Origin of the sequence: Sivoneniella epilithica UHCC 1019 (assembly GCF_040830845.1) — a bacterium.
Classification (GTDB): Bacteria; Cyanobacteriota; Cyanobacteriia; order Leptolyngbyales; family Leptolyngbyaceae; genus ULC077BIN1.
Genome location: NZ_JBFPDP010000002.1, coordinates 129,084 through 186,754 on the forward strand (window position 1 = coordinate 129,084; position 57,671 = coordinate 186,754).

General features: G+C 46.9%; 53 protein-coding genes and 1 pseudogene (2 of these 54 cut by a window edge). 22 read left to right on the plus strand and 32 right to left on the minus strand.

The features are described from left to right. On the plus strand, positions 1-462 hold the final stretch of the coding sequence (locus tag AB3R30_RS02150; protein WP_458647493.1) for an aspartate aminotransferase. Its footprint begins 762 nt before the window's first position; only the last 462 of its 1,224 coding nucleotides appear in the window; its start codon lies off the left edge, out of view; its stop codon occupies positions 460-462. 62 nt (positions 463-524) lie between these two features. On the opposite strand, the gene AB3R30_RS02155 is transcribed toward AB3R30_RS02150, so the two are convergent. Then, on the minus strand, positions 525-1,106 hold the full coding sequence (locus tag AB3R30_RS02155) for a rhomboid family intramembrane serine protease (RefSeq protein WP_458647494.1): 582 nt from the start codon (positions 1,104-1,106) through the stop codon (positions 525-527). Between the two features lie 404 nt (positions 1,107-1,510). Here AB3R30_RS02155 and AB3R30_RS02160 point away from each other — a divergent pair, with 404 nt between their 5' ends. The 7 genes from AB3R30_RS02160 to AB3R30_RS02190 all read left to right on the plus strand — a co-directional run bounded on the left by AB3R30_RS02160 (position 1,511) and on the right by AB3R30_RS02190 (position 7,318). Further along, on the plus strand, positions 1,511-2,989 hold the full coding sequence (locus AB3R30_RS02160; RefSeq protein ID WP_458647495.1) for a nicotinate phosphoribosyltransferase: 1,479 nt from the start codon (positions 1,511-1,513) through the stop codon (positions 2,987-2,989). Positions 2,990-3,068: 79 nt separating this feature from the next. Next, entirely contained in the window at positions 3,069-3,683 is a 615-nt protein-coding gene (locus AB3R30_RS02165; protein WP_458647496.1) for a nicotinate-nucleotide adenylyltransferase, read from the plus strand. Beyond that, positions 3,629-4,375 (plus strand): NUDIX hydrolase, encoded by a 747-nt coding sequence (locus AB3R30_RS02170; RefSeq protein ID WP_458647497.1) that lies wholly within the window; start codon positions 3,629-3,631, stop codon positions 4,373-4,375. The genes AB3R30_RS02165 and AB3R30_RS02170 overlap by 55 nt, the downstream gene beginning before the upstream one ends. 17 nt (positions 4,376-4,392) lie before the next feature. Further along, positions 4,393-4,722 carry a nucleotidyltransferase family protein gene (locus tag AB3R30_RS02175; RefSeq protein ID WP_458647498.1) on the plus strand — a complete coding sequence of 110 codons (330 nt, stop codon included), beginning with the start codon at positions 4,393-4,395 and terminating at the stop codon, positions 4,720-4,722. A gap of 8 nt (positions 4,723-4,730) precedes the next feature. Further along, positions 4,731-5,042 carry a HepT-like ribonuclease domain-containing protein gene (locus tag AB3R30_RS02180; protein WP_458647499.1) on the plus strand — a complete coding sequence of 104 codons (312 nt, stop codon included), beginning with the start codon at positions 4,731-4,733 and terminating at the stop codon, positions 5,040-5,042. 180 nt (positions 5,043-5,222) lie between these two features. Next, the gene (locus AB3R30_RS02185; protein ID WP_458647500.1) at positions 5,223-5,366 is read left to right on the plus strand and encodes an OST-HTH/LOTUS domain-containing protein; all 144 of its coding nucleotides are present in this window, start codon (positions 5,223-5,225) and stop codon (positions 5,364-5,366) included. A 2-nt stretch (positions 5,367-5,368) separates the two neighbouring features. Next, entirely contained in the window at positions 5,369-7,318 is a 1,950-nt protein-coding gene (locus AB3R30_RS02190) for an NAD+ synthase (protein ID WP_458647501.1), read from the plus strand. A gap of 10 nt (positions 7,319-7,328) precedes the next feature. On the opposite strand, the gene AB3R30_RS02195 is transcribed toward AB3R30_RS02190, so the two are convergent. The 8 genes from AB3R30_RS02195 to AB3R30_RS02230 all read right to left on the minus strand — a co-directional run bounded on the left by AB3R30_RS02195 (position 7,329) and on the right by AB3R30_RS02230 (position 15,275). Further along, complete coding sequence (locus AB3R30_RS02195; RefSeq protein WP_458647502.1) at positions 7,329-8,192, minus strand: class I SAM-dependent methyltransferase; 864 nt, start codon at positions 8,190-8,192, stop codon at positions 7,329-7,331. 62 nt (positions 8,193-8,254) lie between these two features. Beyond that, a complete protein-coding gene (locus AB3R30_RS02200) occupies positions 8,255-10,018 on the minus strand; it encodes a glycosyltransferase family 39 protein (protein ID WP_458647503.1) in 1,764 nt (587 codons plus the stop codon). A gap of 108 nt (positions 10,019-10,126) precedes the next feature. Continuing rightward, positions 10,127-11,866 carry a glycosyltransferase family 39 protein gene (locus tag AB3R30_RS02205; protein ID WP_458647504.1) on the minus strand — a complete coding sequence of 580 codons (1,740 nt, stop codon included), beginning with the start codon at positions 11,864-11,866 and terminating at the stop codon, positions 10,127-10,129. Positions 11,867-11,990: 124 nt separating this feature from the next. Further along, positions 11,991-12,635, minus strand: coding sequence for a class I SAM-dependent methyltransferase (locus tag AB3R30_RS02210; RefSeq protein WP_458647505.1), 645 nt, complete (start codon positions 12,633-12,635; stop codon positions 11,991-11,993). 9 nt (positions 12,636-12,644) lie between these two features. Continuing rightward, positions 12,645-13,514 carry a class I SAM-dependent methyltransferase gene (locus tag AB3R30_RS02215; protein WP_458647597.1) on the minus strand — a complete coding sequence of 290 codons (870 nt, stop codon included), beginning with the start codon at positions 13,512-13,514 and terminating at the stop codon, positions 12,645-12,647. Positions 13,515-13,629: 115 nt separating this feature from the next. Beyond that, positions 13,630-13,890 (minus strand): GNAT family N-acetyltransferase, encoded by a 261-nt coding sequence (locus AB3R30_RS02220; RefSeq protein ID WP_458647506.1) that lies wholly within the window; start codon positions 13,888-13,890, stop codon positions 13,630-13,632. 13 nt (positions 13,891-13,903) lie between these two features. Next, a complete protein-coding gene (locus AB3R30_RS02225) occupies positions 13,904-14,338 on the minus strand; it encodes a hypothetical protein (protein ID WP_458647507.1) in 435 nt (144 codons plus the stop codon). Continuing rightward, on the minus strand, positions 14,301-15,275 hold the full coding sequence (locus AB3R30_RS02230; RefSeq protein ID WP_458647508.1) for a glycosyltransferase family 2 protein: 975 nt from the start codon (positions 15,273-15,275) through the stop codon (positions 14,301-14,303). The genes AB3R30_RS02225 and AB3R30_RS02230 overlap by 38 nt, the downstream gene beginning before the upstream one ends. A 713-nt stretch (positions 15,276-15,988) precedes the next feature. Between AB3R30_RS02230 and AB3R30_RS02235 the strand changes: the two genes are divergently transcribed. Continuing rightward, a complete protein-coding gene (locus tag AB3R30_RS02235; protein ID WP_458647509.1) occupies positions 15,989-16,852 on the plus strand; it encodes a methionyl-tRNA formyltransferase in 864 nt (287 codons plus the stop codon). A 157-nt stretch (positions 16,853-17,009) separates the two neighbouring features. On the opposite strand, the gene AB3R30_RS02240 is transcribed toward AB3R30_RS02235, so the two are convergent. Next, positions 17,010-18,290, minus strand: a complete 1,281-nt coding sequence (locus tag AB3R30_RS02240) for a hypothetical protein (protein ID WP_458647510.1) — start codon at positions 18,288-18,290, stop codon at positions 17,010-17,012. Positions 18,291-18,585: 295 nt separating this feature from the next. Between AB3R30_RS02240 and AB3R30_RS02245 the strand changes: the two genes are divergently transcribed. Next, a complete protein-coding gene (locus AB3R30_RS02245; RefSeq protein WP_458647511.1) occupies positions 18,586-19,422 on the plus strand; it encodes an abortive infection family protein in 837 nt (278 codons plus the stop codon). Positions 19,423-19,461: 39 nt separating this feature from the next. On the opposite strand, the gene AB3R30_RS02250 is transcribed toward AB3R30_RS02245, so the two are convergent. Continuing rightward, complete coding sequence (locus AB3R30_RS02250) at positions 19,462-20,952, minus strand: DUF1565 domain-containing protein (protein WP_458647512.1); 1,491 nt, start codon at positions 20,950-20,952, stop codon at positions 19,462-19,464. Positions 20,953-21,180: 228 nt separating this feature from the next. On the opposite strand from AB3R30_RS02250, the gene sodB reads away from it, so the two are divergent. The 5 genes from sodB to AB3R30_RS02275 all read left to right on the plus strand — a co-directional run bounded on the left by sodB (position 21,181) and on the right by AB3R30_RS02275 (position 25,151). Beyond that, positions 21,181-21,780 (plus strand): superoxide dismutase [Fe], encoded by a 600-nt coding sequence (gene sodB, locus AB3R30_RS02255; RefSeq protein ID WP_458647513.1) that lies wholly within the window; start codon positions 21,181-21,183, stop codon positions 21,778-21,780. Between the two features lie 64 nt (positions 21,781-21,844). Beyond that, the gene (locus tag AB3R30_RS02260; RefSeq protein ID WP_458647514.1) at positions 21,845-22,639 is read left to right on the plus strand and encodes a cobalamin biosynthesis protein; all 795 of its coding nucleotides are present in this window, start codon (positions 21,845-21,847) and stop codon (positions 22,637-22,639) included. A gap of 26 nt (positions 22,640-22,665) precedes the next feature. Continuing rightward, positions 22,666-23,256, plus strand: a complete 591-nt coding sequence (locus AB3R30_RS02265; RefSeq protein WP_458647515.1) for a pentapeptide repeat-containing protein — start codon at positions 22,666-22,668, stop codon at positions 23,254-23,256. Between the two features lie 167 nt (positions 23,257-23,423). Further along, on the plus strand, positions 23,424-24,623 hold the full coding sequence (locus AB3R30_RS02270; RefSeq protein ID WP_458647516.1) for a 5-(carboxyamino)imidazole ribonucleotide synthase: 1,200 nt from the start codon (positions 23,424-23,426) through the stop codon (positions 24,621-24,623). Positions 24,624-24,914: 291 nt separating this feature from the next. Next, positions 24,915-25,151 (plus strand): DUF4327 family protein, encoded by a 237-nt coding sequence (locus tag AB3R30_RS02275; protein WP_458647517.1) that lies wholly within the window; start codon positions 24,915-24,917, stop codon positions 25,149-25,151. Positions 25,152-25,170: 19 nt separating this feature from the next. Here AB3R30_RS02275 and AB3R30_RS02280 read toward each other — a convergent pair whose 3' ends face one another. From AB3R30_RS02280 to ndhL, 15 genes and pseudogenes are all read right to left on the minus strand, one after another. Then, positions 25,171-26,511 carry a protein kinase domain-containing protein gene (locus AB3R30_RS02280; protein ID WP_458647518.1) on the minus strand — a complete coding sequence of 447 codons (1,341 nt, stop codon included), beginning with the start codon at positions 26,509-26,511 and terminating at the stop codon, positions 25,171-25,173. 38 nt (positions 26,512-26,549) lie between these two features. After that, the gene (locus tag AB3R30_RS02285) at positions 26,550-28,610 is read right to left on the minus strand and encodes a serine/threonine phosphatase (protein WP_458647519.1); all 2,061 of its coding nucleotides are present in this window, start codon (positions 28,608-28,610) and stop codon (positions 26,550-26,552) included. Positions 28,611-29,011: 401 nt separating this feature from the next. After that, a complete protein-coding gene (locus AB3R30_RS02290; protein WP_458647520.1) occupies positions 29,012-29,653 on the minus strand; it encodes a pseudouridine synthase in 642 nt (213 codons plus the stop codon). A 24-nt stretch (positions 29,654-29,677) separates the two neighbouring features. Then, positions 29,678-31,486: a hypothetical protein gene (locus tag AB3R30_RS02295; protein ID WP_458647521.1), complete on the minus strand. Its 1,809-nt coding sequence runs from the start codon at positions 31,484-31,486 to the stop codon at positions 29,678-29,680. A gap of 271 nt (positions 31,487-31,757) precedes the next feature. Beyond that, the gene (locus AB3R30_RS02300) at positions 31,758-32,183 is read right to left on the minus strand and encodes a hypothetical protein (protein ID WP_458647522.1); all 426 of its coding nucleotides are present in this window, start codon (positions 32,181-32,183) and stop codon (positions 31,758-31,760) included. Positions 32,184-32,215: 32 nt separating this feature from the next. After that, positions 32,216-32,935: pseudogene (locus tag AB3R30_RS02305) on the minus strand (IS982 family transposase); the annotation flags it as partial. Positions 32,936-33,014: 79 nt separating this feature from the next. Further along, entirely contained in the window at positions 33,015-33,209 is a 195-nt protein-coding gene (locus tag AB3R30_RS02310; protein ID WP_458647523.1) for a hypothetical protein, read from the minus strand. Between the two features lie 26 nt (positions 33,210-33,235). Further along, positions 33,236-33,472, minus strand: a complete 237-nt coding sequence (locus AB3R30_RS02315; protein ID WP_458647524.1) for a hypothetical protein — start codon at positions 33,470-33,472, stop codon at positions 33,236-33,238. A 2-nt stretch (positions 33,473-33,474) separates the two neighbouring features. Further along, complete coding sequence (locus AB3R30_RS02320) at positions 33,475-33,618, minus strand: hypothetical protein (RefSeq protein WP_458647525.1); 144 nt, start codon at positions 33,616-33,618, stop codon at positions 33,475-33,477. Between the two features lie 84 nt (positions 33,619-33,702). Then, complete coding sequence (locus AB3R30_RS02325; protein WP_458647526.1) at positions 33,703-35,910, minus strand: OmpA family protein; 2,208 nt, start codon at positions 35,908-35,910, stop codon at positions 33,703-33,705. Beyond that, positions 35,907-39,755, minus strand: coding sequence for a hypothetical protein (locus tag AB3R30_RS02330; RefSeq protein ID WP_458647527.1), 3,849 nt, complete (start codon positions 39,753-39,755; stop codon positions 35,907-35,909). The genes AB3R30_RS02325 and AB3R30_RS02330 overlap by 4 nt, the downstream gene beginning before the upstream one ends. Continuing rightward, positions 39,755-40,723, minus strand: coding sequence for an NEW3 domain-containing protein (locus AB3R30_RS02335; protein ID WP_458647528.1), 969 nt, complete (start codon positions 40,721-40,723; stop codon positions 39,755-39,757). Before AB3R30_RS02335 ends, AB3R30_RS02330 begins: the two co-directional genes overlap by 1 nt. Before the next feature lie 334 nt (positions 40,724-41,057). Beyond that, positions 41,058-41,858, minus strand: coding sequence for a tryptophan synthase subunit alpha (gene trpA / locus AB3R30_RS02340; RefSeq protein ID WP_458647529.1), 801 nt, complete (start codon positions 41,856-41,858; stop codon positions 41,058-41,060). Between the two features lie 47 nt (positions 41,859-41,905). After that, positions 41,906-42,229: a DUF3007 family protein gene (locus AB3R30_RS02345; RefSeq protein WP_458647530.1), complete on the minus strand. Its 324-nt coding sequence runs from the start codon at positions 42,227-42,229 to the stop codon at positions 41,906-41,908. Continuing rightward, the gene (gene ndhL, locus AB3R30_RS02350; protein WP_458647531.1) at positions 42,230-42,442 is read right to left on the minus strand and encodes an NAD(P)H-quinone oxidoreductase subunit L; all 213 of its coding nucleotides are present in this window, start codon (positions 42,440-42,442) and stop codon (positions 42,230-42,232) included. 1,485 nt (positions 42,443-43,927) lie between these two features. On the opposite strand from ndhL, the gene AB3R30_RS02355 reads away from it, so the two are divergent. Continuing rightward, positions 43,928-45,313, plus strand: coding sequence for a hypothetical protein (locus tag AB3R30_RS02355; RefSeq protein ID WP_458647532.1), 1,386 nt, complete (start codon positions 43,928-43,930; stop codon positions 45,311-45,313). 7 nt (positions 45,314-45,320) lie between these two features. Here AB3R30_RS02355 and AB3R30_RS02360 read toward each other — a convergent pair whose 3' ends face one another. Together AB3R30_RS02360 and petL are read right to left on the minus strand one after the other, a co-directional pair. Continuing rightward, the gene (locus tag AB3R30_RS02360) at positions 45,321-46,256 is read right to left on the minus strand and encodes a UPF0104 family protein (RefSeq protein ID WP_458647533.1); all 936 of its coding nucleotides are present in this window, start codon (positions 46,254-46,256) and stop codon (positions 45,321-45,323) included. Between the two features lie 100 nt (positions 46,257-46,356). Continuing rightward, positions 46,357-46,452 carry a cytochrome b6-f complex subunit PetL gene (gene petL / locus AB3R30_RS02365; RefSeq protein WP_458647534.1) on the minus strand — a complete coding sequence of 32 codons (96 nt, stop codon included), beginning with the start codon at positions 46,450-46,452 and terminating at the stop codon, positions 46,357-46,359. 120 nt (positions 46,453-46,572) lie between these two features. Here petL and aroB point away from each other — a divergent pair, with 120 nt between their 5' ends. Then, the gene (gene aroB / locus AB3R30_RS02370) at positions 46,573-47,682 is read left to right on the plus strand and encodes a 3-dehydroquinate synthase (RefSeq protein ID WP_458647535.1); all 1,110 of its coding nucleotides are present in this window, start codon (positions 46,573-46,575) and stop codon (positions 47,680-47,682) included. A 60-nt stretch (positions 47,683-47,742) separates the two neighbouring features. Here the strand turns inward: aroB and era are convergent, their stop codons facing one another. After that, positions 47,743-48,720, minus strand: a complete 978-nt coding sequence (gene era / locus AB3R30_RS02375; RefSeq protein WP_458647536.1) for a GTPase Era — start codon at positions 48,718-48,720, stop codon at positions 47,743-47,745. On the opposite strand from era, the gene surE reads away from it, so the two are divergent. Together surE and AB3R30_RS02385 are read left to right on the plus strand one after the other, a co-directional pair. Beyond that, complete coding sequence (surE, locus tag AB3R30_RS02380) at positions 48,719-49,405, plus strand: 5'/3'-nucleotidase SurE (protein WP_458647537.1); 687 nt, start codon at positions 48,719-48,721, stop codon at positions 49,403-49,405. The two genes, era and surE, sit on opposite strands and share 2 nt — an antisense overlap. A gap of 345 nt (positions 49,406-49,750) precedes the next feature. Then, positions 49,751-49,966, plus strand: coding sequence for a hypothetical protein (locus tag AB3R30_RS02385; RefSeq protein ID WP_458647538.1), 216 nt, complete (start codon positions 49,751-49,753; stop codon positions 49,964-49,966). A 98-nt stretch (positions 49,967-50,064) separates the two neighbouring features. Here the strand turns inward: AB3R30_RS02385 and AB3R30_RS02390 are convergent, their stop codons facing one another. From AB3R30_RS02390 to AB3R30_RS02400, 3 genes are all read right to left on the minus strand, one after another. Next, complete coding sequence (locus AB3R30_RS02390) at positions 50,065-51,837, minus strand: ribonuclease J (RefSeq protein ID WP_458647539.1); 1,773 nt, start codon at positions 51,835-51,837, stop codon at positions 50,065-50,067. Between the two features lie 231 nt (positions 51,838-52,068). Then, positions 52,069-52,950, minus strand: a complete 882-nt coding sequence (dapA, locus tag AB3R30_RS02395; protein ID WP_458647540.1) for a 4-hydroxy-tetrahydrodipicolinate synthase — start codon at positions 52,948-52,950, stop codon at positions 52,069-52,071. An 86-nt stretch (positions 52,951-53,036) separates the two neighbouring features. Next, on the minus strand, positions 53,037-54,074 hold the full coding sequence (locus AB3R30_RS02400) for an aspartate-semialdehyde dehydrogenase (RefSeq protein ID WP_458647541.1): 1,038 nt from the start codon (positions 54,072-54,074) through the stop codon (positions 53,037-53,039). Between the two features lie 642 nt (positions 54,075-54,716). Between AB3R30_RS02400 and tig the strand changes: the two genes are divergently transcribed. The 3 genes from tig to clpX all read left to right on the plus strand — a co-directional run. Beyond that, complete coding sequence (gene tig / locus AB3R30_RS02405; RefSeq protein WP_458647542.1) at positions 54,717-56,309, plus strand: trigger factor; 1,593 nt, start codon at positions 54,717-54,719, stop codon at positions 56,307-56,309. Between the two features lie 120 nt (positions 56,310-56,429). Next, on the plus strand, positions 56,430-57,119 hold the full coding sequence (gene clpP, locus AB3R30_RS02410; protein ID WP_458647543.1) for an ATP-dependent Clp endopeptidase proteolytic subunit ClpP: 690 nt from the start codon (positions 56,430-56,432) through the stop codon (positions 57,117-57,119). A gap of 14 nt (positions 57,120-57,133) precedes the next feature. Beyond that, positions 57,134-57,671, plus strand: the beginning of a protein-coding gene (gene clpX / locus AB3R30_RS02415; RefSeq protein ID WP_458647544.1) for an ATP-dependent protease ATP-binding subunit ClpX. 806 nt of this gene lie beyond the right edge of the window; only the first 538 of its 1,344 coding nucleotides appear in the window; its start codon is at positions 57,134-57,136; its stop codon lies beyond the right edge, outside the window.

Here is a 57,671-nt window from a genome sequence, read left to right on the forward strand (position 1 = left end):
GTGGTGGGCAATCGCCATGTGGTGCAAGGGTTACGGACGCTAAAAACCAACCTTGATTATGGTATTTTTCGGGTACTGCAAACGGCGGCAGAAACCGCGCTGCAACTGCCGGATGTCTATTTGCATGAGGTGCAAGCCCGCTACCGGACTCGCCGCGATTTCTTAATTGCAGGTTTAGGAGAACTGGGCTGGACAGTGCCCAAACCGAAAGCCACGATGTATCTATGGGTGTCTTGTCCGCCTGGGATTGGGTCTACGGATTTTGCCTTCTCGCTCTTGGAGCAAACGGGCGTAGTAGTCACACCGGGAAATGCGTTTGGTAGTGGCGGCGAAGGCTATGTGCGAATTAGTTTGATTGCGGATTGCGATCGCCTAGGGGAAGCCTTGCGTCGGTTTAAGCAGGCAGGCATCACCTATCAGGCGGGGGAGGCGTTGGTGTCGGGGTTAAGGAGTCGGGGGTAAAGAGAAAAGGGTTATATTTTTTGTTGCGGGTAAGAATAAGCAACTAGAACTTATCAAGACTTTTACCAGAATTGGCTAAGGGGAAAGAAGGGGGCGATCGCATCCAGTCCCCATGCCATCAGCGCCCCTCCCAAAAAGCTGAGCAGATGCCCTTTCCATCCGGGGGAATTTGCCACAGGCACCATGCCCCAAAGCATTTTGCTGCATACAAAGCCCACTAAAATAGTGATCAAAATGGCAATGATGCCCCCTTCAAAATAGCCCCGCAGCAGCAGAAATCCTAAATAGCTGAATAAGATACTATTGGCACCCAAATATTTAGCGCTTTTTGGGAAGAATAATCCGTTGAAACAATCGATTAGCAGAGCGCCCAAGGTGACGATGACCCAATCGCGAGTGCCCCGCAGCAGCAATAAGCCACCTAAAAAGAGAAAGGATTCAGCATTTTGGGTGAGATAGCGGTAGGGCTGGCGGGTAAATTCGCCCATAGGTGGACTCCATAATCCCGGCAAGGTTGGCAAATTGAAGCCCCATTGGTGAATTTTTTTGCCCAACAGAAAGGCGATCGCGATCGCCCCTAGCCAAACATAGACCACCATGTCTGCCACACTTTTGATTTGTGCAACCCCGTCATTCAGGGTCATTTGCACCGAACCCTACTAAGGTGCCAATAAAACAATATGTGCCAATAAAACAATGCCGCCATGATGCCTGAAAAGCTCCCAATGTCGTTTTTCTACAGATTCTAATCTTTCCCTCGGTATCCGGCGACAAACAACCTAAAGTGAGATGTTTCTCAATCTTAAGATCTTGTCAAGATAAGCAATATTGACAGGAAAAATTGACAGGAAAAACTCTTATTTTAATAGAATTTACTATAATCTGCAAAACTCAAATTCTCTAAATTCCCTATACTTTCCTGCCTGAAACTGATTTCATCAGATAAAGTAAAACTAAAAATAGGTTTTTTGGCTAATCTGACTCCTAAGTTATGGTTTTTATTACTATAATTAAAAAGCACGATTTCAGGTAGAGCATGAATAGGTCTATGTCTCTTAATCCACAGGCTGAGATAGGGGCGGCGTTGAATGAGCAAGAGAATGATCAAGAACTGGCGATCGCTCCCGAAGATTACAGCCTGCTCACCGATCTGTATCAACTCACCATGACTGCTTGCTACGTCGGTGAAGGGTTGGAACAGAAACACGCTAGCTTTGAACTATTTACCCGTCGTTTACCTCAAAACTTTGGGTATCTGATTGCCATGGGTTTAGCGCAAGCATTGGATTATTTGGAAAAACTACGCTTCAGTCCGACTCAAATTTCAGCCCTGCAAGCCACAGGCATCTTTGACCACGCGCCTGATGCATTTTGGACTTTGCTGTCAACCGCAAAATTTACGGGGGATGTCTGGGCAGTGCCAGAAGGAACGGCAGTCTTTGCCAACGAGCCACTATTGCGGATAGAAGCGCCCCTTTGGCAAGCGCAACTGGTGGAAACTTACCTATTGAACACGCTGAATTATCAAACACTAATTGCCACTCGTGCCGCTCGACTGCGAGATGTGGCAGGGACAGAAGCAACCCTATTGGAGTTTGGCACCCGTCGTGCTTTTAGCCCCCAAGCTTCCATTTGGGCAGCACGGGCAGCCCTGGCAGGTGGGTTAGATGCCACTTCCAATGTGCTGGCGGCACTCAAGCTAGGACTCAAACCCGCTGGCACGATGGCGCATTCTCTGGTCATGGCATTGGCGGCAACGCAAGGCACCGAAGCACAAGCTTTCACCGCCTTTCACCGCTACTTTCCGGGTGCGCCGCTGTTGATTGATACCTATGATGCGATCGCCGCTGCTCACCATCTCGCCACTCAACTTCAGTTAGGCGCAACTCAGTTAGCCGGAATCCGGCTTGATTCTGGAGATTTGGTTTCCCTATCTCAACAGATTCGCCAGCTTTTGCCCAACGTGCCCATTTTTGCCAGCGGCGATCTAGATGAATTCAAAATTGCCGAACTGATCGCCGCCGGAGCCTGCATCAATGGCTACGGACTGGGCACCCAACTCGTGACAGGATCACCCGTCAACGGTGTTTACAAACTGGTCGAAATTGACAGCATTCCCGTGATGAAAGAATCTACAGGCAAAATCACCTATCCCGGTCGCAAGCAAATTTTTCGACAGTACAAAGATGGGCTTGTAGTGGGCGATCGCCTAGGGTTGATGACAGAAGATAGGGAACAGGGAATAGGGAATGGAAAGCAGAACATAACTCAAAACTCAAAACCCAAAACTCAAAACTCCTCCCCCCCTCCCCCCCTCCCCCCCTCTGCCCCTCTCCTCCAACTAGTAATGCAAAATGGCAAACTAACCCAGTCGCCCGACTCTCTAGAGGCGATCGCCCAGCGCACCGCCCAATCCGTCGCAAGTCTTCCCTCCGCTATCCGCGACATTCACAGCCTATCTGCTTTTCCAGTTGATCCTTCTCCCGCCCTCCTTGACCTCATTACTCACACTCAACGAACCCACTGATCTTGGGTTATGGTGCTACGAGATCGCTAGTTTTGATTTATCTCTTGCCACTCGTCATTCGTCATTCATAATTTCCCTTATGCAAACGATCGCTCTTTTTGGAACCAGTGCTGATCCGCCAACGATTGGACATCAAGCGATTTTGGCGTGGTTGTCCTACCGTTTTGATGGGGTAGCGGTGTGGGCATCGGATAATCCTTTTAAGGCGCATCAAACTGCGTTGGTGCATCGATTGGCAATGCTAAAGCTGCTGATTGATGACCTCCAGCGATCGCGCCCCACTGTGCAGTTTTGCCCTGATTTAAGCCAGCCGCGCACCCTGCATACTTTGGAGATTGCTAAACACCGCTGGAATGGTGCTGATTTTACGTTTGTGGTAGGGTCTGATTTGGTGCCCCAATTGCCAACGTGGTATCAGGTTGAGGATTTGTTACAAAAAGTGAATCTGCTGATTGTGCCAAGACCGGGCTATCCTTTGAGTGAGGCAGCGTTGCAGGGGGTGAAAGCGCGAGGAGCTAGGATGGCGATCGCAGACCTGATGGGTGTTGATACCTCTTCTACTGCCTACCGAAAACATAAAGATACCGACGGACTCACTGCTGCGATCGAAGACTACATTCACCGGGAGCATCTATACGAATGCGAGGACGCATCCCTAAAAAAGCAACTCCAGTGGCAGACAGCCCCAAGCTAGCTGACTTCAAAGTCGGGGTCGATAATGTGATCTTTTCTGTGGACACTGAGCAAAATCGTTTGCTAGTGCTGCTCGTCATGCGCGATGAACCCCCTTTTCTAGGGCAGTGGAGTTTGCCAGGAACGCTGGTGCAGCAAGGCGAATCTTTGGAAGATGCTGCCTACCGGATTTTGGCAGAAAAAATTCGCGCGAAAAATCTGTATCTAGAACAGCTTTATACGTTTGGAGGTCCGCAACGTGATCCGCGTGAATCTGCCGACAGCTATGGCATTCGCTACCTTGCAGTCAGCTACTTCGCCCTAGTGCGCTTTGCCGAAGCGGAGCTAATCGCCGATGGCGTGAGCGGCATTGCCTGGTATCCCCTCAGCCAAGTTCCAGCGCTGGCGTTTGACCATAACCAGGTGTTGGAATACGGTCATCGGCGGTTACGAAATAAGCTGGAATATAGCCCCGTTGCCTTTGAAGTGCTACCAGAACTGTTCACCCTCAGCGATTTGTATCAGCTTTACACGACTGTTTTAGGCGATAACTTTTCAGATTATTCAAACTTTCGATCGCGTCTGCTCAAACTCGGTTTTTTAGCCGATACAGGGGTGAAAGTCTCCCGTGGAGCCGGACGACCTGCCAGCCTCTACCGCTTTGATGCCGAAGCATTTGCACCCTATAAAGATAAACCGATGGTATTTATTTAAAGGCAGGAGGCTAAGGGATGAAGCAGGAAAAAGGCTTGGAAATTGCAGAGGTGTTGGGCAAGAAGCGAGAAGAGATTTTAGCGATCGCGGCTCATCATGGCGCATCGAATGTTCGCATTTTTGGCTCGGTAGCGCGAGGAGAAGCTCGCCCCGATAGTGATGTGGATTTTTTAGTAAACCTAGAAAAAGGACGAAACTTGCTCGATCGAATTAGCTTAATTCAGGATCTTGAAGATTTGCTGAATCGTAAGGTTGATGTTGCCGAACCAGAAAATTTACATCGCTACATTCGAGACAAGGTTCTAAGAGAGGCGATCGTCTCTCATAGAGTGATCGCGTGTACTTAGATGACATCATGCAGTGCATCTCTCGGATTGAAACCTACACAATCGGCGGACGTGAGCCGTTTCTCAATAGTTCAATGATTCAAGACGCTATGGTTCGCAACTTTGAAATCATTGGAGAAGCAACTAAGCGATTGTCACAATCCCTTAGAAATTTGTATTCAGAAGTGCAATGGAGAAAAATCGCAGGCTTTCGGGATGTGTTGATCCATGATTATGTGCTGGTAGACCTGGAAGAAGTTTGGGGAATTATTGAAGATTACTTGCCCAGTTTCAAAGAGCAAATCGAAACCATTCTGGCTCAGTTAGGAGAAGGCTTGTAATGGCTGAACTACAATCTGGGATGGTAAGGCTAGCGGTAATCGATAAAAATTTCCCCATCTTTCGACTCTCGAAATTAGGTGTTGCTGAATCGAGATATGAAATTCGTAGGGGCAATCCCTTGTGGTTGCCCTTCATCTCCGTCAGGGTAGGCACAAGACCTACCCCTACAGTCAAAAATCATGCTTCTATTCAGCAACGCCCGAAATTATGGTTACAAAAAGCTCAGCGATTTAGTTCGAGCAACTGATATGTTTGAGGTTCGAGAAACACCCCATAGCAAAAGCGCGGCTGTAAAAGACTTCCATATTCGACTCAAATCCTAACTATGAACATTGCCTTAACGAAGATTGCTATTGCGATCGCCCAACTTAACCCCACCATCGGAGACATTGCTGGTAACGCTCAGCAGATTTTAGCGGCGGCAAATCAGGCAGCCCAGCAAGGCGCACAGTTGCTTCTGACTCCAGAGCTCTCTCTTTGCGGCTATCCGCCCCGCGACCTGTTGATGCATCCCGATTTTATCGAGTCGATGGCGATCGCCCTCAATCAGCTAGCCATAGATTTGCCACCTCAAGTGACTGTGTTGATCGGCATTGTTGCAGAAAATCCCCAAGCTAGACAGGCAGGCGGTAAGCCATTATTTAACAGCATGGCGTTGGTGGCAAATGGACAGATTCAGCAAGTATTTCACAAGCGCCTACTGCCGACCTACGACGTGTTCGACGAAGATCGCTACTTTGAATCAGGGCAGGAAGCCAACCATTTCTACCTCACCCCGCACCCTTCGCCCCTCGCCCCTTGCCCCCCTATCCACATCGGGGTCACCATTTGTGAGGATCTCTGGAACGACGAAGAATTTTGGGGCAAGCGCAACTATCAGATCAACCCGATCGCCGACTTAGCAAGCCTAGGAGTTGATTTAATCATTAATCTGTCGGCATCGCCCTTTACCGCAGGCAAACAGCAGTTGCGGGAGGCAATGTTGAAGCACGCCGCCATCCGATTTAATCAGCCCCTCGTCTATGTGAATCAGGTCGGTGGCAATGATGATCTGATTTTTGATGGCAACAGTGTGGCATTTAATCGGCAAGGAGAATTGATCGGTCGCGCCTATGCCTATGCAACCGATTTGATGATTGTGGAGTATGACCTGGAAGCCAAAGATTTAGTCACCCTGCCAGAGGAGATTGCCCTGCCGCCCGAAAACGAAGATGCCGAAATCTGGGGAGCGTTGGTACTCGGTGTGCGTGATTATGCCCGCAAGTGTGGTTTCACTAGGGCAGTAATCGGGTTGAGCGGTGGGATCGATTCGGCGTTGGTTGCTGCGATCGCCACTGAAGCCTTGGGTGGCGAGAATGTGTTGGGGGTGTTAATGCCGTCGCCCTACAGTTCCGACCATTCCATTGACGATGCGCTGAAGCTGGCAGAAAATTTGGGCATTCACACCCAAACCTTGGCGATTGGTGAACTGATGACGGGCTACGATCACACCTTAGATGCGATGTTCGCTGGAACTGAGTTTGGCATCGCGGAAGAAAACATTCAATCCCGGATTCGCGGCAACTTGCTGATGGCGATCGCCAACAAATTTGGGCATTTGCTCCTGTCTACCGGCAACAAATCCGAAATGGCAGTTGGCTACTGCACCCTCTACGGCGACATGAATGGCGGTCTGGCAGTCATCGCCGATGTCCCCAAAACCCGCGTTTATTCCATCTGCGAATGGCTGAACACAAGGGCGAATGACGAAGTGCGAAGTGCGAAATCCGAGGTCCGAACTCCAAACTCCGTTCGCGTAGCATCTCCGAAGGAGTTACTCAAAACTCCGAACTCCGAACTCAAAATATTTCCTACAGAAACGCTACGCGAACAAAACTCAAAACTCAAAACTCAAAATTCAAAACTTGAAATCATCCCCCCCAACATTCTGACCAAACCCCCCAGCGCCGAACTCAAACCGGGGCAAGTCGATCAAGACTCTTTGCCTGCTTACGAAATTTTGGATGATATTCTGGCGCGACTGATCCAAAATCAGCAAACACCCGACCAAATTGTGGCAGCCGGACATGACCCGGCGATCGTCAACAAAATTACTCGCCTCGTCTCCCGTGCCGAATTTAAGCGGCGGCAGGCTCCCCCCGTCCTCAAAATCACCGATCGCGCTTTTGGGGTGGGCTGGCGAATGCCGATCGCCAATCGCTGGTTATCTCAGACAACCGAGGTAAAATCTGCGATCGCCCTTATGCCCTTGGAGTCAAGCCAACCTAAACACTAATCCAATGGTTTTAACTTTCAAGATCTGATGTTTCGCTAGGCACTTGGGCAGTAATGCACAGATGCCAGCCAAAGGTTTGTTCTAACCAACGAAACAAAAACTGGGGCATCCAGCGGAAGTACCAAACTTTCGTATATTTGTATTCCTTATAGTCGGGAATGGAATAGGGAAAAATGTGGTCTACTTCCATGTGAAGGATTTCAAATCCGCTCAGCAGATCTTTGGCTTCCTGCTTCGAGTAAACATAGGTGATTGGACAACCCGCCTGCGCTTCGGAGTAGGTCGCCACCAACTCATTCATCCGCCAAAACTGCCCTTTGCCGTAAGTTAGCAAAATCCACAGCACCTTCCAGGAATAGCGGTAATACACCATAATCTTGAGCGTGCTGCCCGGTTTGACGTAGCTTCGGATTTGCTCAATGACGCGCTCAGGATGGGGCGTGTGGTGAATTACCCCAAACGAATAAACCAGGTCATAGGTTTCGGGTGGGAGCCATTGACCTAACTCTTCCGCATTGCCGTGATAGAAGGAAATGCGATCGCCCAAGTCATACACCTCTGCCCGTTGTTTTGCCAGCTTGAGCGACTCATCGGATAAATCAACCGCAGTCACCTCTGCCCCCGATCGCGCAAAATTTACCATGGCAGTGCCAATCCCGCAGCCAATCTCCAGCACCTTCTTACCATTCCACCGCTCAAACTCGGCAAAGGTGGGAATGTGCGGCTCAACAAAGTGTTTCCGGGCTTCCACCTCATCAAAGTATTCGCGCGTGCCCACTGGTTTAGTGGAATGGCGAATATTGCAAGGACGACTGTTCCAGTAATCTTTGACTTGCTGAACTGGTGTTTCCTGAAAAAATTGATTGATACCCATGGTCAGAGTTATTTCCTATTGGCGATCGGCTGCTCGTTGAATAATAGCAATATGGATGACAGTTATAGAGCGCCTTTTAATTTTGAGACTTCAATAATCGTAATAGTGAACGCGATCGTATCCTGCTTGATGGGATAAGTCGCGATAGATTTAGCCGTGAAACCTACTGTCTTCAACGAATTAATCGCCTGTTGCAACGCATCTTCCTGCTGAGAGAAAATCGCAATCTTTGGCGACGCTGTAAACTGAGTCTTCAACCCGCTTAGCCGCTCAGGAGAAAGAGGTTCGCTAGCAGACACTCCATAAGGTTGCAAACTAGGAAAGTCTTCGTTAATAAAACGATATCCCCACAAAGTTGCTGAGGAAATAGACCGATAAACTTCTAACTCTTTGAGCGAGTACCAAAAGAACACACTAACGGTTGGATCAATTTCTCTAAATAGCTTTTGCACCGTACTAACGGTCAGGTGGCTATCGATTGCCGCCTTTGAGGACACCGCATTTGCTTGAAGTTGCTTTACACTTTGATTGATAGTCCACCCTTGGGCAAAGGAAAAACTTGCACTTATGGTCAGCAGCGCAATTGCCAAAATGCTACCGACTTTCTTTTGATTAAAATCACTAGCAACTGAGAATAAAAGGGCTGCCAAAAACAGTAAACTTAGAGCGATCGGCTGATCATCAGATACCAAAATTAGTCGATCGTCAGGTACATAAGCAGATACAAGCGAGAAGACGATCAGAATTAATGCAAAAGTCGCAACAGAAACAAAGCTACCGTTTGAAAGCCCCCTCAGCGATTTCAATGGCACTCCCATGGCTAAAAACAAGGGGGGGATTAGATAGGTTGCATAAAAAGGAAACTGTAAAATAGGAAAAGCTGTTGCTTCCAATACAATCATGCTCAGACAACTGACAATAAAAATGGCTTGAAGAGGCACAACATCAGACGGTGCAAAAAGCTTCCTTACCTGAGACAAAACCAGGCTTGCTGTACTCCCCAATACGACGACGAGCGGCAAGATTAGCCATGTTGCTTCGGGTAACCATTCACGCCAATCTATTCGCCAAGGATTAGGTTTCCCTGTATTTCCGAGTACAACACTGACTGAGGGCATAAAAAAGAAAAACTTGCCCCCAATTGCATAGCTGATGCTGCCTAACACAAGGGTGATTGCTAAAATGCCACCCACAAAAGCAGCAATCTTTATCAACGTTTTTCCTCTTTGATGAGGACGATTAGTCAAAATATAATAGATGAGTAGGGGGGGGGCAAATACTAACCAAATAAGGTTGGTGTAAATCAAAGCGCCAAAGAAAACACCTGTTAGACCCATCCAGAGTGCCCACCTTTCCTTTCTCGCTGCCCAACTAAGCATCAGTACTGTCAGTAAAAAATAGGTAATGCCTGCTCCATCTACATAGTCCCAGCCCATTGCTAGTAGAAAGAAAGTGTAGCTACCCATCGCTGCGCTCGCTAGAAAAGCGGCTCGTCTGCCAACACTAGGTTGAAGAATGAGGTAAAGCGAGAGAGTGGCAAGGTAATAAAAACCAAGATGCAAAACGTAGTTCGCGACTAAAGGCGGAAAGAGAGAGTATGCTAAATATCCTGGCAGAATCCATGACAGCCGTGAGCCATAGTAGGCATCGGGAAAAGCGATTAAGTATTGCTTTAGCCGAATAAAGTAACCAGAATAAACCCAAGGGTCAATGGCACCATTAGGGTGAAATATCCAGATTTGATTGATTAGTAGTAGTAAAAAAGGCAGCAGGAGCAGGAGTAAAATTTCCCATCTCGCTTTAACTTCTCGTTTAATTGCTTTCATTAGCTTAATAAGTGTATTGAGGAGATTAGAGCGAAATGAGTCCTAAGTGTGCTTGAGTTAGGTAGGGCTTCACTATTTACGTTGCAGAAATTTTAATTCAGTTGAGAGTTACAGAGTGTCTTTTAGTTTTGAGACTTCAATAATCGTAATGGTGAACGCGATCGTATCCTGCTTGATGGGATAAGTCGCGATAGATTTAGCCGTGAAACCTACTGTCTTCAACGAATTAATCGCCTGTTGTAATGCATCTTCTTGCTGAGAGAAAATCGCAACCTTGGGTGACGCTGTAAGCTGAGTCTTCAACCCACTCAGCCGTTGGGGAGATAAAGGGGTACTACTAGAGACTCCAGGTTCCTGCAAGCCAGGAAACTCTTCGCCGATCAAACGATATCCCCACAAAGTTGCTGAGGAAATAGACCGATAAACTTCTAACTCTTTGAGCGAGTACCAAAAGAACACACTAACGGTTGGATCAATTTCTCTAAATAGCTTTTGCACCGTACTAACGGTCAGGTGGCTATCGATTGCCGCCTTTGAGGACACCGCATTTGCTTGAAGTTGCTTTACACTTTGATTGATAGTCCACCCTTGGGCAAAGGAAAAACTTGCACTTATGGTCAGCAGCGCAATTGCCAAAATGCTACCGACTTTCTTTTGATTAAAATCACTAGCAACTGAGAATAAAAGGGCTGCCAAAAACAGTAAACTTAGAGCGATCGGCTGATCACTAGACACAAGAACAGCTATAAGCGGGAAGACGATCAGAATTAATGCAAAAGTCGCAACAGAAACAAAGCTACCGTTTGAAAGCCCCCTCAGCGATTTCAATGGCACTCCCATGGCTAAAAACAAGGGGGGGATTAGGTAACTGACATAGTGAATATGCTGTAAAACAGGTACAGCTTTCACTTCCAATACAATCATGCTCAGACAACTGACAATAAAAATGGCTTGAAGAGGCACAACATCAGACGGTGCAAAAGGCTTCCTTACCTGAGACAAAACCAGGCTTGCTGTACTCCCCAATACGACGACGAGCGGCAAGATTAGCCATGTTGCTTCGGGTAACCATTCACGCCAATCTATTCGCCAAGGATTTGGCTTACCCGCGTTACCGAGTGCAAAGTTTACTGAGGGCATAAAAAAGAAAAACTTGCCCCCAATTGCATAGCTGATGCTGCCTAACACAAGGGTGATTGCTAAAATGCCACCCACAAAAGCAGCAATCTTTATCAACGTTTTTCCTCTTTGATGAGGACGATTAGTCAAAATATAATAGATGAGTAGGGGGGGGGCAAATATCAACAAAATGACGTTGGTGTAAATCAAAGCGCCAAAGAAAACACCTGCTAGACCCATCCAGAGTGCCCACCTTTCCTTTCTCGCTGCCCAACTAAGCATCAGTACTGTCAGTAAAAAATAGGTAATGCCTGCTCCATCTACATAGTCCCAGCCCATTGCTAGTAGAAAGAAAGCGTAGCAGCCCATGGATATGCTGGTGAGGAAAGCGGCTCGTCTGCCAACACTAGGTTGAAGAATGAGGTAAAGCGAGAGAGTGGCAAGGTAATAAAAACCAAGATGCAAAACGTAGTTCGCGACTAAAGGCGGAAAGAGAGAGTATGCTAAATATCCTGGCAGAATCCATGACAGCCGTGAGCCATAGTAGGCATCGGGAAAAGCGATTAAGTATTGCTTTAGCCGAATAAAGTAACCAGAATAAATCCAAGGGTCAATGGCACCGTTAGGGTGAAATATCCAGATTTGATTGATTAGTAGTAGTAAAAAAGGCAGCAGGAGCAGGAGTAAAATTTCCCATCTCGCTTTAACTTCTCGTTTAATTGCTTTCATTTAAGTACTCTCATTAGCTTAATAGATGTATTGATATAGACAGAAGGCTAAATGAGGACTCAATCTAAATGAGGTAAGGCAGAGTGAGCGAAGTTTTGCCATTACAGATTTAAGAAGTAAGGAATTATTTTGTGCAAGTTAATATGATGTGTGTATATGGAATTCTTATTAAGTCATGGCGAATGCTAGTAGTGATTTTAGAAAATACTTGAGAGGCTAATGCTAAGTAAGCTTCTTCAGTGCGAACATTTTGTCCTCTATCTTTTGAAATGATCCATCGAGCTAAAGGGGACTGATTGACCGTAAAAACTCCATCAAAAGTAATTAGTTTTCCGCCCGGTTTTAGATTGCGAATTGCTGTGTTAAAAAGTTCTAGAGACGCTAGATCGCTGAGATGGTGAAGGATGCCTAAAGCTAAAACGATATCAAAGCAAGCGTTTTCTTTAATGTTGTTCGCATTAACTTCTTGACAAACGAACTTGACTTGTTTAGTTGATATTGAGTCTTTAGTTTCTTTATAAAACTCTGCTTGGGCTGCTTTGATATACTTTTGACTTGCATCAAATCCTAAGTAGTTGACATTGGGCAAGTATTGGACAATTTTACCAGTGCCGCAGCCAATATCTAAAATGCGATCGTTCTCTTGCGGACAAATATATTGCTCAACTAAAGTCCTTCGATATGAAGTTTCTCCAATTAACTTTGTGAATAAGTCGTAAATAAATGGACTTGACAACAGTGAACGAACACCACGATTGATTTGAGGCACAGGCATCTCCTATAGTTTTTTAGCAACCAGTAATAGAGATCCACCGACGGGCAACGATAGACCAGTTTGTATAATCATTCGCTCTAGATTGAGAATAATCTCAAAAAGAGTATTTAACCAACCGCTAATTCTCAACTCTGCTATTGGGTCGTACTTAACCTTCGACTCGCGCTGTCGCAGGCGAGAGAGGAACATAAGTGGCAATAGTAAAGACATAAAAGAGGTCATTCTAATGATCTTGAAGCCCGCGTTCTCTACTTTCAGCCTCAGTTCCGTTGCTGTATAGCGACGAACGTGATGAGCATAACTATCTGCCTGACTCCATAGCCAAGGGTGCTGGGGCACGGTTAAGATAAGTCCACCACCTGTAGTAATAGCCCGATGCATTTCAGATAAAACAACTGTGTCTTCTGGGATATGCTCTAAAACATCAAAGGCACCCACCACATCAAATTCATTCTCGTACGGAATGGATCGAGCATCCATCTGAAGAAGTTCGGTTTTGAGCAAACGGTGATTTGCAAAATTTAGTCCTACAGAAAATAGTTCACCTCCTACAGAAGTGAGATGGGGTAGCGATCGCTCAACTTCTGAGAGAACAAACCCAGTACCGCAGCCAACTTCTAAACAACTTTGGGCGATCGGAAATGTATTTTTAAGAATCCATATTAATAGTTGATTGCGAGAGCGAAACCAAAAATTTTTGGCTTCCAGTTCAAATAGTTGAGCAAAAAAATCAGCTTCATAGCTATCATTACTCTCCGCTAAGTTAGGAGAAAATGATAAGTAACCGCTTGTTTTTGACGGCTGATACCCGCATTGAGGACAAGTCCATCTCAGCCCATCGAACTTAGTTTTACAACGTAGGCATCTTTTCATAAAATACAATCTAAAGGCTTCAGATAGCTAAAAATAGGCAATTACTAATTATGACTGTTCATGCCTATCAAACCCATGGTTAAACAGCAGCTAGATTAAACTGTTAGAAACTTTATTATTGAATCATTAAGTGATAAAGATCATAAGAATTTCTAAATCTAAAACCCAAAGAGATATAAAGATTCAATGCAGGAGTGTTTGAGAAAGAAATAGAGCTTACCAACTCACTATGACCTTGCCGAAATAGCTCTCGACAAGCTGCACTCCAAAAGTATTTAGCTAATCCCCTACCTCTATAATCACTGCCTAGAGCATGTAGCACGATCTTATTTTCAGAATATCCCCAAAAACCAGCCAGTGTTTTGTAATATAGCAACCCAAAAATATTTTTAGTCTGATGAAGGTCTTTTAGCCATAATATATATCTTAAAGTCTGCTAGGTTTTTATCAATATTAAAATCACGATGGAAGCGTCCATTAAAAAAAGCATTCGCCGAAATAGATATTAAATCTTCTACAGGAGTAGATTTTGAAAGATGAACACTGTCATTCTGAAAATCAATAAAACTCTCCGAAGTGCAAAACGGTTCGATCAGAGTATCACAATAGTAAAATCCACATTCATGCAACACTTTCTTTGAAGATAATGGGTCAACTCTAACCGTGTAATGACCAGGTACACCATTTTGGACAATTAGCCTTAATACCTCTTCTGAGCATGTTGAAATTTCAAAAGTATTAAGTCCTAAAGCTCTTGCGTCCCAAGGTGTATATTGAGTAAATTCACTAAGATGTTCTTGAACCGTTTGATGATTGGCTTGCATGTGTAAAGGAGCTTACTGAACTAAATGTGGAGTTCCTAATAATATAAAGTGGTCTTTTTTTAGTTTCGTCGAAAGTCTTTCCTAAATAAATTCCAACAATACCAAGATTGCAGATAATAATACCACCAATAAAATATAAGGAGACTATCAGGCTAGTCCAACCTGCAACAGGCGAGCGATAAATCAGCGAATGCAAAAAGGTAAAAGTACCATACATAAAAGCTGTCACTGACATCAAAAATCCCAGCCGGACGGATAACTTCAAAGGCTTATCTGAGTAAGCAATAATTGTTTCTGAGGAAAGCTTCCACAGTTTTTTAAATGTGTAGGTACTTTGTCGCAAGGAAAGACTATGCTCAACATCAATACTTGTGGTTGGAAAACCCATCCAATCAACTAAAGCGCCAAAAAACCTTAACTGCTCACGCATGGAATGGAAAGCTTTAACAACTTTTCGAGAAATTATTCGGAAGTTTCCTACTTCAGGGTCGTAATTTAGATCAGCTAAATAATTAAATACATTATAAAATAACCGAGATGTTAAACGCTTAATAAACGGATCTTTGCGTTTTCCTCGCCTTGCTAATACCACATCATAGCCTTCTTGAGCTTTTTGATATAGACGAGGGATTTCTTCTGGGCGATCCTGCAAATCACAGTCCATTACTACAACCCAGTCTCCTTCGCAATGGTCTAAGCCTGCTGTAATACCATAGTGCTGACCAAAATTTCGACTAAACTGTATTCCTTTTACTCTGGAATCTTTACTAGCAAGATCCACAATGATTTCCCAGCAACAATCGTTCCCACAATCCTCAACCAAAATAATCTCGAAGTTATTTGAAATTGCTTCTAATGAGTCTCTCAAGCGACTATAGAGTTCATGTAAGCAACTTGCAGAGTTGTAAACGGGGATTACGACTGAAATAATCGTCATTTTAAGAACTTAAGGTGATCGCAGCCTATGAGATGATGACCAGTGAAACTTAGCATAAACAAATGATTTAATCAAGTTTATATCTGCTTCAACTGAGCAAACATATCCAAAAACCACATCTCAGTAAAGCTCAATATTAGGCAGCCTGTTGAGACTATTTTTAGTGTTGAACACCTAAAGCCTTTGGAAACTATTTCAGATGGTTTAAGATTATGCTCGTTGAAGATGCCAGCGATCGCTTGTAGGAAATGTTAAAGACCTTTTCACAGAAGACCCAACGGTTAAAGATGTCCAGTTAGTGCAAACTTTAGTCAACACTATGGCATTACTGCCGGATACTCACTGCAATGATAATTGGATGTAACCATGGATTGCGACGTACAAGATTGTCTCAAAGAAATTCTTGCTCTTTATACTAAAGCCCAAGAGGGACATAGGATTTTACTAGCAAGACAAGAGGGCTGTGAAGATCCACTAACAAAAAGGTTAACTTCTTGGTTGCCATACAAAACTTTTGATTCCCAAACTAATCTGAATTGGAATGGCAGGTAGGTAACTTTCGGATTGTTGTTAGAAGAGCAAGCAAAAGCTTAAACTCTTTTCGATAGTAAATCTCACTCTCAATGTTGTCAAAAGCAGTTTTATCCGTCTCTAGTAAACTAATTGCGATGATGAAATCGATATAAGAATAAGCCATGATAAGAGTGGGTTTTTTGGTTGCTGGCTTTAAAGGCTTGAACTTCTTAAGTAAGTTTCACTGCACTTGCCAAGTCGAATTTGTAGCATCTTATAAAGCATTGAAAGCAAAATATAACTTTCATGATGAGATTGAATCTATTTGTTTACATTCAGGCTATAAGTTTCTTGAGCGAAAAGGACTTAGCGATTCGGTATTAGCTTCGGCTGATTTAATCTTTATTGCTGGATGGCAATACTTAATTAGTCCGATAGATAAAAGATATATTGTTATTCACGATTCCTTGCTGCCTAAATTTAGAGGGTTTTCACCCACTGTGACCGCGCTTATTTTAGGAGAAAAAAAAATAGGTGTTACCGCATTAAATCCTCGAAGTGATTCGATTGATACAGGGGATATATATGAACAAAGTGAGTTGCAAGTCGAATACCCATTGAAGATAAAAGATGCCTATTCTTTACTGTCTGACCTTTATGTCGATGTGGCAAGTCGAGTTTTAGCTAAAGTTGAGACAGGATCGCTAAATGCGACTCCACAGGAAGCTTCTCAGGCTACTCATAGTTTGTGGCGCGATGAAGAGGATTATTACATTAACTGGGATTGGAGCGCTGAAAAAATTTTTAGATTTGTAGATGCTGTTGGATTTCCCTATGATGGAGCTAAAGCTTTTTACAAACATCAGATTATCTATATTGATCAAGTTTCTATTGGTCAAAATTGCCAATTTGAAGATAGGCAACCTGGAAAGATATGGCGCATTAATCAAGGACAACCTGAAGTTGTATGTGCTAGTGGAATAATTCGCATTTTGTCCGCTAGATATGAGGATGGATCTCCGGTTATTTTCGATCGCCTGCGTATTCGGCTTAACAGAAGATAATTGAACTGAGCAAGTTACTCAAAGAAGTGAGTCGTTTGGGCTGCTGAATATGCTTACTGGACTAGTCTATTTCGGCATGTAATTGGTCTTGAAAAAGTTACGATTTAATCTCAGCTAGCTTGACATCTGTAAAAGGGGTTTGCCCTGAAACTTTGAACTAAACAACCCTATTTGAACTCAGGCTTTTTTCTGGTAATACATTGGAATTCAAGCCCCACTCTTCGTTATTAACAATCAGAGGCTTCTTCGTTTGTTGCATTAGAGTAACCAAAGCATCAAACTGTTCGCTGCTGAGTTGAGGTACCTTTAACAATGCCAGACGTTTGTTGAGGATTTGAGTCCGTTCGGTTTCTGGAGTCCATCCGGAGGTATGTTCAATGTGATACATCCGCATTGGATCATCTAGAATGATTTCCTTAATCCCGGCATAGTGCGCGATATAAAGCAGCACAGAATCGAGATGAAACGAGAAGATTTCCCACTCAGGATAGCCGCGCACTGCAAACCAGTCTTCTTTAGACATGAGCGTAAAGTCACCACAGGCATTAGTGTGAAGTTGGGGATAGCGCCATAGTGCAGATAGATCCTCCTCTTGCTCATGTAGCGGCTCGTGTAGCGGAGTTTCTATATCCGATTCCAAAAGGGCTGGTGGTATCTGAGCGGTCAGCAGATTTTGACTGATGAGCCAATCGGCAATGTCAACTGGTACGATTTTGAGGATTATATCCCTGACCGTTTTAGGAAAGAGGCGCTGATAAACTTTTCTCAATGGGACAAGAACTGGTTTAGCATTTTCTAGTAGCCTGTACCGGGTGGATTGAGGTGCTTCGGCTAGTGGCTTATCCGGTTCGATGGGGGATGAAGCTTCCTCATGCTGCGTTTTCTCGTACTGCGTTTCGGTGAACCCATTTTTATGGCAAATGCGAAGAATGTTTTGGGCGCAGTAGTCTAGCTGTTCACTTAGAGGGGCGTTGAGGGGAACATCTGATTCGGCATCATAGCGATCGAGCCGATATACTGCGCCTGTCTGTAGCTGACGAGATGCAATAAAGCTAAATAGCTCGTCGGAAAACAGTAAATCAATGTTTGTGGCTAAGACAAATTGCCCTCTGGCACGACGAATGCCCACGTTCTTAGCAATCATTTGGAACAGTGGCAGAGAGGCGGAATGATTGAGTTGATCATGTAGCTTTGGCGGTACTTGGATGATTCTGACGACGCAAGGACTGCCTTCAGTTTGCCAGGAGAGTACCTCTGCCAAAGAAGGATTATCGGAGGGTGGGTTCCACTCAACCAGGATGAGTTCTGCATCAAGTTGATGACGACGGCACTGTTCCAACAACCCATTAATGAAAATCTGCATTCGCCGCAGCATGTTGCCGCCATGGTTGTCATTGCGGGAAGTTGCAACAACTGATAAATAAGGGGTAGCTGTCATAAATCCTCACACCAACTTTCTCGTCAATCAAGCTTAGGGATTATTACTCAGTACTAAGCTTACCTTGCTGATGCAATCATAGGCTGAATTGCGGGTTGAGTGCTAGGGCGATCGCGCCTTTGGTGTGGACTAACAAATCCTGATCTTTGGCTCTCCAGAATCGGATAAGCCCTAGCGATCGCCCAATAATCGCCTCCTTGAATCGAGTCAGTCTAAACAGTAGCTTGGGTGGCTTAATCCCTTATGGAAAAGTTACTTTAGAATTGTTGGTCAGGTAACAAAGGTTGGTTGAAGTGTGAAGTTATCGGAAGAAACAATATCGGCTCTTGGCACTGTTATTACAGGTAATCGAGGGCTTTCACCTTATCGAAGTGGTCCACAACTGGTTTCATTTTTTGATGGATTTGGTTTGAAGAACACATATGGTAGTGATTTGCCTTCACGTTGGTATTACGCCGAGGAGAAGTTACGTGAACTTAATGACACGCCAACTATGAAAGACATTCTGGTTGAAGCGGTTGATCCTCGTCCTTTTATTGGCACGGAACTCGAAATTTCCATTGCAGTCAAACATCTCAACCAATTTCTCGAATTTGATAATTATGAATTACGACCTGTGGGCAAGAAATGGGAAGTTTATAAATTGGGTGGTTCTCAAATCGAGTTGTCACATCCGTATAAAAATTCTGTTGAGTTAACACATATTTTTATCGATGAGCAAATCAAAAAATGTGACAAGAAGCTTGCTGAAGGTGATTTTGATGGAGCAATCACCAATGCACGCTCTCTCGTCGAGGCAGTTTTATCTGCAATTGAGAAAGAGTTAGACACCAATCCACCAGAATATGATGGGAATCTCCCGAAAATGTATAAAAGGGTTCAAAGACATTTAAATCTTTCGCCAGGGCAGGAGAACCTTGCAGAATGTATGCGACAGATCCTCTCTGGGCTGACCAACATAGTTTCTGGCTTAGCTACCTTACGAAATACGATGAGCGATGCACACAGCATTTCGTATAAACCGTTGGAACATCATGCGAGATTAGCAGTTAATTCAGCTAAGACACTGTGCGACTTTCTATTTGAAACGAAGGAATACAAAATGCACAAACATAAAAACAGTGCTACCTAATAACTCTGGTGTAGTGCAGCAACGAAAGCTGACCGCTAATCAATTCACTTTGCCTTCCACTTTTAGACCCGCGATCGCGCCTGCTTCGACATTGAGGGGTTGTTTGCTAGTGTTGTGCAGATCGTATTGTTCATTGTCGCTGAAGGAATTTTGCCTGAGGGTGGGGCTGGCGTTGTTGGTGACGACGATGCCATCGCGTCCGTTGTCGATAATCCGGTTGAAGTTGAGTAGGGGGCGAGAGTCGCCGTTGATTACCATGCCGTCTTTGTTTTGGCTGATCTGATTGCGAATGAGTCTGGGCGTGGCGCGATCGCTGACCGAGATGCCAAAGCCGTTATAGCGGACTGTGTTGCCTTCCATAGTGCCGCCACTGTCGCGGGTAAAGGAAATGCCATTGCCGCCGTTTTGCTCAAACAGATTGTTGCGAACTGTGGGAGTAGCCGTACCAGACGCAAACACGCCTTCGCGATCGCTGCCCACAAAGCGATTAGCTTCAATCAACGGTGCCCCCGCTTCCATCCAAATTGCGGTGCCGCGTGAGTTCGGATTGGTCAGGCTCAATCCCACAACCTGACTGCCATCGGTCGCCACGATTGTGACGCTTTGCCCTGCCCAAGTGGGGCTGAGAAACTTGCCGCCGCCCGTGATTTGAGTGCCTTTTCCCTGAGATTCTGGATTACCGCGCAGCGTTACGTTCTGGGGAAGTTTCAGCGGAAATACTTCGCCTGTGCCCGTGTTGTAAACGCCGGGGCTGAGTTGAATGGTCATGCCAGGGCGCACTTGGGCGATCGCCTGAGCAATCGTTTTTAAAGGTGATCCATCGGTGCCGGAATTGCGATCGCTGCCATTATTTACGTCAACATACAAAACTGTGGGTAAAGGGGCTGTAGATGCAGCAGGTTTAGGGCTGGAGCTAGGAACATTAACGGGCGGAGTCGATTCCGACTCTGAATTGTTGCCCATCCCGGCATTATTTGGTGAAACTGTGCCCAACACTCGCCCCATGCCGTAGCTAACCCTAATCGGCTGCTCCGCTTGAATTTGCGCCAACGCCGCTTGATAGGTGTCTGCACCCGCTTCCAGTTCTCCTGCACCACAGACGAAGGTGTACTTTACGGCTCGATACAGTTCCGGTGAGCCAATCCGTTCTCCCGCTTCGCGACTTTCTGCCATCTCGCTAGCCGTGGGTTGGGGCGGCACGGGGGGATACCACACGCCCTTTTCTTGAGTGCCAAGTTCTACTGATTTTGCTTGTGGCTGGGGCGACTCTACTTTGCCATTGCGTGTGACCCGTTCGGCACTGCCAAACTCCACGAGGCGCTGATTATTGGGATTTTGACGGGTGCGATCGCTGTAGTAATTCACCCGCCAAGCTTGAGTTGCGTGGGCGATCGCCTCGGTACAGCCTGTTTCGCTCACTAACTCGCCAGTTGTTGTACAGCTACTCAGCGACACCAGCGCCCAACCCACTGCCACCCATCCAAGCACCTGCTGCTTCATCCTACTACGCTTCAATTTCTGCTTCACCATTGCTACCCCCTTACTGACCCACACACCTTATATTCCATCTAATAATTTGCGCCTAAATCAATCCTATGGACGGTTCCTGAAATGGGCGTTTCGCATTAGAATCTAACTGTAAAGTTCTGTTTCTGCTAGAGGAGAGGTTCCCATTGCGGAACGTGTAATCCGTCCAGGTAAACTACCTTGCAGAAAGGCTTTAGATCCTGATCCTAGATTTAGTAGAGAGAAGAACTCATGGCATTTGAACAGTTACCCCTCCCCTACGACTTTAACGCGCTAGAGCCGTATGGTATGAAAGCCGAAACCTTTGAATACCACTACGGCAAGCACCATAAAGCTTATGTAGACAACCTGAATAAACTTACGGCTGATACCGAACTGGCAAGCTTGCCCTTAGAAGAAGTCATTAAAGTGACTTATAACGATGCCAGTAAGCAGGGTGTGTTTAACAACGCTGCCCAAGTGTGGAATCATACTTTCTTTTGGAGTAGCCTCAAACCTGGTGGTGGTGGAACTCCTACAGGCGATCTTGCGGCTCGGATCGATAAAGATTTTGGCAGCTTTGAAAAATTTAAGGAAGAATTTACCACCGCAGCAACCACGCAGTTTGGCAGCGGTTGGGCGTGGTTAGTGGATGACAACGGCACCTTGAAAGTGACCAAAACACCCAATGCGGTTGATCCCGTGGCAGAAGGACAAAAAGCCTTGCTGACGTTGGATGTGTGGGAACACGCCTACTATATTGATTTCCGCAACGCTCGACCCGCTTTCATCAAAAACTATTTGGATAATTTGGTGAACTGGGATTTTGCCGCTGCTAATCTAGCTGCATAACTCGACCCATTTTCCAATTTTATGAAAGCCAGCCCTTCCACTAGGAGGGGCTTTTTGCGAGCTTATGAATGATTTTGACGATCGCATAACCCAAGCTGTTTCACGATTACCGGAAATTGATCAACTGGGAAAGCCCTTTGGTTGGCGGCAAGGAACCGGAGACTGGGCGGGAGTCAGTGCCGCGATCGCCCGTGGAGATTCAGTGCAAGTGATTCAGGAAGCCGGATCAACCCAATGGCAAGCCGCTTTACCCGATCAGCATCCGTTTCAATTTGGGTTTCCAGAATTTACTGCCGAGGGGCGAGAAGAGCGCCCGATCCCCAAAGCAAGAGCCTGGATTAGCCCGATTCAGCGGCGTTTTGGGCATAGTGTGGATTTGCCGAAAGTGCAGTGGCATCCACGGGTTTTGTGGGTTGGCATCGGGTGTAAGCGTGGCACCGACCCAGCGGTGATTGCCTACGCAATTCAGCAGGCATTGCGATCGCGTCATTTAGCAGAAGGCGCGATCGCTGGACTTGCTACCCTCGATCGTAAAGTCGATGAAGTCGGACTTATGAGCTACTGCCGCGATCTCAACTTGCCACTCAAATGCTTTTCAGCCGAAGCATTACGAGCGATCGCGGTTCCCAATCCTTCCACCCGTGTTCACTCCAAAGTAGACATTCCCAGCGTTGCCGAAGCCGCCGCCATCCTCGCTGCTTCCGATTTCTCACCTCTTCCCTCTCACCTCTTCCCTCTCACCTCTTCCCTCATCGTCCCTAAACAAATCTTTCGCCTCACCGATCGCCCCGGAGCCGTGACAATCGCGATCGCCCAAGCGGAGCAAGAATACACTGATCAAGTTATCCCAATGACTTAAAGCGCTTTGTGATTTAGTGCAGCAGAATGATTAAACTGAAAGGTGCCCTGTCGCGATCGCTGCCCATGCCAAATCATCCCCGTTTTACTTCCTTAAAGCGCCCTATCCGATGGCTCATTGGAGTCATATTTGCGATCGCCGTTCTGGGTTGTACTGTGCCAGCCAACGCCGCTCCCGTTGGGGCAAAATATACCAAGCAGTATGCGCCTCCAACTTCCTACAGTAATGCTGAATTGAAAGACCAGGATTTTTCTGGGCAAACCCTGCGAGTCGCAGAATTTTCTAACGCAAATCTCAACCGGGCAAATTTTGCTAACGCCGATTTGACAGGTGCCGTGTTGAGTGCATCCACAATGGTTGAAACGAACTTGCAAGGGGCAGATTTAACCCAATCCATGATGGATCAAGTGAAAATGACTCGAACCAATCTGCAAGATGCTGTTCTAGTTAACGCTATTTTGCTGCGGACAACTTTTGATCATCCAGAGATTACTGGGGCAGATTTTAGTGATGCGATTTTGGATGGTGCCCAAATTCGCGAGTTGTGCCAGATAGCAAAGGGAGTCAACTCTAAGACTGGAATCTCTACCCGCGAATCCCTGGGTTGTCCTTCATAAGCTTAGTTTTTTGTGCGTTGCTGAATGCAAGTATGATTTTTGACTGTAGGGGTAGGTCTTGTGCCTACCCTGCCCCAGATAGAGGGCAACCACAAGGGATTGCCCCTACAAATTTCATCCGCAAATTCAGCAATACCGTTTTTTGATCTAAAAATATTTCAGTACCCATGGTTCTACCAAATTCCGTAGCATCTTCGCAAAAATCGATGCAGCGAGTGGGAGTGATTGGCGGTGGACAACTTGCCTGGATGATGGCAGAAGCTGCGGAAAAGCTTGGGATTGAACTCTGGGTGCAAACGCCCAGCCCCACCGATCCAGCCGTGGCGATCGCCGCCCAAACCATTCTCGCGCCCGTGGACGATGCGATCGCCACCGCTCAACTTGCCGCCCAATGCGACGTGATCACCTTTGAAAATGAGTTTGTAGATCTCCCAGCATTGGCACTCCTTGCCCAGCAAGGCACCTGCTTTCGTCCCAGCCTAGATGCCCTGCGCCCATTGCTCGACAAATATGATCAGCGAACCTTGATGGAAAGTCTGGGATTGCCCACTCCAGCATTCACCATTCAGGAGCTACTGCCTTATGCAGACTCTTTTCCGCCTGCTTTTCCAGTAGTGCTTAAAACTCGTCGGCATGGCTATGACGGACAGGGCACTTTCATTGTCCATACTGCTGCTGAATTGGAAGTAACCTTAGCTCAGTTGGCATCGGTGCCCGTCCTGTTGGAAAAGTTTATTCCGTTTGAGCGAGAGCTTGCGGTGATGGCAGCGCGATCGCTCAGTGGAGAAATTGCCATCTATCCGATTGTGGAAACGCAGCAGGAAAACCAAGTTTGTCGGCGAGTGATTGCACCTGCCAGAATTAATCCGGAAGTCGCGAGTCTAATTGAAACGATTGTCCACACATTGCTGACTCATCTGCAAGTGGTTGGTATTTTTGGGATTGAGTTTTTCTTAACGCAAGACGGCACCGTGCTAATTAACGAAATTGCCCCCCGCACCCATAACTCTGGACATTACACCCTGGATGCCTGCGCCACGTCTCAGTTTGAGCAGCAGTTGAGAGCAATTTGTGGCTTGCCGCTGGGCAGCACCGCCATGACCGCAGATGCCGCCGTAATGGTAAATTTGTTGGGCTATGAGCAATCAGTCAGCGATTATGCAACCAAACGACAAGCGCTGGCAGCTATTCCTCACGCTCATGTGCATTGGTATGGTAAAACGGAATCCCGTCCGGGGCGGAAGTTGGGGCATGTGACGGTATTGCTAGACGAAGCCGCAGAGTTGCAAGATCAGGCGATCGCGAATGACTCTGGTATGCGAAGCGAGATCGCCCACCACATCGAATCCATTTGGTACTCACCTTAAGACTCTCCTCACCTCTCGCCGCTTACCCGTAATCCGCTTATGGCGGTTATCTCTCTCCTAAGAAAGGCATTTCTTAAAAAGGCTTGCGATAGTATTGGGTTGTGCTAATATCAATAGCTGAAATCAATGCTTCTATAGAGCTACGAGGACATCTGGTTTGTCGAGGGACGATGTTTAAAAGTAGTCAAAGCGGACTGGAAGACTTTGAACGCTGCCCTGTTGCAGTATGTTCAATCAATTCTTGGAAAAGCTTTTAGGAAGCGTATTGTTAGAAATTCACACCATTAATCCATGATTACAGACGATATGAATCAGCAGGTGATTCACCCGCTGGCTAAGTTGCAGCGTCAAGTGCGATCGCTGATTGAGCGCAAATTGCTCAAACCATCCGATAGCATTTGGAAAATCGCCTTACTATACGGTGATGACTGGGTATTCTTAAAGCAAGAACTGCTCGACTATGAATTCACCATGCAAGATCCAGTCAGCGAACTGCTTCTAGTAGAACAATGGGATGACGAAGAGTAGCCGATTGGCGTTTGTGCTTCTATAAGCAAGCTTTCAGCGCCTGACTGAGTTCTTGGGCAGTTTGATAGCGATCGCTGATATCTACAGCGGTTGCCTGTTCGATCACCGCTCTCAAGTTTTGAGAAATTCGCGCTTCGTCCTCTAGACATAACCGCATTGCTCGACCCTGTTTTTTGTAAAATCGCTGTGGGCTAATGCTGGTTAGCAAAAACACGAGAGTTGGAGCGATCGCATAGAGATCAGACTGAATCACAGGTCGCCCTTGCACTTGCTCTGGTGCGCTGTACCCTTCTGCTCCAATGCGAGTACCGGGTGCGATCGCCAAGGCTTTCACAGCCCCAAAATCTAGCACCACAATTTGGTTATCTAGAGTGCGAACTAGTAGATTGCCCGGTTTAATATCACGGTGAATCATGGGCGTTGGGCGACTATGCAAATATGTTAATACTTCGCACACTTGCGCCATCCAAGCGATCGCCTCTTGTATGGAAACTGCTCCTTGCTTGCGAACTCGCTTCTCCAAATCTTGCCCATGGATCAACTCCATCACCAGATATTTTTTGTCGCCTTCCATAAAAAAATCGTAATAGCGCGGAATGCCGGGATGATTCAGCGATCTTAGCGTGTTGGCTTCTCGCACAAACAGTTCTTGGGCTTTGGGAATGTGAGCCACATCTGCATTCATTTCCTTCAGGACTTGCAGCTTGCCATCGGGCATTCCACTCGATTTTGATAGACCCGTTGGGTTCCAAACTAGATAAGTGGTGCCCATGCCTCCTCGTCCCAAAACCCGCAAAATCTGGTATTGCCGAACGGTTTTATCTACTCGAATCGGTTGCCCACAGTGGATGCAAAATAAATTGTCAGAGGGATTGCCTGTGTGGGTGCAGCGCGTTGGGGCAGATTGTCCCGCCTCAAGTGAAGGAGTCAGTGAACCCGAAAATGGGGTAATGATTCCCGTCGGCATTTCTGTGGAAAGCTTCGCTGATGCTTCATGAATCGCAGGCTGAGACGTTGAAATCAGTGATGTTTGAAACCGTAGGATAGGACCATTTTGAGCAAGCTGAATCAGCGTATTGTTGATTAACAGTTTTTGGGCGATCGCTTCTCCTTCCACAAAAGTGCCGTTGTTGCTCTGGTTTATCAGTTGCCAACCTGCTGCCTGCCCTGCTTTTAGTTGATCCACTCGGCGAAGCTCCAAATGATGCCGTGAAACTACTGCTTCGCTCAACATCACCTGGTTATCGGGCGATCGCCCCACTCGAATTAGCGTTTCATAGTCAAACTGCCATTGCCGCAGCGGAGTGAGGTTTTGAGGATGCAACAGAGTTAAAATAACCCTTAGCTGATTGGCTACCATGAATTGAGGTAAAACACCCTGAACTGAACCAAGCTAGCTTATCGCAAATGTTCCAGGCTAGGGCGCACTTTAGCCCGAATGGCGATCGCAGAAATATTGTCATGACCATTGTAGCTATTTGCCAGTTCGATCAATTCTCCTACGCCTTTATCCAGGTTGGTTTGAGAACTCAGCAACGGCTGCACATGGGTTTCCCAATGATTTTCCAGCAAGTCATTGTCCGATAATCCATCGGAACAGAGCAGCAAAATCATATCCTCATTCAGTTCAAAAAACTGGACATCGGGTTTAACAAAGTGTTCATCGCGAGGTCCAAGGGCTTGGGTTAACTGGTAAGCATCCGGACGACTATAGGCAATATCAGGATCAACCCCCCGTTGAATTTCTCGCTGCCCTACTTCATGATCGATAGTGACTTGTTCCAAGCCCCGTTTGCGAGTGTAGCGATAAAGGCGGCTATCTCCCACATGGGCAACTGCTACTTCTGTATCTTGAATCAGCACCATGACTAGGGTTGTGCCCATGCGTCCACTTCCAGAGCGGGCGTTTTCCTGGTTCACATCATAGATTGCTTTGTTGGCAACTTGAACCGCTTCCGTCATCATGGCAACGTTTGGCAAATCATTAATGCCAGCACTCGGAAACGGTGATTCTAGCCATTTCTCTTTAAAGTATTTGCGAATTGCATCTACGGCGAGGGCACTGGCAACTTCACCGCTGGCATGTCCGCCCATCCCGTCGCATAGAATATATAGATTTCGAGCATGAATCGTTTTACCCGAAGGACTTTCTAGCTTGCTGACTTGAATATCGAGTCCAAAGTAGTCTTCGTTGTGATCCCGTTGTCTCCCTACGTCGGTGCGCCCCACTTCTTCTAAGTTGAAAAGCTGCATTGGTAAGACGATGGTGGGCATGTCGTCGTTATCGATCTGCTCATCATCGTCCTCGTCTTCAGGAGGAAGGGTAACTGCCATACCCTCAGATACTGCGTCGGATGCTGCGTCAGTGGGCTGATCGGCTGTGCCGTTGAGTCCATTCGCATGGATAGTTGCCGTATGAATGGTTGCTGATGGAGGAGTCATAAAAGGTTCTAAGGGCTGGGTAGGTGGAGATGTGTCGGGTTGTAAAGAGTCGGCGATCGCTTCAATGCGAGATCGCACTGAATTTACTGTTTTCAATGTGCCATCTTCCACATCCGCCAAAAGCTGAGAAACTGACTCTAGCTGAGTCCGTTGAGATTCTGCAAACATTGCCTGCCATTGTTTTCCTAAATGGTGTAGCGTCAACAGTTGCCCTGGTGGATTGGCATACAGCCGTTGCAGCAGGAGTGTATCGTCTTCAGCATCTGCCCGGAGATTGCTGGAAATTAAGACACTCTGCTGACACTGCCACGGTTCTAGTGCGTGCCAGAGTTCTGTCATTTCATAGAGCCATTGCAACACTTGCAGCAGGGGCGGAAAGCGCTCTTGATCACACCATACGTCGATTAAAAGCGGGAAATGCGATCGATCTTCTAGCAACAGTACATCTTGATCGTTCCATTTCCAGGCATTGTGAATTGCTGGCAAGACTGGATAAAGATCATGATTGAGGGCAACATAGGGCTGGGCAACTTCTGGGATCGCCAACGCATTCATTGAATCTGTCCAGCCTTCTGCGCCGGGGGTGGCAAATTCTAAAGCGGGGTTTTGCCCTTCTGCTTCATTGGAGTCTTGCTTTTGCAGCACTAGCGCTTCCAGCAAAGACAGTTGAAAGGGTTGGCAATCTAGCACGGGCAGTTGGCGTTCTTCTCGGTCATCCGCTGTCGGAAGCGCATCAATCAACTGATAGCGTTGCTGGATATCCAGGTAACCGTTACAGCCGGTTGCTAAGGTTGCGGGGTCTGAAGTAGACGACGGTTCAGCGGTGGCGGGCTGAGTCGATAAAATTGCCCACCAGGTGACTCCGGCGATCGCGCCACAAACATGGCAATTCAGTTGGTCGAATGGCACAAGACTGCTGCACTCAGGGCAAGTGTTTTGTACTAAAGAAGTGCCGCACTTCTGACAAAACTTGTTTGCCGTGGGATTTTCAAACTGACAATGGGGACAAACCAGCATGATGAACTCTTCCTCAATTCCCGGCAGATCAGATGATTAATGTCACACACAGGAACGGCTTCAACGGTGTCTTTTGCCTTTCTTTTTAAGGAACACTGTTCAGGAAAACTTTGACTTCTCCTCAACAAACTGAAATAGCTTGTCTAGTGTTCATTGCAGAAAATTTTGAGACGGTTCCTCTAGCAAGTAAACCTGAAAACGCGAGTTTAATCTATTTAAACAGGATTCGCCAAAAAAATCTTTGACTTACAGGTTATTTGCAGATTATGAAGCGTTAGGAAATCCATTCCAAGGGGCGATCGCTTTTTTAAGTGACAGGTTCAAGTGACGAATTTTTATCTTTCACTATTAACAGATACTCATGCATTCTGCTTATTTCAGGGATTTTCTTCAGAACACCTTCAAATTTTACGAATTTGACACAATTCTTTGAGTGCGATGACTTCGGCATCCGTTAATTCTCGCCATTGTCCCGGTTCTAGTCCTGTAATGCTGAGGTCGGCGATCGCAACCCGCACCAACCGCAGAGTTGGAAAGCCAATTGCAGCAGTCATTCGCCTGACTTGCCGATTTCGACCTTCGGTTAAGGTCATTTCTAGCCAGGCAGTGGGAATGGTTTTGCGAAAGCGAATCGGCGGATCGCGAGGAGACAGGGGTGGTTCATTCGGCAACAAGGCGATCGCGGCAGGACGAGTTTGGTAATCCTGAAGCACAATGCCGGGTCGAAGTTGCTCAAGATCCGCTTCTGTGGGCACGCGCTCCACCTGTACCCAATAGGTGCGGGGATGCTGAAACTTTGGGTTGCTGAGGCGATGCTGAAGGTGTCCATGGTTAGTCAGCAAAAGCAGCCCTTCACTGTCATAATCGAGCCGCCCCACGGCATAAACATCCGGGATGGGGATGTAGGGCTTAAGCGTAGGACGATTACCTTCTACATCAGTGAACTGGCAGAGGACATTGTAAGGCTTGTAAAAAAGCACATAGCGGTAAGGCGATTCTGCCTCATTTTTTGAATTTGTCAGTCTAATGATTCTTTGTCCCATACCTCAATGATTCTGCTGCGAGTTCTACTCGATTTTGACTCGAAATTGAGCATATCCGACGTTGTTATTCGGCAGGTTGGGCAATTCGCCTAGGTTGAAGATTAGGGAACCACTCGGATTATTCTGATTTATACAAGGATTATTGGCAGGAAGAGGCGCAAGGGGCGTAAAGAATTCTCCCGCGATCGCCAACGGTTGGCTGCCAACCCGAACGCGGTTACTGCCGAATATAAAGCGTGTACCGGGCGGAATTTGATCGCAAAGGCTGACGGCATTCACACCTGTGCGCCCATCGGACAAGAAATAAACGGTATATTCCACTTCGTCACCGGGTTGCAGTGGGGCACTGTTGCTTAAACTGACTGCGCCAACGGGTGCGCCCTGGGGGATAAGCTGGCTCCAGCCCGGTGCGGTGTCGTCTGAACTGGTGACGACAAGCACCCCAAAGTTTACGCCCCCCAGATTCGCGCTACTGAGGGATGTGCCACCCCGAAACACGTTGGTAATCCGTTTTGCTAAGCGCAACCGGGCAGGCAGAAGAGAAACAGACGTGGGGCTGTCTTCTCCCGTGCCGCTAGGATTGCGATCGCCGTTGGGATCAGGATTGCTGCCATCGGTAGAACGATCGCGGATTGGTTCCCCGCCGGGACTTAGCCCCGTGGCGATCGCGGTATTTTGAAACGGACCTAAATTCTCTGCGCTGCCCGGTGTAATAATCACCTCAAAGCTGACTGTGGCGGTGGTTCCTCCTGTCAAAGTATCCGTACCCGCCAATAAATTTTGGTCAGTGGTGCCATTAAATCCTGGATTCACCGTTAGCGTTGGGCTGCGGAGATTTCTCACTGCATTGACCGTTGCGCCTGCGAAAGCAGCGGCTAAATTATCTTGAAGTTGGAGATTGCGGATTGCATATTGGTTTGGCGCGATCGCGGGTGCAAAGTTCTGCACTACCAACGTATAAGGAATACTAAACGTGCCATCTGGGTTTTCCTGGGAGTTTCCAGCCTGTTTTGCCAGCCCTAAATTGGGAACACATTCCCGCAGAGCGGCGGCTGTGAAGCCAAAGTCATCTCCAATAATAGTGTTCGCTTCATCCTCAATTCGCAGTTCTAAAGCCGCTTGACCGGGTACAGTTCTAAACAACCCTTGCACTCGCGTCCACTGTTGAGGCGTAGCGACGGTAATGCCTGCCAAATTCGGTACAAACGCTGCATCGGCTCCGCCGGGTGGGCCTGCTAAGTATCGAATTACGGGCGGACTGCCCAAGGTGCCCACACTCAGCAAGTTGTAGAAGTAGGCGCTGAAGTTGTAGGTAACATTGGGCACTAATCCATTGACCACTTGCTGCCAGATCAACGGGTCAGGAAAGGCAGATCCGCCTGCTACATTTTGAGACGGGTTGGAGTAAAGAAACGTGTTAGAGGGAGGCACTCGATTGATCGGATCACCCGGAAATGGATCTGCCCTCACGACCCCCCCTGCATACACAATGGGATAAGGTCCGCTTTGAATAGATAGTCCTCCAATCGGATCATTAGGATAAACGCTGTCGCCTCGATAGGGCAGTTCGCTGGAAAACCCCAGAGTTGCTGGCACGGCAGCAGGTGCGGTGAACACTCCATCACCCGTATCCGCATTCTGACTAAAGGTGCCATTTAGCACAAAGTTTCGTCCCCCTTCTTGGGTGCCAAGCGGACACCCTTCAGTTCCTTCAAACACTTGGGCGCGAATCGGTTGAGCAGACACCAGAAAAAACGCTGGGACGAGAAAACCACTAGCTACACTAGACAGCGCGATCGCTCTAGCTGCGATCACTGGAAAAACAGAAACCATTTTTTTCTTCACACTTCAGCAAAACATGAGCGACTTAGGGTGTAGATGCGCCCTGTTAGGCTAAGGTGCTGCATTTTGCATTAGAGCTTGGAACCCCGCTGCCAAAACGCAAATTGCCTAAATACCTCCAAAAGCAGAAGCTCTAACGCCGACAGACGCGATCGTTAGAGCAAGAACTTAGATTGAGAATCTAGTAGTGTATCAGGTGATAGTTTCAGGTGCCAAATGTCAGACGATAGATCTTAGGTGCCAAGTTTCAAGACTTTGGGCGCTAGTTGATCCTGACTCGGAAGCGAACAAAGCCCACATTCCCGGCTGGCGTGTTAGGCAGATCGCTCAAGCTGAAAATGACTGCTCCATTGGGATTGGATTGATTCAAGCAAGAATTATTCAGGGGCAAGGGCGCTAGGGGCGTAAACACAGTACCGCCGGACGCGGCAGGAGTGGTGCCGCTTTGAACTTGGGTCGTGCTTGAAACCAATGACGTTCCAGCGGGAATCAAGTCACATAGGTTCGTTGCCAAGGCAGCAGTTGATCCATTAGACAGAAAATAGACCGTGTATTCCACTTCGTCGCCCGGAATCACAGGTGTACTGATATCTAAAGCAGGCACCCCTACTGGCGAACCGGTGGACAATAAGTAGTCCGACAGAATTATTTTCACACCAGCTTCGGGTAAATCTAGCTTCTCAGCCACTTTGCTGTGTAATTGATTTCGTCTAACTACTTAATGCTACTGAAGAGCGTTTCGATGAAGTGGCGGGTGGTTTGCTTGATGTAAGCGAGGGCGGGAGAATCAGGGCGTTTGGAATTGCGTTTACGAGCCACCTGTAACGTGATGGCATCGGTCTGTTGCAGGTCATCCTCAGCGAGATAGTTCGTGTAAGCGGCATCGGCATAGACTTGAGCATGGGCAGGCAAATTCAAGGGCAACGCCTTGAGTCCTCGGGCATCATGGGCTGCACCGGGTAAAAAGGCAAATTCCACTGGAATGCCATCTTTAGTCGCGAGCAGTTGCACCCGAATGCCATAGAAGTAGCGCTTTTTGGACGCGATGTAGCCTCGGTACTCCTCGGATTGAACTAAACGAACTTGGGGAATCCGAATGTTGTCACACAAGGGCACTGGAAAGGAATCAAGTAAGTATTCGGTACAGGCATTGACCGATTTGAGTACCATGCCCAGGTAGTCGAACAGGTCTAGCAAGGGCAAAAATAACCGATGCAAGCGGCGATTGAACCGCGACTTACTCACCATCTTGGGCATCAAGCCGTGGTCTTTAAGATAGTCTTGAGCACTCTGATGATTGCCACCGAAGAAGCGAGCGGCTACGAGTGCAGTGGTAATCACTTCCGCATCGCTCAGTTGCACTCGCATATCCTCTTGATGCCCGATCGCCTTGAGCAGGTCATCGGTGATGGCATAAATCGCTATAATTTCACCAAGCATTTTTCTGTCTCTCCATGAGTTACAAGTTCTTGGAGAGATTTTATTTGTTTTGCTGGTGCTGCCGCTGATAACTAGCAACTCAAGTTACTAGAAGATCAAGAAAGTAAGCAAAGAAGTTGTAGGTTGTGTTGGGAGACAATCCAGTGATGGTTTGTCGCCAAACAACTGGAGGTGGGGTGGGCGGACCCGGTGGCGGAAAGGCTACTTGGACTCCATTGATATCATCAAATGGATTGGAGTAAAGATAGGTGTTAGAGGGATCAACATTGTTCACAGGGTCGCCGGGAAACCCAAACCCATTTACAACTCCAAGCGCACCTGGAACAGCACCGTTCTGAATCGATATTCCTCCTCTAAAGGGGGGAAAGGGAAGGGAGTACCGCCGGGAGGTCCGTCACTTGGATAAACGCCATCGCCAATATAGGGCAGGTCGCTAGTGAATTGCGCGATGTTACCGGGCGGAATTGTGCTTAGTACTCCTACTCTGCCTAGTACTCCTACTCCCGGAGTCTGCGTGAAGGTGCCATTACCAATCAAACTTATACTCCGACGGCTAGTGCCGGGGGGACAAACGTTCCCAACAAAACTTGGCTGCTGGCGGGGTTGGGTAAAAAGAGAGACTGGGAAACCAGCAGGCTGCTAAGGGAGGTTAGGCTTGCCAGTGTCCTCAAGGGGCGTTGCATCAATTCTCTTCCCAGGTGGGCGATTAGTCGGGGCAGTTAGTTTGCGGGTTCAGTTCAGCGATCGCGAGTGCAGCAGGCACAGGATCAGCGTTCAATTTGGAGGTCGTCTTCCTGAATAATGATTTCGATGTCGCGCACGTCTTTGTATAGGAACTCAGCGCGGCGATCGCGGGCAAAATCTAGCTTGTTTCTGCCAGGGGTTATTGGTTGGCGCTCTCCCGCAGATCGAATGGTCATGCGCTCTGCCGCAATCCCTTTTCTCAGTAAGTAGTTGCGGGTATTTTGGGCACGGCGCGCACCCAACGCCAGGTTATAGGCATCGGTGGCACGGGGATCGGTGTGTCCTACAATGCTAACCAAAACCATCGGGTTGTCTTGCAGCACTTGGGCAATTCGATCCAGAACTCTAGCGCTAGCAGGACTAATAAAGTCTTTATCCAAGGCAAAGTGAATGTTGCGGGGCACCTTCAACACGATCGGGGTAGGCACCACAGGCGGCGGTTCCGGTGGCGGGGGTGAAAGTGTGACACAGCTTGGCGCTGAGGAGGGCGGCGTGGCAATTGGAGATTCTGCATTGGTGGCGGCAAGCGCTTGAATCTGAGCGGTCACCGCAGGTTCGGAGGTGCCATAGCGGGGATCGGTGGCGATCGCGCTAATCTGTTCGCCTAGGTTTAAGCCGCTGAGAGCAGCAGTAAATTCGCCTTTGCTGTCAGTTGCGACTTTGGCGATCGGTTCGGTTAAGGAGCTTTCACCGCCAGTGCTGGTGACTCGATAGATTTCAATTTCGGAGCCGGGATCAGCTTTGCCATAGATTTGGATCGGCGCAGTTTGAACTTTTTCATCGGCACTGGCAAGCGCGACAAAGTTTCGGGTGATGAACTGGGGAGACGCGATCGCAGCGTTTCCCGTTTCCAATCGGCGAAAGAAATTATTGCGCGGGGGATTCAAACCATCGCCGACCTGATAATCCAGCACGTTGGTGTTTTGCTGGGTAATTAAGTCGATGCTTAGCCCTTCCAAACCCACAAAGCGATTTCCGGTGATCACTGCCCGTTCGCTCAAGGGCACCGCCGCCACAACCACTCCAGGACCCGCTTGATAACTCACCTGGTTGTTAGTCACCTGGTGATTATTGCCCATCAGGTAAACAGCAGCCCGTCGCAAGCGGCGACCGTTATAGGTAATTTGGTTATCGCGAATTTGCACTGCGCCATCGGGCTTAAACAAATACACGCCACTACCATCGTTGCCGCAAATCACATTGCCTGTAATTTGAGCCTGGTCAACATTGCCTTCTAAGCGAATCGCATCGGGCATTCCCGCTACTCCATTCGCCAAAATCGCGTTTTCGGTGACCTGCAAATCCGTTGCTTTCACTGAGGTAATCACGGCGCTGCCATCGTGATCGGCAATCCAGTTGCGCCGAATAATAGTGCCTGTGCCATTAAAAACCGACACTCCAAAGGCAGAGCGACCCCCCGCAGTTCGTCCAGTTCCATCAGCCGACGGCGGGATACCCAGCCAGTTGTTTTCGATGAGGGTGCCTTTGGGCGGCAGATCATCGGGGTAGAAGGGGGCGAAATTTGCGGGAATTCGCTGTTTGCGAATATCTGGCGGGGGTAGGCGATGGGCAATAAATATATCGGCAGGCGGCGTTGTCGGCGTATTAGGCGTGTTGAGAGCGGGTTCTTCATGGTTAGAAGTAAACCCATACAGGCTTAAACCCCGAATGGTTACGTCATCGGCTGCGACGGTTAAACCCCGAAAGATGAACGCTCCTTCGACGGGGGTAATTGCCACGATGGGCGCAGGGAGAGATAGTTCGGTAATCACTGAGCGATCGCTCTTATATCCGGGCTGCGTTCCCCCATCCATAAGCAAGCTAGTGGCAAGCGGCGGCAATTCTTCAGTGAGGCGAATGGTCGTGTCGCCCGTCAGGTTGAACTCAATCCGCGATCGCTCAGTGCTGGGGCTAACCTGCATTTTTTCGGCATCGCTGAGTTTGTCAGCAGGCAACGTGCCATTCACAATCGCAATGGCTTCCCGCAGCGTTAGCTCGGAGTCGGGCTGAATCCCGTCTTTAGAACTGTTGACAATCACCCGCACCAGTGGGCGATCCGTTTGCGCGAATGCTGGGATTGCTACCGCGATCGCTAGAAAAGCTGCCACAACATAGACACCCGGTCGGATCGGGCAGTTTGCACCATCTCTCAGAAAATTGCGCCACACCATAAAGCGAGATACTTCTGGCTGAGTGCTGCTGTGCAAATGATTCACTCCTCTTGTTATCATTGCGCCACCTCTTCAGCAGATTGGGCTGCCACAGGGGCTTGAACGGAATTGGGTTGATCAGAATTGGGTTGAATAGAACTAGAGGATGGCAAGCTGGAGGATGAGGGAGCCAGATTTGGCTGATTGGCGATCGGCTTCACCAGAGACTCTTGCTGTTGCGGTGGAGCCACTTTACGACCGGGCAGACTCACCCCAAAACCACTCATCAGTTGATCGAGTTTGAGGCTGAGGGTGACATACACACCATCCTTGTTGCGGCTGAGGTCGCGATCGTTCGCCTGCCCAAAGTTGTAACCCAGCGCTACCCGCAGGTTAGGGTTCAGGTAATAGCCCGCTTCCACTGCCAAGCCCACTTCATCAAAACCAATCACCGACTGGCTAATCCAGCGCACCTCACCCGCCACATCAACGCGATAGCCCAAACGATACGCTGCTCGGAACTGCCCCAGGGTGATGGAATTGGTGCCCAGTAAATCTCTTGCCAGAAAAGACTTGGTGCTTCGTAGGGCAAACTTGCCATAAAACTCCCAGCGCCAGTTCGGAGCATAAATCGTTTCTAATGCCACCAGATGCACGTTAGAGCCAGTGCCGCTGCCAAACAAAATCGTATCCGGTGTGAGGGAAGGGTTTTGACGATATTCGTAGCGCAGTAGAGCATTGAATTTGTCATCGCTCGGATTGCGGTATGCCATGCCCAGCTTTAGGTTGACCGTATCCGACAAGCCAGAATCGGTGAGTAGCTGGTTGGCAAAATTGCCTTGCTGGTAGCGACCTAGCATCGTCAACGAGGGCGATATCTTTCCGGCGGCTCCTGCCGAAATCACCATTGTGTCATTGCGACCTTCGCCATCGCGATATTCAAACCGACCGTTGGCTTTGAAGTTGGGATTATCGATGTAATCTAGCCCAACGCTATAGCTGGTGTAGGCAGACAGCCCTAAGGAAGATGCGCTTTGTCCTGACGCGATCGGTTGGAGAAACTGCTGTCCAGCGGCAGCATAGGGAACGACATCGCCTGAAATTCGCTCTAAGCCCAAACTTGCCCGTAAACCGGGGGCGATGAGAATCCGATGACTCATCCCCATTGCCGCCTGACTCGACCAGCCGTTAATGCCATTGATTAAGGAATAGCGGTTGGTAAAAGTGGTGTCGTCTGAGATGCGTTTGTCCGACAAAATATCCAGGCTGGTGAAGGAGTTGTCTCTCAGTTGGGCGGTGCTGCCAATAAATTGCTGCGCCAAACGAATGGTGACATCTTTTTCGGCTGCCCAATCTAAGCCGATCGTGGTGCGGTTCGGATAGAGCGGATCGGGACTGCTGCCGAGGTTGCGCTCATCTTGCACCCGGAAGGTGAGGGTTTTAAGGATGGGATAGTTGAGCCGAGAAATGAACTGGTTAGTATCGGCTTCCAGTAAGCCGGGAAAAGCTCGATCCTGACGCGATCGCCGGACAAAATCCAACCCTAGCTCGATCGGTCCTAATTTTTGCAATACTCCCGCCCGGAATATACTCTGGCTGTTATCGACCCGGCTGCCTGGAACTGGCTCAGTGGTTGGGTTAAACAAATCTCCAAAGCCCACTCGCGTGATAGCAGTAATCCCCCGAATCGCTGGCGCAATTCCAAAGTTAACTTCTCGATCAAACTGCACGGTTGCCTGAGTGGTCGGGGTTACTTTCGCGGCAAACTCTGCCCCATAACGGGTTTGTCCGGGGGTGAAACTAGCCGAGGCATTGTTGACAAAGCCGGATTCAACCGAGCGATAGAATGCCTTACCGACGATCCCAGGAGTGAGGGTGCCCAGCAGTTCAAACCGATAGGCATAGCCGCCAATGTCGCCTTGAAAAATCGAGTCGAAGTCAGAACGCGCGATTTCTGCGGTGAGTTGGGCATCTTTGCCTAGGGCGATCAACGCATCCCCACCGTATAGCTGGAATCGCTGATCGCCCTGATTTTCTTGTAGGTAAGTAACCCCTGCCCAAATTTCCCTACCCAATTCTCGCGAAAAATTATATTGGGCGCGTCCGGCGTAGAGTTTGCCGCCATCCTTCAGGTCTTCAAACTGGTAGGTGGCAACGATCCGGCGAACTAATGTCCGTCCAAATGGATCGAATTCTAGGGCGTTGACGACGCGCCGGAAAATAATGGCACCGCGATCGTAATCAATGTCGTAGTCCGTGCCGCGATACAAGGGTTTGCGTTCGACTACAGTTCCAGGACGGTTAAATTCTTCGGTTTCCAAGAAGATATTTTCACTGCCTCTGGTAAGCAGTCGACGCGATAAATAGTAATAGCCGCTGGTGCCGTTGGGGGCGATCGCATCTCGTTGAAACCCGCTGACGTTATTGGCATACATGCCCGTTAGTTGCAGGTCGCCCAAGTTGTAGTTGAGCTTAAACCCATGCAGTTGGCGCGTGGTAGCGCTATAAAACTGAGACGCTCTGGAAAACTCTGACGTGGTGTAGTCGCCCCACATGGCAAAGTCTGAGCCTGCGCCGATTGTGGGCGATGTGCGTTCTAGCTTGAAGTAGACGCTATCGATCGACGGCGTGAGGTAGTCAACAGTTGAACTATCCCCATAAACGGGATAAACCTGATCGCAAAACTGCGGATCGCGAAACAGCCGCGTTGCCCCAGAACAGTCTTTATTCAGGGCACGCTGATTGTTAAAGGCACCCGTAAACAGCCATTCGCCAATTCTTCCTTGGGCAAAAGCTGCCGTGCTGAAATCAACCCGATAGCCCCCATCCAATCGGCTCGGACGCAAATAATCTTCAAAACTGCCGAAATAATCCAGCCCACCTTGTCCTAACCGAAGATTGACCGCACCAGACAAAATAAATGGGCGAAGATTCGTGATGAATTCTGCTTGGGTGTAAGCTTCTAGGGTTTTGTCTGCTGGATTAGGAGCCAGTAGGTAAGGCGGCTTATTCAGGTCTGGAAAGGGAACAACGGGTTTCTTGGTTTCCGATCGCGTTGCTAGTTCGTGGCGATCAACGGCTGCCCGAATCTTCACTACCTGCGCCTCTAGCCCCGATTGAAGCCGCGCCTGAAACTTGCCATCCCGCGCCAACACCTGAAAGCCAGGACGATCTTTGTCGTAATCTGCCCCAACAAACTTACCGCTGCTAGCCGTGAGGGTCACCACCGCATTTTGAGTAATCGGTTGTCCGGCTTCATCCAAAATGCTTCCCTGAATTGGCAGCACAGATCGCCCATCTGCCGGGATTCTAGACTGCTGCGTGGGTAAAAATTCAATCCGGGCAGACGTTTCCTTAACCGTGATGGTGAGGCTAACAGGCGCAGACCCTTCTGCCTGAGCCGTGACGGTGTTTTCTCCTGAGATCAGCGGGATGCGATACCAAACTTGAGTCACTTGGTTAGTCGCCGAATTTTCTTGAGTCTGGGTGGGTGTGGCTGGATCAAGCGGCTGCCGATTGACTGTGATTTGAACCTTTGTGCCAGCCGGATACTGCACTACTAAGTCAGTAAATTTCGCACCACTCACTAGATTGGTAGGGCTGAGAATTTGAATAGACCCTGGAGATGGAGCGATCGCTGGGGTTTGCGCTTGGGGTTGCTGTATCTCAGGCGCTTTCACCTCAGCCGACTTTACTTCAGCCGATTTAAATAATGCTGATGGTGCGGGTTCAAGCTTGGTTGTTTTGAGGGGCAAAAGTTTTCCCGACTCTGCTTGAGCAAAGTCGGCTGGCTGCCTGGTTTCTAGATTGGCACCACTCGCAGGCGACGTAACTGGCTCACTGGCATGGGCTGCTACGATGCCGATCGCCCCCAACAGCGTCGTTAAGAGATTCAGTCCGAATAAGGCAATTGAGTTAATTCGCATTATCGCTGTCCCTCCCTAAAGGTTGGCGTTACCGCAAAGTTCATCCGCACCATGCCTCCCGGCGATAACTTGACAAGTCGAGAGGGGCTGTTTGCTTCGATTCGATAGAGGTTTGGAGCCAGCGTGTATCCCGGCAAACTGGTCAAATCCAGCGTTCCTGAGCGATAACCCGCGATCGCAAATGGCAAAGAAAAGAGTCCATTTGGATCGGTCATTACCCGATTCCCGTCATCCATGAAAATGACTGCATTAGGAATTCCCGGCTCTCCAGGCTGTTGCTCTCCATCAAAGTTTTTGTCTACAAATACGCGACCTACCACCGTGCCACAATCCGACAAAATGCCAGGACGAATCCGCAGTTGAGCGCTAGCGGTGTTGCTTCGCACTTCTCCACCCGCCACATTTCTAGCCGCAGCGACCACCACATTCTGCCCCGAACCTCGGATAGCGTCCGGCGAGAGCAGCGATGCATAGACAATCACCAAAGTCTGCTGAGGCGCAAGGACTGGGTAAGTAAACGCAATTGTTTGACCATTCGTCATGACGCTGGACAAAGCAACAGGCGTTTCTGGACTACCCGCAGTGCTGATCGCCGCCTTCGCAGAATCATTTAAAAATTTGAACCCCAAAGGCAGCGTATCGGTGACTACCACATTCGTGACTGGGGCGCTACCAGAGTTTTTGACCAGCAGCCGATAGGATACAGTGTCACCTGGCTCTGCCGCACCGCGATCAGCAACCTTAATAATTTCCAGCCGCTCACTCAGCAGAGGAACAGTCACTGTATTTGAGCGAACCGTGCGGAAAGGTCCTCCCGGCGTATTTTGAAAACCTGCCGTTGCAGTGTTAGGAATCAAATTAGTTTGTGCATGAGCAGCAAACCCTTGGTAGCTTAGACCGCCTGCAAACAGTGTAAAAAACAGTGTTCGCAAACATCTAGACCCCAGCGACGATGTTGGAGTAGTCATCCAAAAAGCTCGGACCTTAATTACAAATGTCTACAGTGTGGGAGGAGAATTTTGGAACCAGAGATCGAAACAACTCGGAGTAAAAGAATTGAGAAAAGAAGATCTCAAATAAGAACAGCAGACAAAATTTAGTGTGTGAGATGAATTTTACTGCTGTATTGAAAAAGTGTGAAAGAAAAATAGCGGACTAAGTTAAGTATAAATATTTAACCTATACTGAGGCACCCATCCGTTAGAAGTTACCGCTTCCGTAACACTTAGTCAACCCCATCAGAGAAAAATAGATTTACGTAGCTGTTGCTCTCAGTTGAAAAAATACTCAAACCTGAAAAAACTAATTGGGAGCGATCGCAGATTTCAACGTCCGGCAAAAATCGCCAATATCCTGCAACCCTTTCTCAGGAGTAGATTCAGCTAACCGCTTCACAAAAGCACTTCCAACAATTACGCCATCTGCGCCCCATTCCATCGCTTGGCGCGCATGTTCTGGTTGGGAAATGCCAAACCCAACACCAATCGGCTTATCCGTAACACTACGCAACTCATGGATCATCTCTTTAACGCGAGATTCCATTTTGGGACGCATTCCAGTGACTCCCGTTGTGCTGACCAGATAGATAAACCCTTGAGACTGCTGGGCGATCGCCAATAATCGCTCTTTGGGCGTAGTCGGAGCCACCAGCAACGTCAACTCAATCCCATAAACTGCCGCAGGCTTCAACAAAATCTCTGCCTCTTCTAGGGGTAAGTCGGGCACCACCAACCCTTTCACTCCAGCCGTAGCAACCTGTTGTAAAAACGAGTCAATGCCCCGATTCAAAATTGGATTGTAGTAGGTGAATAAAATAATGGGCGATCGCAACTGAGGACTCACCTGCTGCACCACCTCCAGCACTTGCTCAAACCGGGTTCCTCGCTGAAGCGCTCTGGTTGCCGCCGCCTGAATCACGGGTCCATCTGCCAACGGATCGGAATAAGGTACACCCAATTCAATTAAGTCAGCCCCACTTTGATCTAGGCGCTCTAGTGCTTTTTCGGTTACTTCTAAACTAGGATCACCCGCCGTCACAAATGGAATCAGAGCGCAACGGGCGTGGCTCCGAAGATGCTCAAAACAGTGAGATACAGAAGTCATGTTCAATTCAGCCAATCATCAATTCAAGCCAATCATTTATCATTCTTTCACTGAATTGGCTTGGAAGCAGATTTCTTCTCCTGCTCAATTTCGGCTTGCAATGCTGCCAACTCTTCTGGAGTAAGCTCATCCAATCGCTTTTGCAAAACGGCATTTTCATAGTCACGTCGCTGCTGGTGGTAAGTCATAGAACCAGTTACAGCACGTAACACATAGGTTACAAGCCAGCCGACTAATCCACCAAATAGCAAAACCTGAGTCCAAATACCCGCATTCGTTGCGTCTAAACCGACAACCTGGAATGCAAAATAAATTAAACCCGTTGCAACACAAACACCCAGCCCAATGCCTAAAACATCAATCCGTCGCATTTAGCCCTCAACCGGACGGCGTTTAGGACGGAAGTTTAGAAAAGGCGCGAGGAGCAGCAACCCAGGAAAAAAGAAGAAGACTAGAAAATACATGAATGCCCGCTCAAATGAACTTGCAACATACCAACGGGCTTGGAGATAAAAATACAGAGCGCCCGGAATCACGACTAAAAATGCTCCGGCGATCGCTAGATACAACAGTGCAACAACCATAACTTTACAAGGGAGTAGCTTTATACAGAAAAACTTAGACTGAAATTTAAGTAAAACTTTAGATCAAGCAAAACTTTTTCAGAATGGCATCATTCTACCTCTTGTAGTCCGTAAGGCAAGCGATCCACACATTGAAAAATCCAGGCAAAAAGATTGAGTAATCGCATAAGCGCTACCTTGTCAAGTTGCAAAAAACTTTTTTAACCATTGCATAACCCCCTAATTGATGGTGAAATGGTACGGGGTTAGTTTTTAACTAGTCCTCAATATATGGGGGCATGGCGGAATGGTAGACGCTACGGACTTAGAAAACTGAGCCTTACTGGAGAAACTCAGTAAGTGACGGCTCTCAAATTCAGGGAAACCTGCATCTTAAGTGATACATAAAGCGCTAGACGCTGGAGAAATTAAAATCTCAGCATCTCCGCTTTCTTTTTCACTTGAGACATGGCAATCCTGAGCCAAGCCAAAAAGGTTGCAGATTGTAAAGGCGGATTTTGAGTTGACATCAACCTAAATATCTGAAACTTAGAATCTAACGCCTTGCGGAAGGTGCAGAGACTCGACGGGAGCTACCCTAGCGCTTTTACAGACATCGTTTTTGTTGTTGAAAGCGTGGGTAAAGGGAGAGTCCAATCCTCAAAACTCATCAATGGTAGATTGAGCAGCAGTGAAAACTGCGAGAGGATGAAAATCCGTTGACCGCAAGGTCGTGAGGGTTCAAGTCCCTCTGCCCCCATTTATCAAATTGCTCGGGACTGCATAATTCATTTATCAAATTGCTCGGGATTGCATAATTTTTCCAACGTAGCGATAAAGCCAACGTAGCGATAAAGGATTATTCCTGTGCAAATCCTTTACTTTCCTAAAATCGCTAAAAACTGTGCTTTGTCTTCCGGAAGAAACGACTGAGGGATGAATAAATTAGCCTAACCTAAAAAGGTGAGACAATTTGGGTGTCCCTCGCGTATGATTACTGACATATCGAATTTAGGGAACCCACCAGCGCTTAATTAGACCGCTGGCTTAGTAATTTCCTTAAGTTTGAGCGTTTCGGCATGGGTGCATCGTAAGTATTGATTCCATTAATTGGTGAGAATATTAACGAACAGATTAAGTACATAAGTCTTGAGCAACACTTTAATCGACCTATGTGAATGGGTCATTATACGGAATAAGTGTCACTATTTGGTCTTCCAAAGTAGTGCCATTTCTGGTTTTAGTTGCTACTTGCTAAAGTATTAGCATCTGCTTAAATCTTATCACTCACCTTTATTGGTAAAGCCCTCATGAATAAGCCACACACCTAAATGACTTACATACATACTGAAAGCAGTTGGCTTGATGCTTGGTTAGAATCAAGTGACTTGTAGTTCGCTTTGAACATCATTGCCCTTTTAAAAAGTTAGCTTTGATATCTAAAAAAAGCTAATCGTTGAAGAATTGCATACCTACAAAAGCTGCGTTGAAGCATTTTGAGTGTTTATGACGATTGGGGAGCCAAAAGATATTCAGAGAAATGAACAGCCCTACCGATCAAGGCAGGGGTTAAACATTCAGCAGTCTCAAGAAACCATTTATGATTTTTTGCTAGAGATTGTTAAGAAGTGGCCCCCTGAAGAAGTGCTGCTAGAGTTCAAGCGGCTATTTATTTATCATGTGGACTCTATCAGTTCAGGTGCAATTCAAGCGGTTTATGATATTGTCTTTTCTAACAATCAAGAAGATTTCAGGAACACGCTTAAACGATCTTGTTACATTCTAATTAACAACTGGGATGCTAGTAGAAATTACAAACCCATCCGAGAATTAATTCAACTGTTTTGTGATCCATCGTTTAATCGCCATACTGCGTCTCCAACCTTAAGGCGGCTGAGACTATGGATTAATGAATTTGTCACAAGTCAAGATTTTGAAGAACTAAAGCTTTTTACATCTCGGTATGAAGATCAAAGCAAAGGACCTTGGTCTTCTCGCTATACGTCTTATTTATTAGTTCCACAATATATTGATCTCAAGAATCCGATTGAACAACGGGAAGCAGCAAGAGCGTTGTCTAAACAATTGAAGGATCGATTTAAGTTTGATTTGGCAATGTTTATTGCGCGATCGCAAGCTCGCCCAACCGATGGAAATCCTTCTCCAAAAAATCCAACTGCGCTTGGGGATGAGGCGCTGCGATTGATTAAGATGATTGTGGCAAGAAGAGGACAGTTTAGCCATGTTAATATAGCCAACATTTTCCTTAGCCAAATTGAGCAACTAACATTTAGAGAGTTTAAATATAGCTTTCAAAAATATTTGACATTTGCTATAGACAATAGAAACTTCGCAGAAACAATCACAGTAAAACTAGGTGAAAAACTAGAAGGTCTTTATTCTAGACATGACGAAGAAACAGTTTCAACCGCATTAATCTTAAGAACTTGTAACCGGGTTATTGATGTTCTAACGACTGATAACCAGGCTGAGCCATCTTCACTTTTTATTCAACTTCTCTCTCAAGGAAACCCAGTCACTCTAGTAATTATTTTCCTGAAAATCATTTTAATTTGCAAGCATTCAAGAACTCACTTAGAATCTCGAATCGCTGAATTGATCCGTCACTATCAAGAATATCCTGAAGTGGATTGTGAATGGGTAGTGAGCTTTTTAGAAGTTTTCAATGTTACATTTGCAATCTATGCTGAAAATGTTCAGTACAACTTAATTAAAATGCAGGATAAGGAAGCTGTTAAAACTCACGAACATGCATTTGATCCCGATACTTATCGCATCTTTTCTCAGTTGAAGCATATCGAAAAAGTGGAGCTTTTTTCTGGAGCGCTTCCTGTTGAACAATTAGATCTGGAAGATGAAACCATTGATTGATTTTCCATTAATGACCAATATGTTGATCCAGCCAAGCTAGCCCTGCGCCCATTGCTTCAGATGTCACACTGACAAGTCGATATAGAGCAACGCTGCCCAAGATCAATCCCACTGGAAAATCGCGACTTAATAGCGCGATCGCAGTTGCTTCAAACACTCCCACGCCACCGGGCGCACCTGGAACCACGAACCCAACTAGCCAAGAGAGGCTAAATCCACTCAGCAGTAGCGGAACTTGTTCTAAGTTAAAAGGCGCGATCGCCCAAACTGTAATTAAAAATCCTGCACCTCTTAATAAAAGAAAGCTTAATCCCCCTAACAACGGCAGCACTGGATAGCCTACTAGCTTAACTAATGGTGGTTTCTCTGAAGAACTTGCCGTTTTTTGCTTGAGAGCGCCCAAATATCCCATAACTGGATTGAGAACTCGTGGATGAATTGCCAGTAGCACCCCCAATAAGCCGAGCCATTGCAGCACCAGAGCCACAGAACCGTAGCGGGCAACAATCGTTTTGCTGGCGAGTAAAGCCACGAGTAGCGCAGCCGCAGCCATCAGCAGGGGTTCTAGCAGCACCGTAACAGTCGCAGTTTCTAAAGTAGCCCCTGCTTTCGTGGCAGCATTCACCCGACCATAGTAGTGCCAGACATTGCCGGGAAGATATTTTGCAATATTGGTCTGAAGGTATGCCTGAATCATCTGTCCGCTATCTACCGATTGTTGAAAATCACGGCGAAGCGTTTGGCTCCAGATCCAGCCCGCGCAAATGTGAGCCGATAATGTGATTCCTAGGGCGATCGCCAAACATGCCCATCCAGCCCCATCCAAGCGAAATGAAGTAATATTTTGCCAGTTTTGCCTTAAAACCCCTGCCAAAAAAAATACGCTAGCACCCAAAATTACCCAGCGTACTAGCGGTTTAAGCCGAGATAAAGCAGATTTCATACACTAAACCCATAAAATAAGCACGCTAGGAGTTCTAACGCGCTTGGATGAGAAATCTACTTCAGTTCAATCCAACCGATAAACAGAAAGCGCTACTAACTTAAATGAGCTTTAGCGCTCTAAATCCTAGGTAAAGCCCCATTGCTACTGCAAAAGCACCACCCAAAATTGCAACGTAGGAAATTACAGCAGTCATTTTAAACCCGTCTCCACATGCATCGAACACAATTCATCTAAACAAACTATACAAAAGAATTGACCCCGGTAGTGCAGTAGAATCAGCCCACAGACGTTTTTCGTTACCCTGTCATTATTCATGGTGTTACAGCAGTCGGTTATTTCAGTTCCCCTGCCGCAATGCGCTTACGAGATTGTGATTGCGCTGGATGGGTTAAGCCAGCTTGGTTCACGGCTTCAATCCTTAGAGGTTGGGCAAAAAGTATTATTGGTGTCTAACCCTGCGATTTTTCGACGGTATGGCGAATCGGCGATCGCGTCCCTATCTGCCGCCGGATTTTCGGTTGCAACCTGCCTGCTGCCTGCTGGAGAGCGGTATAAAACTCCCGCGACTCTCCAAAAAATCTATGATGCTGCACTCGCGCATCGGGTGGAACGTTCCTCTACTTTTGTTGCTTTGGGTGGTGGCGTGATTGGCGACATGACAGGGTTTGCCGCAGCAACTTGGCTCCGAGGCGTGTCGGTGGTGCAGGTGCCCACGTCATTACTAGCGATGGTTGATGCGGCGATCGGCGGCAAGACTGGGGTAAATCATCCCCACGGCAAGAATTTGATTGGTGCTTTTCATCAGCCTCGCCTGGTGCTGATTGATCCGGGTGTGCTAAAAACTTTACCGCCTAGAGAGTTTCGGGCTGGGATGGCAGAAGTCATTAAGTATGGAGTTATTTGGGACGCAGATTTATTTTCTTTGCTCGAACAAGCACCGCGACTCGATCGACTGGCTGCCCTAGGGGAAGACCAATTACCGGAAGTTTTAACGCGATCGTGTGAGGCAAAGGCGCACGTGGTTAGCAAGGATGAAAAAGAAGCCGGACTGCGCGCAATTTTGAACTATGGGCACACGATCGGTCATGCGGTGGAAAGTCTCACGGGCTATCGAGTGATCAATCATGGGGAAGGGGTGGCGATCGGCATGACGGCAGCCGCAGAAATTGCCAGTCGGCTGAATCTATGGGAGGCAACCGCCACAGATCGGCAAACTGCCCTAATCAAAAAAGCTGGGCTACCAACCCAGTTGCCCGCCAATATAGAGATTGAAGCGATTGTGCAGGCGCTACAAACGGATAAAAAGGTGAAAGCGGGGCAAGTGCGTTTTGTGTTGCCTACGCAAATTGGAGCGGCGATCGTGACGGATCAGGTCTCTACGGAAGTGATTCGAGCCGTCCTTAAACAGATGCTATTGGCTTGACTCGATGGGCAACGAGTTCGCCCGATGGGTCTGGAAAATTGTAACCGATGAGCCGTAGACCTACGAATTGTCGACTTTGTAGCCTAAGTCTGCAAGATCACTGCGGGAATATCGCCATTTTGGTTGCACTTTAACGAATAGCTCAAGATATACCTTGCCTGCAATCATTTTTTGAATTTGTTGGCGGGCAGAGGTGCCTATTTCTTTGAGCATACTGCCGCCTTTGCCAATCAAAATTCCTTTTTGAGAAGGGCGCTCCACATGAATGGTTGCTAAAACACGGGTGAGGGTGGGTTCTTCCTCTACTCGGTCGATCGCGATCGCAGTGGAATGAGGAACTTCTTCGCGGGTGAGCCTCAAAACCTGTTCTCGAATCAGTTCGCCCATAATAAACCGCTCTGGTTGATCGGTAACAAGATCAGGTGGATAGTAATAAGGTCCGGGTTCGAGGCGCTGAATCAATTGCTCTAATAAAGCGTCTATTCCCTCTCCTGTAATCGCAGAAAAAAGCGCGATCGCCCAGCCATATTCAGCCGCGAGATGGGTATAGCTTGCCACAATTGCCTCAGCATTAGCAGCCTGCTGATCGATTTTATTGATGCCTAAAATCACGGGAATAGGGCAATGCTTCACCAATTCGGCAATGAAGCGATCGCCTTTCCCTACTTCTACAGCGCCATCTACAACAAAGAGTAATAGATCAACAGAATGCATCGCAATCTGGGCATTTTTGACTAAAACTTCTCCTAATTGGTGCTGGGGTTTATGAATTCCGGGCGTATCTACAAAAATAAGCTGAGCGGTTGGAGTGGTCAAAATTCCCCGTAGCCGATTGCGGGTTGTTTGGGCGATCGGCGAAGTAATTGCGATTTTTTGTCCCACTAGCTGATTCATTAAGGTAGACTTGCCGACATTAGGGCGACCCACAATGCCCACAAATCCAGATTTAAACCCTAGAGGAGCGGTTGGAATTAACCCTGTTCCCACCAAACTGTTTTCTATCAAATTATTCTCAAAATTCTCGTCTTCAGGTGTCATGGTGTTTGTAATTACAAATGATGATGGAATCGATGCGCCCGGAATTCGATCGCTGTTAGCGGCAGTTCGTCAAATGAATTTGGCGGCGATCGTGGTTGCCCCCCAGTCCCAGTTTTCGGGCTGTGGTCATCAGGTTACAACAACCCAGCCAATTCTAGTAGAGCAGCGTTCTGAATATGAATATGCGATCGCGGGCACTCCGGTAGACTGCGTTCGTATTGCGCTCAGCCATCTTTGCCCCCAGGCTGAAGGCGTACTGTCTGGCATCAATGCTGGTGGGAATTTGGGAACAGACGTTTATATCTCTGGTACAGTCGCTGCTGTTCGAGAAGCCGCAATGCATCGCATTCCTGGTATTGCCCTATCCAATTATCGGCAGGGAAAATGCGAAATTGATTGGGCGATCGCCACAAGTCTAGCCATCCAAGTTCTTGAGAAGGTTCTGTCTAAACCAGTAGAGCCAGGAACTTACTGGAACGTAAATCTACCCCAATATTCTGCTCAATCCTTAGAACCTAAGCTGATATTCTGCGCTCCTTGCACTCAGCCTTTACCTAATACCTTCCAAGTTGAAGACAACTACTTTTACTACAAGGGTGACTATAGCAACCGTGCCTATGATGTGGGAGGAGATGTGGAAATCTGTTTTTCAGGACATATTGCTGTCACTCAACTCTCACTTTAAGAGATGGATGCTAAAAGTTAACTTTTTCGCTTAGGAATCATTCCCAGGAAACTTGATTTTTAGAGAAGAAAGTTTGCTTAGTTAATCAACTTGCTAAAAAATTACATTCCATAATAGATGACTAAGTTTTGTAAAAAATAAGCAAGTGATTAACGTAGTTTGACGTATGTCTAAAGATAGAGCCTGTTTGACAGGATTGAGTAGAATCACTTACACTTTTTCTCAGGTGTTCTCTGTGTGCAGTAATAAGGTGTTAAAAGTATTAAGTTTTAGGGCATTTTAATATAAAAATAAAAATTCAAAAGAATTGCTGTTTTTATAGAAAAACGGGTCAGGGGTAATACCATGCTTTCGATTCATGAAATTGTTAAAGAAGCATTTACTACAGGTCTACTAACAGTTGAAGCGGAGGAGCAGTTGCGGCAGCTTTTAAGAACAAAATATGACACAAAAGACTTTAAAGCCTTCATGTTACTTCAACATGCTGTTGTGTCTGGCTCTATTCGTCAAGTATCGCGTGAGCTAGTCACAAGCCAACGTTCATTAGCGATCGCGTCCTAGCTAAATTGAATAGCTGTAACCCTTTTAAAGATGGCAAGAATAGGGAAGTTACCAATTGATAACCTCCCCATTTTTTATAAAATAAGTGGCAATTAAGCTTAAGACGCGATCGCGGCTTCAACCTTCCGAGTCGGCTCCTTACTCACTACTTTGCGAGTGGTGGGTGCATCTGTCGTTTGCATCAAGAAGACGAGTAAAGGGGCACTTTGCATTTCGCGTTTGAGCATTTTTACGAGTTCTCGCTCAATTTGAGTTTTCACTCCAACCCAGTCAATATTACTCGCAGCCTCAGGGTGGGCAGATGTTAATTCTTTCCAGTAGTTTCGTAAAACGATCTCAATTGTCTCGCGAGTTTTATCTTGAAAACGCGATCGCTCGACTGAAGTGACCACACCTCGGAAATGCACTTCAGGTTGAGCAATCAATTCACCCCGGTTATTAATCGTTGCCGCCACTGTGACAATCCCTTCTCCAGCGAGTCGTTGGCGTTCCTTCAACACTTGGGCATTCACTACCCCAGAGCGAGACGCATCAACTAGTTCAATTCCAGAAGGCACTTTTCCTGCAATTCGGATAGAATTTTCGGTCAATTCTACTACATGACCATTATCAATGATGATCATGTTTTCTGCTGGAACCCCAACGCTTTGAGCCGTTTGGGAGTGTTTGACTAGCATCCGATGTTCACCATGAACTGGCAAGAAAAACTTGGGTCGCGTTAAACCGAGCATTAGCTTTTGATCTTCTTGGCAACCATGTCCAGAAACATGAATTCCATGTTCTTTGCCATAAATCACCTTAGCGCCCAACATCATCAGCTTATCAATCGTGTTCACAACCGCGATCGTGTTTCCAGGAATGGGATTCGCTGAAAATACAACCGTATCGCCGGAACGTACCTTAATTTGGCGATGGTCGCCATTGGCAATCCGTGTCATTGCTGAGAGCGGCTCACCTTGGGAACCTGTAGTCAAAATCAGCACATTTTCATCGGGCACTTTTTGAATTAAGTGTAGCGGCTGCAAAAGATCATCTTCACACTTGACATAGCCTAGATTGCGAGCATGGGCAATCACATTTAGCATGGAGCGCCCTAGGATGCCTACGACTCTGCCATGCTTTTTGGCGAGATCCAAGATCATGTTGATCCGATGGACTGAGGAGGCGAAGGTCGTTACTAATATCCGTCCTTGGGCTTGTCCAAATACGCGATCGAGGTTGGGATAAACCGCACGCTCTGAAGGGGTAAAACCAGGAAGCTCAGAATTAGTAGAGTCGCTAATTAAACATTGAACGCCCTGTTCGCCATAATCCGCTAGCCGCTGGAAGTCGAAAAACTCGCCGTCTACTGGTGTATGGTCAATTTTGAAATCGCCCGTGTGAATCACCACGCCAACGGGAGTCCGAATTGCAACGGTGAAGCTATCCGCCATGGAGTGAGTGTTGCGGATAAATTCTACAAAGAAAGCAGAGCCAAGCCGAACAATATCGCGGGGACCAACCGTCCGAAGTTCGGTGCGATCGCTCACTCCAGCTTCTTCAAGCTTGTCTTGCAGTAACGCCATTGCCAATCGAGGACCGTAGATTACGGGAATGTCAAACTGTTTGAGGTGAAAAGCGATGCCGCCAATGTGATCTTCGTGTCCATGGGTGACAATCATGCCTTTAATTTTATGGCGATTGTCTCTGAGATATGTCATGTCTGGGAGAACAATATTGACTCCATGCATCCCATCAGTGGGAAAAGCTAGACCAGCATCTAACAGAATAATTTCGTCGTTATATTCAAACACACAGGTATTTTTGCCGATCTCATGGAGACCACCTAGCGGAATAATTTTGAGAGCAGTCACAGAATTTGTTTGGGTCATTTGCATCATTTAGATAGAAAGATTTTGAGGTAAAGAGAATTCAGAGTTTGCTGAAAGATGTTTGATTGGATGGAATATTGAGAACAGCGATCGCCGATGGAAGTTAAGTTGGAACAGTAGAGATAAACTATGAGTGGATTTGAAGTAGACAGGATTTGAGGTGTCCATCTTCATGTTTCTACAGTGTTAAGTAGACGTTATTCAGTTGTAGAAAGCTTAAATAATCTAGGACTAGAGAAGCGCTAATTCTGCTAGAACTGATTTTAAGGTTTGAATGACATCAGGGGGCGCATCAACGAGAGGAGAACGGGTAGAGCCAACCTGCCAGCCCTGAATTTGCAGTGCAGCTTTTACTGGAATTGGATTAGTAGTCAAAAACAACGCTTTGAATAAAGGAAATAGAGCAAGATGTGCTTGAATAGCTGCTTGAATATCACCGACAAAAAAGGCTTGAATCATTGATTGAATCTTCGTTCCGACAAGATGACTGGCAACGCTGATAACTCCATGCCCTCCAACTGCCAGTAGCGGCAAGGTCAGCGAGTCATCTCCAGCGTAAATGGCAAAATCATCAGGAGTAGAGCGGCGGATTTGGCTAACTTGGTCTAGATTGCCGCTTGCTTCTTTGATTGCTACAACATTAGCAATTTCTGAAAGCTGAATGACTGTTTCAGGCAAAAGGTTTTGTCCTGTTCTCCCTGGAATGTTATACAACACCATTGGTAGATCGGGAATTGATTCAGCGATCGCCTTAAAGTGATTATACATCCCGGCTTGGGGCGGCTTGTTGTAGTAGGGAACGACCTGCAACGAACCATCTACCCCTAGTTTAGCTGCTTTTTGAGTGGCTTCGATGGCTTCCTGTGTTGAATTTGACCCAGTGCCTGCGATTACTTTCGCTTTTCCTGCCACAGCCTGCTGAACCACCCGAAATAATTCATATTCTTCGCTCCAAGTTAAGGTGGGCGATTCACCCGTAGTTCCACACACGACTAAAGCATCACTGCCATTGTTAACCAGGTAGTCAGCTAACTTTTCTGCGATCGCGTAATCAACAGCACCATCCTCAGTAAATGGCGTGATCATCGCGGTTAAAACTCGTCCAAAATTCACCACACTGTATCGATATAAGAGGTTTTTACAATTTTTACAATATAGTTACTGCCCATTTCATTAAGCAGATTACTCCATACTGCGGATTAAGTCACTGCCACTATAGGCTTAAGTAACTGTTTTTGCACCAGCAACTCAGCAATTTGAATTGCATTTAGAGCAGCCCCTTTACGAATTTGGTCGCCACACAGCCAAAGCTCCAACCCACAGGGATGAGACATATCTTGGCGAATTCGACCCACCAGCACATCATCTTCCCCACTCGCGTCTATCGGCATTGGAAAATAGTTTGCCGCCCAATCTTCTACCAAGCGGACTCCAGCAGCATGGCTCAGAATTTCTTTGGCTTGAGCTATGCTAAAAGGCTGCTCAAACTCTAGATTAATCGCTTCTGAGTGAGCGCGCATTACGGGAACCCGTATACAGGTTGGAGTGATTTGCAGATCAGGAACTCCAAAGATTTTGCGCGTTTCGTAAACCATTTTCATCTCTTCTTCACAATAACCCTGCTCGTTTAGCTTGGAATTGTGCGGAAAAAGATTAAAGGCTAGGGGATAAGGAAATATTTCCGCGACTGGCTCCTGTCCATTTAGGATTGCCTGCGCTTGTGTTTTCATTTCTTCCATTGCTCTTGCGCCTGCGCCACTGGCAGATTGATAAGTGGCGGCAACAATCCGTTGAATTGGCTGGACTAAATGCAATGGATAAATTGCGACTGCCATCAAAATGGTGGTGCAGTTGGGGTTTGCAATGAGTCCTCGGTGGCTTGCAGCGGCTTGGGGGTTGACTTCAGGTACGATCAGCGGGACAGCGGCATCCATCCGAAATGCACTGGAGTTGTCTATGACCACCGCTCCTGCTGCGATCGCGATCGGTGCCCAAGCTTTAGAAATAGACGCGCCTGCTGAAGCTAGCACTAAATCAACGCCATCAAAGGAGCGATCGTCTACGGCTTCAACAATTAAAGGTTCTCCCCGAAACGGCAAGGTTTGTCCTGCCGATCGCGAAGAAGCCAACAGTGTTAACTTAGAAACTGGAAAATTTCGCTCTTTCAACAGCGTCAGTAGTTCAGTACCGACGGCTCCTGTAGCACCTAATATGGCAACTCGATAGGATTCAACCAAGTTATATGTCCTCCAATAAATTGGATCGTTTAGTCAGTAACTTTTCAATAAAATTGACGATTGACTGAGAAGCCATTGTTAACGCATTGGCTATACAGCCATAGATAAATTTAATTAATTGGATGACTCTGGATGACGCTTCTGTAAAAAACCTGCTCTGAACAAAAAACCTGCTCTGAACGATCTTTTTTTAACAATGTTCAAGATTTTAGCGGATTCTTAACTAGATTAATGAAAAGCTTGATGTGCAGTACTGCACATTTTAGGCGATCGCCTCCTGATTGTGGCAGACTAAAACTCTTGATTCCTGGTGGCTAGCTGATGTGAATTTAGATTCCATCGGTGAGGCACCCCCATAGGTCAGCAGAATCCGTTACTATATCTAATTGCAGCACTGCAAACTATATAACTCGCTGTTCGTTGAGTCATCTTTATAGAGCAAAAGCTAAATAGACAAAAGCTAACGCTAAAAACTAGATAGAGTAAAAGCTAAACCAGCCATTTTTCCAGTGCGATCATGCAATTTAGGAAACTCAGGTCAAACTAGGCTCTAGGTTTTTTGAGAAATGCCTTTTAAAAAGCTGCTCCCATTTCTCCATTTTAACGCTCACGCTAAAATCACCGCAATCTCTTTAGAAATCAATGAAAGTTATCCAGGAAAAGCTTCCCGCCAGCCAAATCGGTTTGCAAATTGAAATCTCATCAGAAGTATCCAAGAAAGCCTACGAACGAGTGGTGAAGGAGTTCACACGGTCAGTTAATGTTCCTGGATTTCGCAAAGGTAAAGTTCCACGTCAGGTGTTGATTCAGCAAATCGGCTCAAGTCGGTTGAAAGCTGCTGCTGTTGAAGAGCTAGTGGAAGACAGTATTAAAGAGGCAGTCAAGCAAGAAAACATTGAGGCGTTAGGCAATTTTCAATTGCGATCGTCCTTTGAAGAGTTGGTCAGCCAATTTGACCCTACTCAACCCCTAACTTTTTCTGCGTCGGTTGATGTGCAGCCAAACGTTGAATTGAAGCAGCACGCAGGTTTGCAGATCCAGGCAGAAGAAATAAAACCTGATTCTAAACAGGTTGAGGCGGCGCTGCAACAATACCGCGAACAAATGGCAACGTTAGTTCCGGTTGAAGGGCGCGCGGCTCAAATGACAGATGTTGCTGTAGTAGATTTTAAAGGCGTATTACGCAGTGACGATCCAGAGCAAGAACCCGAACCTATTCTAGGTGGTGAGGCTCAAGGATTTCAGCTTGAACTGACAGAAGGTCAATTTATCCCAGGATTTATCGACGGGATTGTTGGCATGAATTCTGGTGAGACAAAGGATGTGCAGGCAACCTTTCCCGAAGCTTACCCTCAGCCGGATGTTGCTGGACGGGATGCAGTTTTCACCATCACCTTAAAGGAATTGAAGGAAAAAGAATTTCCTGAACTAGATGATGAATTTGCTCAAGATGCGAGTGATGGCGAGTTTCAAACTCTGGCAGAATTACAAGCGTCGTTAGAGACTAAGTTTAATCAAGAAGCTGAAAACAAGACAAAATCTAATAAAGAGCAGGCTGTTCTGGACGAATTGCTGAATTATGTCGAAGTGGATATTCCAGAGACATTGATTGAGCGAGAAGTGACGTTCATGATTAACCAGACCGCAATGCAACTTCAAAATCAAGGGATTGATGTTCGCCAACTCTTTACCCAAGATATGGTTGCTCGTCTACGTGAACAATCTCGACCCGACGCAACCCAACGGATCAAGCGCACACTAGCCATGGGCGAAGTGGCAAAACAAGAGTCTATTCAAGTTCAACCGGATGAGCTAGCGACCAAGGTTGCTGAGCTTTTGAAAGAGTTGGCAGATCAAAAACATGATCAGCCGATTGACCAAGATCGGCTACAAGAGGTTGTTTCGGAAGATTTATTAAAAGAAAAGATTGTGGATTGGCTGATTGAGCATTCTACATTCGAGATGGTTCCAGAAGGCACGTTGACTCAGAAGGAAGACGTTGAAGAATTAGCTGAAGCTGGTGAAGTTGAAGTTGCTGAACTATCTCAAGAAAGCTCGGCGAAATCTGATGGTGCAAGCGATCTTATAGAAGCAGCCGAACCTGCAACACAATCTACTGTTGATTCAACGGCAGAAGTAGACGCGATCGCCGATGAAGAGGAGCCAATCACCCCTGAAACTACTGAAAAGACTCGTAAAACCACTAAGAAATCTAAAGCAGTACCAGAAAGCTAGCCTTTTTGGGGCTTTTCCAAGTCCTTAAAGAGTTGAGGCATAATGTTGAAATAAGCTTGTGCGATCGCCAGACACAGGACTATCTACTAAATTTGAATAATTTTAGGCAAAATGCCCACTATGCTTACATCTAACTCTGCGAACTACTCAGTAACCAGTTTTAATACTCTGGATGTTTCCTCTCTTAGCCCCAGCAATGTCATCCCCATGGTGGTTGAACAAGCAGGTCGAGGAGATCGTGCCTTTGATATTTATTCGCGGCTTTTAAGAGAGCGTATCGTATTCTTGGGAACTCCTGTAGATGATACAGTCGCAGATTCTATCGTGGCTCAAATGCTGTTTTTGGAGGCGGAAGACCCCGAAAAAGACATTCAGTTTTACATTAATTCTCCAGGCGGTTCTGTCACGGCTGGCATGGCGATTTATGACACAATGCAGCAAGTTCGTTGTGATGTTGCTACAATTTGCTTCGGCTTAGCTGCGAGCATGGGCGCTTTTCTATTGACAGCGGGAGCATTTGGTAAACGCATGTCACTTCCCAGTTCACGGATTATGATTCATCAACCTCTTGGCGGTGCCCAAGGGCAGGCGGTAGACATTGAGATTCAGGCTAAAGAAATTCTTTATCATAAGCGGAAGCTGAATGAGCTACTGTCATATCACACAAAGCAGCCATTTGAGAAACTAGAAGCAGATACAGAAAGAGATTTTTTCATGTCTGCTGAGGAAGCTAAGAACTATGGTCTGATTGATCAGGTTATTGTTCGGCAAAATCTTCCAAAACCAGGAGAAGCGGTTGCTGCGGTATAGGTTAAGAGGAACATATGTCTAAATACGACTCTCATTTGAAATGTTCTTTTTGTGGCAAATCTCAAGAACAGGTTCGCAAACTGATTGCTGGACCGGGGGTTTACATTTGCGATGAATGTGTAGACTTGTGCAATGAGATTTTGGATGAAGAGTTGTTTGACTCTAGTGCAACGGCTCCTCAACCTGTTCCGCGTCGCGAGGCTTCTCCTGAAAAGCGGAAATCGCGATCGTCTAATATTTCTTTGGGTCAGCTTCCCAAACCCCGAGAAATTAAAGGGTACTTAGACGATCATGTGATTGGTCAAGACGATGCAAAGAAAGTGCTTTCAGTAGCAGTTTACAATCACTACAAGCGGTTGAGCTTTTTGCAGGCTAAGGGAAATGGAAAAATTTCGCCTGAAGACTCCATAGAATTACAAAAGTCCAATATTTTACTGATTGGACCCACTGGCTGTGGAAAAACCCTGCTGGCTCAGACTTTAGCCGAGATTTTGGAAGTTCCTTTTGCTGTGGCAGATGCGACGACCTTAACTGAGGCGGGTTACGTGGGTG

Bases quoted from the DNA above. Each gene is read 5' to 3' on its own strand.
- AB3R30_RS02330 (WP_458647527.1), bottom strand. From the start codon at position 39,755: ATGCGAATTAACTCAATTGCCTTATTCGGACTGAATCTCTTAACGACG.
- AB3R30_RS02205 (WP_458647504.1), bottom strand. From the start codon at position 11,866: ATGAAAGCAATTAAACGAGAAGTTAAAGCGAGATGGGAAATTTTACTC.
- AB3R30_RS02215 (WP_458647597.1), bottom strand. From the start codon at position 13,514: ATGAAAAGATGCCTACGTTGTAAAACTAAGTTCGATGGGCTGAGATGG.
- trpA (WP_458647529.1), bottom strand. From the start codon at position 41,858: ATGACTTCTGTATCTCACTGTTTTGAGCATCTTCGGAGCCACGCCCGT.
- era (WP_458647536.1), bottom strand. From the start codon at position 48,720: ATGACACCTGAAGACGAGAATTTTGAGAATAATTTGATAGAAAACAGT.
- AB3R30_RS02320 (WP_458647525.1), bottom strand. From the start codon at position 33,618: ATGCAACGCCCCTTGAGGACACTGGCAAGCCTAACCTCCCTTAGCAGC.
- ndhL (WP_458647531.1), bottom strand. From the start codon at position 42,442: ATGGTTGTTGCACTGTTGTATCTAGCGATCGCCGGAGCATTTTTAGTC.
- AB3R30_RS02360 (WP_458647533.1), bottom strand. From the start codon at position 46,256: ATGAAATCTGCTTTATCTCGGCTTAAACCGCTAGTACGCTGGGTAATT.
- AB3R30_RS02165 (WP_458647496.1), top strand. From the start codon at position 3,069: ATGCAAACGATCGCTCTTTTTGGAACCAGTGCTGATCCGCCAACGATT.
- AB3R30_RS02200 (WP_458647503.1), bottom strand. From the start codon at position 10,018: ATGAAAGCAATTAAACGAGAAGTTAAAGCGAGATGGGAAATTTTACTC.
- AB3R30_RS02180 (WP_458647499.1), top strand. From the start codon at position 4,731: ATGCAGTGCATCTCTCGGATTGAAACCTACACAATCGGCGGACGTGAG.
- surE (WP_458647537.1), top strand. From the start codon at position 48,719: ATGGTGTTTGTAATTACAAATGATGATGGAATCGATGCGCCCGGAATT.
- AB3R30_RS02250 (WP_458647512.1), bottom strand. From the start codon at position 20,952: ATGGTGAAGCAGAAATTGAAGCGTAGTAGGATGAAGCAGCAGGTGCTT.
- AB3R30_RS02240 (WP_458647510.1), bottom strand. From the start codon at position 18,290: ATGACAGCTACCCCTTATTTATCAGTTGTTGCAACTTCCCGCAATGAC.
- AB3R30_RS02225 (WP_458647507.1), bottom strand. From the start codon at position 14,338: ATGCAAGCCAATCATCAAACGGTTCAAGAACATCTTAGTGAATTTACT.
- AB3R30_RS02355 (WP_458647532.1), top strand. From the start codon at position 43,928: ATGACGATTGGGGAGCCAAAAGATATTCAGAGAAATGAACAGCCCTAC.
- clpP (WP_458647543.1), top strand. From the start codon at position 56,430: ATGCTTACATCTAACTCTGCGAACTACTCAGTAACCAGTTTTAATACT.
- AB3R30_RS02265 (WP_458647515.1), top strand. From the start codon at position 22,666: ATGATTAAACTGAAAGGTGCCCTGTCGCGATCGCTGCCCATGCCAAAT.
- AB3R30_RS02160 (WP_458647495.1), top strand. From the start codon at position 1,511: ATGTCTCTTAATCCACAGGCTGAGATAGGGGCGGCGTTGAATGAGCAA.
- AB3R30_RS02280 (WP_458647518.1), bottom strand. From the start codon at position 26,511: ATGGTAGCCAATCAGCTAAGGGTTATTTTAACTCTGTTGCATCCTCAA.
- AB3R30_RS02285 (WP_458647519.1), bottom strand. From the start codon at position 28,610: ATGCTGGTTTGTCCCCATTGTCAGTTTGAAAATCCCACGGCAAACAAG.
- AB3R30_RS02390 (WP_458647539.1), bottom strand. From the start codon at position 51,837: ATGACCCAAACAAATTCTGTGACTGCTCTCAAAATTATTCCGCTAGGT.
- AB3R30_RS02275 (WP_458647517.1), top strand. From the start codon at position 24,915: ATGATTACAGACGATATGAATCAGCAGGTGATTCACCCGCTGGCTAAG.
- AB3R30_RS02190 (WP_458647501.1), top strand. From the start codon at position 5,369: ATGAACATTGCCTTAACGAAGATTGCTATTGCGATCGCCCAACTTAAC.
- AB3R30_RS02290 (WP_458647520.1), bottom strand. From the start codon at position 29,653: ATGGGACAAAGAATCATTAGACTGACAAATTCAAAAAATGAGGCAGAA.
- AB3R30_RS02230 (WP_458647508.1), bottom strand. From the start codon at position 15,275: ATGACGATTATTTCAGTCGTAATCCCCGTTTACAACTCTGCAAGTTGC.
- AB3R30_RS02295 (WP_458647521.1), bottom strand. From the start codon at position 31,486: ATGGTTTCTGTTTTTCCAGTGATCGCAGCTAGAGCGATCGCGCTGTCT.
- AB3R30_RS02175 (WP_458647498.1), top strand. From the start codon at position 4,393: ATGAAGCAGGAAAAAGGCTTGGAAATTGCAGAGGTGTTGGGCAAGAAG.
- AB3R30_RS02195 (WP_458647502.1), bottom strand. From the start codon at position 8,192: ATGGGTATCAATCAATTTTTTCAGGAAACACCAGTTCAGCAAGTCAAA.
- AB3R30_RS02270 (WP_458647516.1), top strand. From the start codon at position 23,424: ATGGTTCTACCAAATTCCGTAGCATCTTCGCAAAAATCGATGCAGCGA.
- aroB (WP_458647535.1), top strand. From the start codon at position 46,573: ATGGTGTTACAGCAGTCGGTTATTTCAGTTCCCCTGCCGCAATGCGCT.
- AB3R30_RS02385 (WP_458647538.1), top strand. From the start codon at position 49,751: ATGCTTTCGATTCATGAAATTGTTAAAGAAGCATTTACTACAGGTCTA.
- AB3R30_RS02185 (WP_458647500.1), top strand. From the start codon at position 5,223: ATGCTTCTATTCAGCAACGCCCGAAATTATGGTTACAAAAAGCTCAGC.
- sodB (WP_458647513.1), top strand. From the start codon at position 21,181: ATGGCATTTGAACAGTTACCCCTCCCCTACGACTTTAACGCGCTAGAG.
- AB3R30_RS02170 (WP_458647497.1), top strand. From the start codon at position 3,629: ATGCGAGGACGCATCCCTAAAAAAGCAACTCCAGTGGCAGACAGCCCC.
- AB3R30_RS02155 (WP_458647494.1), bottom strand. From the start codon at position 1,106: ATGACCCTGAATGACGGGGTTGCACAAATCAAAAGTGTGGCAGACATG.
- AB3R30_RS02260 (WP_458647514.1), top strand. From the start codon at position 21,845: ATGAATGATTTTGACGATCGCATAACCCAAGCTGTTTCACGATTACCG.
- AB3R30_RS02335 (WP_458647528.1), bottom strand. From the start codon at position 40,723: ATGACTACTCCAACATCGTCGCTGGGGTCTAGATGTTTGCGAACACTG.
- tig (WP_458647542.1), top strand. From the start codon at position 54,717: ATGAAAGTTATCCAGGAAAAGCTTCCCGCCAGCCAAATCGGTTTGCAA.
- AB3R30_RS02345 (WP_458647530.1), bottom strand. From the start codon at position 42,229: ATGCGACGGATTGATGTTTTAGGCATTGGGCTGGGTGTTTGTGTTGCA.
- AB3R30_RS02325 (WP_458647526.1), bottom strand. From the start codon at position 35,910: ATGATAACAAGAGGAGTGAATCATTTGCACAGCAGCACTCAGCCAGAA.
- petL (WP_458647534.1), bottom strand. From the start codon at position 46,452: ATGACTGCTGTAATTTCCTACGTTGCAATTTTGGGTGGTGCTTTTGCA.